Below are 57,671 nucleotides of genomic sequence, written 5' to 3'. Positions count from 1 at the left end.
ATACCTCCTGAGTTAATATTTTACATATAAATTTTTAAAATAATGAACATAGTATTATATTTAGTTATCATTAATCCCTTATAAACTTATTATAATTATTATGATTGTATAAGTAAATTTATTATTTATGGAAAGAACTTAAGGAGCAGATTTAGATAGATTAACTTAATAGAAAGATCTTTTGGCTGTGGCGGACACGTCTAAGCTTAATTCTGCGGAAGTATAAATGATAAATTACATGCGAATAACTTTAACAGAGTGTGATGGGAGTATTAGAGATGGTAGTCATCGGATAAATGAAAAACCGTTGGGCAAACGGGGTTAGCTTGATAATTATACTGACGTTAGTTGGTACATCCCAAGAATCACCCACCTCTAGGCTTAGAGGTGGGAGTATGTCACTTATATGTATTATTCTCCATAAGAACAGCAGTAATCAGTAACTTCTCTTACTACTAATTTAAAGCTTGAATTAGCTGGTACTTCAAAGGATTGTCCTGCCGTGAAAGTTATCCATTGGGTATTATTAGGCAGAAGTACATCAAGATTGCCTGCTGTAATCTCCATTAGTTCTTTGGCACCAGTTCCAAATTCATATTCTCCAGGCATCATGATTCCCAAAGTTTTCTTTTCGCCGTCAGCGAAGATTATGGTCCTGCTTGTTACATTTCCATCAAAATAGATATTAGCCTTTTTTACAATTGATACATTTTGAAAGTTTTCCATTAGTTCTCCTCCTGATTTTCATAAAAATGCAAATTTTATTTAGGTATTAAGTACTTTACTATCCTATAAGATTTTAATGACAGTGTTACTTATTTAGATAGTTATTTCTAAAATTCAGAGAAACAAATCATAGTCTGAAGGTAGAAATTCTTTCTGTTTATCAAGTATTGGTACTTTATAATTATATAGATATATGATAAAAATTCATAGATATATTTTTATCATATACCTATTCAAGAATACCTTTACATGATACAATTAGATTAATGATTCAGGGGAAGGTACCCATCACAAAAAACGAAGAATCATAACACTATAGCAGGGGGATGATACCCATGATAAAAAACATTTGTGTTATAGATAATAATGGAGATTCAATTTCATCAACTTATTTGAAAAGAGCTAAGCAGCTTGTGAAAAAGGGACGAGCTAAGTGGCTAAATGAAGACACAATAAAATTGATTGCTAGTAATACCTATTATGGGGAGGTTAAGCTTATGTCTATTGAAAGTAAAGAGATTCTAAATATAGATTTAATACAAGCTTTTATTGAGAAAATAATTAATGAGAATTCTGTATCCGAGAAGGCTATAGATGAGATTAGTAAGTTATCTAATGAAGACTTGAAAGCTGCAAAGATTTTACAAGTGGTTGAAAGTCATGATAGAGCAAAAACTGAAATTGCAGCAGCTTTTGCAAGTCAGCTAAATAAGTAGTAGTTATAACCCAGCATATTCTAAAAATATGCTGGGTTTTTTAAGTATTTCTAGTTTTAATAACTTCTTAATGAGAAAGGTACATAGATTTGTATAAATCAAATGCGTGAACAGTCCACTATCAATGAATCTTACTGAGTGTGAGTTTGTTTTTTTCACTCAGTTTAGATGAATTATCTAGGGACGTGCCGCTGTTATCTCCCACTTAAAGAAAAGCAGAGAACAAAAATCTTCGATTTTCTGTGAATCGCTTTCGCAGAGTGTGGTGGGAGTGTTACAGCGCTAGTCATCAGATAAATTTATTTTTAAAACTCTTAAAACTCTTTCTACAGTTTTCTCAATAAGTATTCCACTGTTCTCCATAGCTTTATCAAGAGACATAGGGCTGTCTACTATGGAAAAAATACTGTCAAACCCTTTTTCATAAAGGGATTCTGCGTTTTTACCTATTCCACCTGCAATAGCTATAACTGGAAGGTTATATTTTTTTGCAATTTTTGCAACCCCAAAGGGAGTTTTACCAAAGGCAGTTTGAAAATCTATCATGCCTTCACCAGTAATGACTATATCAGCATCTTGAATTTTTTCTTCCAGTCTGGTTATGTCTATTACTATGTCTATACCTCTTTTTATTTTTGCATTGAAAAAGGCCAGAAGTCCAGCTCCAAGGCCGCCGGCAGCACCAGCACCGGGGGTGTTTATGATATCCATAGATAAATCCTTTTTTATAATATCAGCATAATTAGCCAAATTTCTATCTAAAGTTTCTATCATTTCTTTATCAGCACCTTTTTGAGGACCGAATACATTGGAAGCACCTTCTGGTCCGCAAAGAGGATTATCTACATCACAGGCGGCTGTTATATTACTTTCTTTTATTCTTGGATCCATATTGGATATGTCTATAGAAGCTAGCTTATCAAGATTTCCTCCACCTTCACCAATGTCATTGCCATTTATATCAAGAAATTTTACTCCTAATGCTTTAGCTACTCCAAGCCCACCATCATTGGTAGCACTTCCGCCAAGGCCTATGATTATATTCCTGCAGCCTCTATCCAGTGCATCCTTTACAAGTTGTCCTGTACCATATGTAGTAGTCTTTAAAGGATTTTTCTCATCATCAGAAATGAGTGGGAGACCAGAAGCAGCAGCCATTTCTATTATGGCAGTTTTACCATCTCCAAGAATACCATAGAAGGCATTCACTTCCTTTAAAGCAGGACCTGTTACTTTTATATTTATAATTTTACCAGCGGTACTGTCTATTAGGGATTGAACAGTTCCTTCGCCGCCATCTGCCATAGGTATTTTTTCAACAACTGAATCTTTGAAAACTCTTTTTACTCCCTTTTCCATATTATTTGATACTTGAAGAGCTGTAAGACTTCCTTTATATGAGTCAGGTGCAATTACAATTTTCATATTTTCGCTTCCTCTCATGATATATTCAATTTAATTATAGCAGTGAAATAGTATTTGATAAACAGAGTTCTTGGTATCAAGTTAAGTTTTTGTTTATGACCTCTGATGTTTACTAGCGGAGTCCTTAGTACAGGTTTATGATACGTATTAAAGCTAAATTAGACAAGTAATATTTTATTTCATTACTAGCTGCTGCAATACCCAATCGCTTTTTCATTTTAAAAGCTTTTAGGAATTGGGTTAAGAATAATCAATGAGTTGTTGATTACTTGCCTAATTGAATTAAGATGATAAAGTCTAAATAATATTTTATTTGCAATTTAAAACGTTTACTTAAGCCTGCTAAATATAATTTGTAAGGATTAGGTATCTAGTTTTTTATATTTTTTATAGTCCCTACTTCAAATTCTTTATTTGTGGCTTCTATATTTTGAACTTTTAAAATAGTTTCTGCTGTTTCTGAACTAGTAATTTTAACAGCAGAGTTTGCTTGGAATTTTTGATTTCTTTTGCTTAAATAGCTTACTAGCATTGGACAAAGTAGTGCGGTTATTATTACAGAGGCAGATACTTGAACTGTTGCAGTGCTGGCAAAGGGAGCAAAAGTTTTATCTATAGCTGCTAATGCCATAGGAGTAGCTGATGCAATTCCAGCTGTAGTTCCTATAGCGGCTCCAACAGCCCTTTTACCATGGAATATTCCATATATGAAATAACCACCAAGCCCTGTAAATACAAGCGTAGCTATACCTAGTATGATTCCTGGAACACCAGCATTAAGTATAGTTTGAAGATTAAGAGATGCACCGATAGAAAAACCTAAAAATGGTATCAGCATGTGACCATGACTTAATAATTCTCTCCAATCTGGATCCAGGTTTCCCAGTATAAAGCCAACTATAACTGGAATTAAAACGGCGACAAAGGACATAAGGGGAATACTTGCAAAGCCAGAGGCACCTAAAATGAGCATGGTAAAAAGTGGTCCATTGTTCAGGGCTATTACAGATACTGCACCTACATCTGTATCATCTCCATTTTCACTGGATAAAACAGCAAATAATGAACTGTTAGAGTTTGTCATAGCTGGAATTATAGCTAAAAGACTTAATCCAAAAATGCCAGAATTGCCAAATAGTTTTCCTATTAGCAGGCCAATACAGGCACCTATAAGTATTTTTGTTATTGTGAGAACTGCACCTTTTGCAAGAGCTATTTTTGCCTTTTTTATGTCAATTTGTGAACCAGCACAGAGCATAAAAAGTGCCAGAAATGCTGTGGTTGAACTCTTAAAAAGAGCTGTTGTAAAACCTCCAATTTTTAATGCATCAGGGAAGAAGGTATTAAGCAGAATACCAATAATTGCAGGAGCTAGAAGGACACCACCAGGCAATTTTTTCATAGTTTGCATTATTTTCATAAAATTTCCCCCTAAAAAATTTTTAATAGTATTATTTTGATTATTTATAAAATTCATATTACTAAACAGCTATTAATGTTATATATAGAAATGTTATTGAGCTATTTGCAATTAAAATTTATATAACATAGAGTTTTTGTTTATATTTAGATCAGTACTAATTAATAATGTATAATAAGTTTTGCAGCTATAAGAAAAGCAAAAATTGTCATATTCGTGTTAACGTTTACTCAAAAACACAATTAACTAATTATACATTTAATTCTCTAGTAAGAATACCACATTCTATTATGATCATGAAAATGACAAATATATTCCACAATGAAGATGCTCTAATTTAACATTTACAAAACTAGAGTATTTTTATATATAATAAATATCAATGAATCTTACTCAGTGGTAGTTTGTATTTCCACTGAGTTTAGATGAATTATCCAGGGACGTGCCGGTGTTATTTCTACATTTAGAAAAGCAGAGAACCAAAATCTTAGATTTTGTGTAAATCGCTTTCACAGAGTGCGGTGGAGTGTCACAGCGGCTAGTCATCGGATAAATGCATCTAACATTGTGGAGAGTAAAATTAAGGGCGGAATATTATCTTTATAGCTGTATCATCTTTATCTGCCAGATCAAAGCCTTCCTTAATATCTTTAAGTTTAAGTTCATTTGTAATAAGTGATTTAATATCTACAAGTCCCTGTTGTACAGGTCTTAAAGTGTCAGGTGTCCATACATATCTGTGATGCCATGTATGATGAACAAGACAAGTATTAATGAATTCCAATCCATCATCATGCCATCTGCTAATATCTAAAGTTACAGGCTGTGTTACCCAACTGTACAATACAAATTTACCATTATGTTTAATAATACTACTTGCCACATTAAAAGATTCTTCACTTCCGGCAGCCTCTACTACAACATCAGCTCCAATGCCATTTGTAAGTTCATCTACAATTTGTTTTACATTTTCCTTTTTTAAATTTATAGTTATATCAGCTCCAAGTTTTTTTGCCAGTTCTAATTTTCCATCTAAAACGTCTACTACAATTACTTTGAAGGCTCCCTTTTTCTTTGCACATTGGGCGATAATCTGACCAGCAAAGCCACCGCCCATTATAACTACGGTGTCCCCTAACTGTACACCAGCATTAAGTCCGGAATACATTGCACAGGAAATTGGTTCTCCAAGACTTGCAATATCCATATCCAGTCCCTCAGGAACAGGCTGAAGCTGCCAGGTAGGAGTCTTAAAATAATCAGCATAATTATTGTTCCAGCCAAAGGCAATAACTTTATCACCAACTTTATAATCTGTAACTCTGCTGCCTGCTTCTACTATTACACCACCACTTTCATGACCCAGTTCAAAGGGAAATTTAGGCTCTTTTCTGAATTCGGCAGTTTTTTTAGGCATAAAACCTCTGTAAAAGTTTTTATCAGAACCACATATTCCAATAAGGTGATTTTTAACTATGACTTCGTCTTCACCACAGACTAATTCTTTCTCCACTAGATCGATATCATAAGGTCCTTTTAATAAAGCTGCTCTTGTTATAACGCTCATTTTTTATTTCTCCTCTCAAAAATTAAATTTTTTATACGTATTTATATTAAAGCAAAATGTGTGCCAAAAGTTTTATATTTGTTATTTAATCAATGAATATAAGTAATTTAACTTATGGAATAGAATATTTTATGGTAGGCGTAATTAAAAAAATAAATTTTTCATATAAGATAATTGTAATGCAATTTACAAAAATTCTATTGAAAAAGAATTGAATAATGTTGTATTATTGCAACAGATAGATGTTGCTTACGCAACATATAAAACGTTTACAAAACGAAGAGGCTGAAGGAGGAGTAAATCTATGATCAATATAGTTTTTGTTGTTCCATACCCTGAAATGGAGAAAGATGTAAGGGAAGTATTTGATAATCATCCTAAAAGGAATATGCTCTATGAGAATATTTCTGTAGTACAGGCTGAAGAGATAACAGTAAATGAATTAGAGGGTGATATTGTAATTGCAAGAGGTTTGACTTTTAATAAAATAGAAAAATACAAACCACAAATGCCAAAAATTGAATTATCCATAAGTACATTAGATATAATAAATGCATTAAAAAAGTGTAGAGATAAGTATAAACCTAAAAAAATTGCGTTTATAGGTGAGCACGAGTCCATATCTGAGGCAGAGCCATTTTTTGATTTACTGGGTTGTGATACAGAAGTTTACAGTGAGAAGTATGCAGAAAATATTCCTTCAGTTTTTCAAATTGCCAAGAAAAATTGCTGTGATGCCTTTGTAGGAGGTTACTCAGTGTACAGATTTGCAAAATTCAAAAATGAAAAATGTGTATTAGTAAAAACTGGAAAAGAGGCTATTTTAAGAGCTATTAATGAGGCAATAAGAACCTATGAGATTTTAAAAAGCAGTAGAATATCTAAAATCATTATAGAGCATTCAAAAGAAAGTATTCTGTATGTAGGTAAAGATTTTAAAATAAGTTTAATGAATCCAGAAGCTCAAAGTTATCTTGAAAAGATTTATAAGAGAAAAAATTTTTATGATAGGCATATTAAAGATGTATTTCCTTTTATGTATCATAATATTAAAAATATATTTTTAAAGCAAAAGGAAATAAATAATGATCTTCATAAAATTGAGACTATGAATATAACTGCTACATATATACCAATAGTTATTGGTGATGAAGTTACTGGAGTGGTGATAAATTTTACTAGTGTTGAAAAGGTTCAACAGGATGAAATTCAGATTAGAAAGAAACTAAGTACAAAAGGTCTTTATGCTAAATATAATTTTGATAATATCATATATAAAAGTAAATTAATGTATAGAACTATTGAGCAGGCTAAGAAAATAGCACAAGTTTCATCAAATGTCCTTATTATCGGTGAAACTGGAACTGGTAAAGAACTTTTTGCTCAAAGCATACATAATGCCAGTCCACGTAAGAATGGTCCTTTTGTGGCAATAAACTGTGCATCACTGCCAGAAAACTTAATAGAGAGTGAATTGTTTGGGTATACTAGTGGAGCTTTTACCAATGCAGTTGCTGGAGGTAAAGCAGGTCTTATGGAATTAGCTCATAATGGCACACTGTTTCTAGATGAGATTTCAGAGGTACCAATAGCATTCCAAAGCAAGCTACTTAGAGTTTTGCAGGAGCATGAAGTCAGAAGAATTGGAGATGATAAGACAATTTCGGTTAACGTAAGAATAATATCTGCATTAAATAGAAATATATATAAATTAGTAGAGGAAGGGGTTTTCCGTAAAGATCTGCTGTATAGATTAGATGTTCTGAGATTGCATATTCCATCACTTAATTCTAGAGCTGAGGATACATTGGAGTTATTTATGCACTATATTAGTATTTTTAACGATAGAGTAGGAAGTAAGATAACTTCTGTAACACCAAGTGCTGTAAGACTTTTAGAAAATTACAAATTTGAAGGTAATGTACGTGAATTAAAAAATATAGTAGAAAGAGTATGTGTTTTAAGTAGTTCGGACACTATTAATTATTCTGATATGTACAATTCTCTTTATAGTAAGGATATTGATAGTAATCATATTTTTACAGGTAATAATATGTCGAATAAAATATTAAAAAATTCTGAGAAAGAAATTATTGAACAAGCTTTGATAAAGACTAAGTTTAATAAGAAAAAGGCAGCTGAGCTTCTTGAAATTGATCGTACAACCCTCTGGAGGAAAATGAAAAAAATGGATATAAAATAAAAGACTAATATGATATTTTAATAATAAAATAATATAAAAATTATTAAAATATCATAATTTTATTGATTTATAAATAAAATTATGATAAATTATTATTATAGATTAATAAATATATAAAAAATAGATTGAGAAACATAAAAATAAATAATATTAAGATTAAAATCTTTATTAAAATAATATATAAATCTATAGCTGATTGCGAAACTAAGAATTAAAAAAAGTAAATACGTAGCCAAATACAAATATTATTTAAAAAATTTAAATTCAGCTATTAAAGATTTTATTGAAAAAACATTATTTTTACTATCAATTTTAAAGCTAATTATTAAGGATATCAATTGAGTTATACCTGCTATAAATAATTCAGCTTTTAATGAATCACTTTTGTTTATTTTTAAGGTCGATAGACCTAATGGATTTTTAAGTGTATTGTTTGTTCTTTCAGTTACAGTTCTGATTTTGTACAAATTGTTCCATTCTTCAGAATCTCTTGGGATCGGACAATTTAACCTATAATCTTTATTTATTGTTGGATGATATATTCTTCCACAAGGAGAAGGTGTACAGGGGTTTGTGCAAGTTAGATTATATTTGGTTTTACCATTTACTTTAATTTTTTTAGATTTTGGGCATAGCCATTTAACTCTCATGGAACGTCCTTTTTCTCTAGTAATGCCATCAAACTTCATTGGAAGTTCCGGATCCTTCGGACACAATGGAGTTCCGTCAGAAGTGAAACCGCTAGGTTGTGGTAAATTAGATGAATTACGAGGATTAAGGCAGATTATTGGAGCTATACTACAATCTTTAATTAAGTATTTATAGTTATCATCACAATCATAGGCACTATCACCAAGAAAATAATTGTATTTGAAATCTTTATGCTGATTGAGGAAGCGTTTCATTATAGGAATTAAAGTTTTTGAATCATAATGATCTTTAGCATCTTCAGCAGTGTTATTGTTTTGAAAATCCATTATTTGAGTATCGTTGAAATCAATGTGTCTTATAATTCCTAATCCGTTTACAAGAGTAGTTGCTTTAAGGGCATAACAAAAATGCCCATTAATATATGATAATTTGATTTCAGAATTTGCATAAGTTTCTTTGGGCATTTTACTATAAGCATACTTATGAGGAATAACATTCGAATCTATTTTCTTCTTCATTGATTTACCCACACGCAAAAGAGATTCGAAAAATTTAGGATTATTTTCCTTAACGTAGGCTTCAATGCCTGTAGTATCAGCAATTATAATCTTTGACAATGTAGAATTTAATTGTTGACAAATAGGTTCAGTAATATGAACTAAATGATTAAAAAAATTATGAAAATGATTAATGAAATCATTTTTAAATCTAGAAAATTGAGATTCATGTGGAACTTTAAAAAATCTGCAAAGAGTTCTTAATTCGCTAGAAAGATTTAAAATATTTAAAAAGGTTTTTGTTTCAGATAAACCAAGTATTTTCTGAAGGATTAATGCGGTTAGCATTGATGAAAGAGAATAATATCTTGGGTGACCAGTTGAAGAGTGGTAAGCATTGAAAAAGGAATGAGGAATTAATATTTCTAAATTAATATGTTCTTCAAAAAGCTTAATAAATTTAGGCTTATCTTCTTCAAAACAGTCTACGACTTCTTCATAAATGTCACAAAAATGAATTTGATTTTTTAATTTGATCATAAGGAATACCTCCATTTTTATATTATTTGGCGATAATATATATATTCGACATGGGGTGGGGGAAATCCTTTTTGATATAGCTTGTAAAGCCTTAAGCCCTAACGGGCGATGGGTTTTGCAAGCAGCTAATATAAATCTAGGAAAGGGGGAAAAGGATAATGAACAATTTAAAAATAATTTTTCTTGCTATTGTGTCTTTGTATATGATCTTTTTATTTCTAGGTCATAAATCTGAGTCTGAAGAACTAAACAATATTCTAAAATAATTTAAATTTTTCATTGCAGCAGGTCGGAACGCAGCTGCAATATATAAGATCTATGAAGTATGGTTATAGATTGTTTTCTGCTCTTATAACTTCATAAATTTATGGAGTTAGCTTTAAATGGGATTTGCCTATTATTGGGTAAAGCCTTTTTTGTTTTGTTTAATTATAATTTAACGATAATAATGGAATAATAACTTAATCAAATAAGAATCAGATAATTTACAAATTTAGTGTTTTTTCGTGCTAATTATATTAAATTTCTATAAAATTTATTAATGTAATAAAAAATATTGACAAATTAAAAAATAATTATATAATAATCATATAAGAATACTAAGTAATATAATCTGAACTAAATAAATCACATAAAAATACTAAGGAAAATTTTTGTGATTATGTAAACAGTAAGGGGAGAAAATAATGAACAAATTGAAGAAGCTTTTATTAGTAGGATTAACAGCAGTTTTAACTGTAGGAACAGTAGCTTGTGGATCAGCAAACAATAATTCTGGATCGAGTACAAAGGAAACAAAAAATATTACTATAGGAGTTTGTCCAGGACCTTATGGCGATATGGTTAAGAAGGCTATAACACCAGCCCTTGAAAAAAAGGGATACAAAGTGAGTATTAAAGAATTTAGTGATTATGTTCAACCTAATAAAGCTTTAGCTAATAAAGAAATAGATGCAAATTTATTTCAACATACAGCATATTTACAAAAGTTTTCTAAGGACAATAATTTAGATCTATCAGCAGTTATAAGTGTTCCAACAGCTGGTATGGGTATATTCTCAAACAAAATAAAATCAATAGATAGTTTACCAAATGGAGCTAAGGTTGCAATACCCAATGACCCTTCAAATTTAGCAAGAGCTTTAACATTGCTTAAAAATCAAGGCTTAATTAATATTAAGGATAATATAGATCAAACTAAAGCAACTCAAAATGATGTAACAGAAAATAAAAAGAATTTAAAATTTGTTCCAATAGAGGCAGCTCAGGAACCAAGAAGCTTAGATAGTGTGGATATTGCACTTATTACAGGAAACTATGCTATAGCTGCGGGAATGGACTTTTCAAAGGCTTTAGTAGTGGAAAAATTAGCAGAAAATTATAAGAATGTAATAGCAGTGAGAACAGAAGATTTAAACAAGGATTTAGGAAAAGATTTAAAATCAGCTGTAGAATCTGCAGAATTTAAAAATGCTATTGAGGATAAAAACGGGGAATTTAAGTCCTTTGATAAACCAGAGTGGTATGTAAGCAAGTACGGAACAAAATAAAATATCAATTAATCTTACTGAGTGGGAGTTTGTTTCTCCCACTTAAAGAAAAGCAGAGAACCAAAATCTTGGATTTTGTGTGAATCGCTTTCACAGAGTGCGGCGAGAGTGATACAACGGCTAGTCATCAGATAAATGAATTTTACTTAATGGGAGTTTAATGCTCCCATTAAATTTATCATATAGTTAGCCATTAATTATTTTTTATAATAAATATGAGTTTTTTCGCTGGAATATAGATGAAAAGTTGATAATTATTATATGCAAAAGTTTTTTGGGGGTGAAGGTTTTTGATAGAACTAAAAGATGTAAGTGTAGTTTTCAATGAAAAAAATACTAAAGTTGAAGCTGTTAAAGATGTTAATCTTACCATAAACAAGGGAGAAATCTTTGGTATAGTTGGTTTAAGCGGGGCAGGAAAGAGTACTTTAGTAAGAACCATAAATTTATTGCAGAAACCTAGCAGTGGTAAAGTGATAATTGATGGTGAGGATATTACAAATTTAAGTGGGGAAGCCCTTAGAAAAATTAGATTGAGGATTGGAATGATATTTCAGCATTTTAACCTAATAAGTGGTAAGACAGTTTATGAAAATGTAGAGTTTGTATTAAAAGCTAATAATTATCCTAAAAATAAGCGAGAAGAAAAGGTAAAAGAATTATTGAAGTTAGTTTCGTTGGAGGAGAAAGCTAAGGTTTATCCAGCAAATTTAAGTGGTGGTCAAAAGCAGCGTGTTGGTATTGCAAGGGCATTGGCAAATAATCCTCAAATATTATTATGTGATGAAGCGACTTCAGCTTTAGATCTAGAAAATACTGAAGAAATTTTGAATTTACTTAAAAGAATAAACGAGAAATATGGAATAACTATTGTATTTATTACTCATGAAATGGAAGTGGCAAAAAGACTCTTTCATAGAATGGCAGTAATGAGTGCAGGAAAAGTAGTTGAAGCAAATGATGTTTATACTATATTTGCAGATCCTAAAGATAGCATAACAAAATCTTTAATAAGTAAAAACTTAAATATTCAACTTCCAATGGGAGTAGAAAAATTAATTCAGTTAGGAGAATTGGTAAAGCTGCATTTTAAAGGAGATAAAAGTATAGAGCCTTTAATATCACAGGTATCAAAAAATTTCAAAGTTTATATAAGTATAATTCACGGAAAGATTGATTATATAAACAACAAACCTCTTGGTATTTTACTTGTAAATATTACAGGGGACAAGGAAGAGATAGCTAAAGCAAAAATATATATAAAAGAAAATGTATCTGAGATTGAAGAGAATTATCACTTGCAGGAAGAGGTGAATCCAGTTGAATAATACCATTAGTATATTACAAAGTGAATTAGGTCAGGCAATTAAAGATTCTCTTAACATGATAGTAATTGCCATGATTTTATCTATTGTTATAGGTGGACTCATAGGTTTAATATTGTATTTAACTTCTAATTCATTATTTTTTAAGAATAAGATTGTCAATTCTATTGCAGGTATTATTGTAAATATAATTCGTTCATTACCTTTTGTAATTTTGTTAGTTCTATTAATACCAATAACTAAAATCATGGTTGGTACAAGTATAGGGCCACGGGCAGCAGCTGTACCACTCTCAATTGCCTCAATTGCTTTTTTTGCTAGACTGGCAGAGGGAGCTTTTAATGAAGTAGACAGGGGCGTTTTAGAGGCGGCTGTTGCTTCTGGAGCAAAACTCAGACTAATATTAACGGATGTGCTTATAGTAGAAGCGCTGCCAAGTCTCATAAGAGGTATAACAGTAACTCTGGTAAGCTTGATTAGTTTTTCTGCCATGGCAGGAATTGTAGGAGGCGGCGGTATAGGAGATTTGGCTATTAGATATGGTTATTATAGATACGAAACTGGAGTAATGATAGTTACAGTAATTATACTTGTGGTTGTAGTTCAGGCTATACAATTTATAGGAGACGGATTGGCAAGGATATCTTCAAAGAGATAATTTTTAACATTCATAATCTAAATAATTTTTAAGACGAACATTATTTTATTATATTTGTTTATCAATGAATTTTACTCAGTGAGAGGTTTGTACTCTCACTGAGCTTAAATGAATTATCCAGTTATGTGTCGCTGTTATCGGATAAAATATACATAATAAAATTAATAATAGCGAATAAGTAATGTTAAATGAATTGTATGTAAAATTAAAGTTTATAAAAAGAAGGTATGTTTATGAATTATAATGATTTGTTTCATATTATAGACGACAAAAATAGAATAAAGCTTGGCAAAGACATAGAGGACAAATATTTAAGTGATGCTTTGAACAGAAATAAAGGTGAGGCAGATGTATTGGTTTTTCCTATAAATACTGATGAAGTAAGCAGTATAATGAAATTTGCTTATGAAAACAACATAGCGGTGACCCCTAGAGGCGCTGGTACGGGACTAGTAGGAGCAACTATTCCAACTAAAGGTGGCATTATATTAGATGTGTCTTTAATGAAGAATATATTAGAATTAGATGAAAATACCCTTACTGTAACAGTAGAACCAGGAATACTTCTTACAGAGCTGCAAAAATTTGTTGAAGAAAAAGGACTTTTTTATCCTCCAGATCCAGGTGAAAAAAATGCTTCTATAGGTGGAAATATAAGCACTAATGCTGGTGGAATGAGAGCAGTAAAGTATGGAGTCACCAGAGATTATGTTATGGGCTTAGAGGTGGTTTTAGCTGATGGAAGTATATTAAATCTTGGTGGAAAGATTATAAAAAATAGTTCTGGTCTTGACATAAAGGACTTAATTATAGGTTCAGAAGGTACACTTGGAATTATAACTAAAGCTATTTTGAAGCTTATACCAAAGCCTCAGAAAAGTGTAAGTGCGCTTATTCCTTTTAATTCCCTAGAAGAAGGCATAGATACCGTTATTAAAATAATAAAAAAGAATGCAAATCCTACGGCAATTGAGTTTATGGAGAAGGATGTTATTGAAAATGCAGAGAATTTTTTAAAGCTGAAGTTTCCCTGCAACTATGGACAAGCATATTTATTATTAACCTTTGATGGAGACGAAACTTTTGAAATAGAGAGCAACTACAATAAGGTAAAAGAAGTAGCTTTAGAAAATAATGCTTTGGATTTTATTTTACTTGATAAAAAGGAAGACATAGAGAGAACTTGGAAGATAAGAGGAGCTCTTGTGACTGCAGTAGAAGCTGTGTCTGAGCAGGAACCTATAGATATTGTAGTACCGATAGATAAATCAGCAGATTTTATTAATTATACTAAAGTGGCAGAAAAAGAATTTGGCATTAAGATAAGTAGTTTTGGACATGCCGGTGATGGAAATGTACATTTATGCGTCATACGAAATGGCATGGAGGAAAGTCAGTGGAATGAGAAATCTAAATTGCTGCTGCAAGCCCTTTATAGAAAGGGAAAAGAACTTAATGGACTACCCTCTGGAGAGCATGGCATAGGACTTAATAAAAGATCATATTTCATTGATGTAACGGATGAAATTAATGTAGAATATATGATGAGAATCAAAAAAGCCTTTGATGACAAGGGTATTTTGAATGCCGGTAAGTCCTATTCAGAGTAACGAGGATAGTTGTAACTTCAAAGAATATCTTAACTTTGTGTAAAGTGAATTGTAAGAAGTATAAAAGAATGTATCGAGTTTGTGAAATAAGAGAGTGTAAAATAATCTGTGTAAACTCCATGAGAGTATGTAATTATTCTTGTTAGGGGTGTGAACAGATTATTTTACATTATTCAGCTTACATAAGAGAACCATATTTATCCGTGTCATATTTTAATAATACTTGAGTTAAATGTTCAGCATGCCCCTTCTCTTCACTAGCTATTAGATAGAATACATGTCTTATATCCTGCTGATGGAATTCTACTAAATGCTGCTCATATAGAATTGCGGCTTCAAATTCACCTAGGCAATTAAATAAAGTATAATCATACAAATAGATCCAATTATTAATGAAGCTATCACTATATCAACACCAAAATGATTTTTTATTTCCATATTACTTATCACCTCATACGTTTTTATCTATAAATTTTCGTTAATGAAATAGACCTATTTATCAAAAGTAATAACATAGGAATCTATATTTTCATTTCTAGTAGCAGAAAATTTTATCATATTTTTAGCATCTATTGACTTTTCCAGGATATAAGGTCTTCCAGAAGTGAAAGATAAGGAATCACCTGTATTGTTCCATATTATATTGGATATATATGGGCATTTTATTATTTCTTTTGTAGCGCCAGTCTTTATATCAATAATTTTAAGAGTACTCTGAATATTGTTAAGATCAACAGGGGCTTGTTCTGTATTACTGCTATTAGCAGTATTTTTAGAATTATCTTGTTCTATATAGGCAGCTTTAGTTCCATCTGGTGATATTACAAAATTGTTTGGACCATAGTCAGGAAGATCGATGTTTCTTAGTAATTGTCCATTTTCGTCTAATATGATTGTTCCAAAAGTTCTATCGTATATTCCAGGAGATTTTTCACCGTGGTCAACATAATTGTCCATTGCAATTGTGTGCCCTTGTTTTGATGCATGTAATGAGTTTTTGTTACTAAATAGATCTTTGATTTCTTTAGTCTTTATGTCCATAGACTGTAAATCAACATTTATAGGCTTATCTTCTAATTCAGTATAATATATTTTTCCTTCCACAATATCACCTGAATCTTTTATATCAGCACCTACTGTCCAAGCACTATCATTTCCCTTTACAGGATAATCACCTGATGCATATACTTTTCCATCTATACCAATTATCTGCCAGCCAGTAAAAAAGCTTGCCCAAACTTTATCATTACTTATCCATTTGAATTCACCATTGGAGTGATCTGGAATCAAAGTAGTAATTTGTCCTGTGAATAAGTTAAGAACTTTTAATCCGTGATATAAGCTGCCTCTTTGTTGAGCTTTTTTTGTTTCTTCAGGAGTTTCTTTTGAAACGTAGACTGGTCCCATATAAAGAGCATATTTTTTGTCAGGCGATAGACCGTAAAAATTTGATATGTTAACATCTTTAAAGTCTTTTTTATTTTTTGTATTTAAATTATAAATACTGCAATAATAGTTTTCATTAGTAGGAATAACAGTTTTCTTAGGTACATCCTTAGTAGTTAAAGTTAATACTTCATTATCGTTAATTAATCCAGCAATATTTGTCTTATCATATTTATCTACTTGAAAACCTGATGTATTTACCTTTTTAGCTGGTTTGTAATTCATAAGTTTTATATTATTTTCAGCTTTAGCAGATTCAATATGTTTTAATATATCGGTATTTTTTAAAACTATAGTGCCAGATGTTATTATAATTCCGGCTAATACAATAAATGAAATGATTTTTTTCTTGCTCATTACTTTGCCTCCCTTTTTATCAATGAATCTTACTGAGTGGGAGTTTGTTTTCACACTCAGTTTAGATGAATTATCTAGGGACGTGACGCTGCTATCTCTCACTTAAGGAAAGTGGGGGTGTTACAGCGGCTAGTCATCAGATAAATCATCTTTTAAAGAATGAACAATTCTATTTATTAAAAGATGACTGTTTAAGAATAGCAAGTTTTTTTCACAGAATTATAAATATATGTCACAATTTTGTAAACTTATTGTTTTACATATTAATTTATAAGGATAATATAGTTAAAATTTGTTCATAGTATTTGAAATTTACAATGGTAAACTAATGGAAAAGCTTGTACCTTTACTTAAAGTTGAATTTACTTTTATAGTGCCTTTTTGCTTTTTAACTAGGTTTTCAACTAATGCTAAACCTAAGCCAGTTCCTCCTGTCTTACTGCTTCTATGGGGTTCTACTCTATAAAAGGGTTCAAATATTTTATCTAAATGTTCTTCTGACATGCCTATACCAGTATCTGTAACATTTATTTGAAGTGTATCTTCATTTTTCTGGCAGGAGAGCTTTATACTGCCGCCAGATTTATTATATTTTATAGCGTTGTCTATTAAATTTATAATTATATGTCTAAGATTATCTGGATCTGCTGTAATGTTTATGTCATCCACTTTGTAGTCTAAAGTTAATTTGTTCTTCTTTATTTTACCAGACATTCTAAGGCAAATTTGTTCTATTAGATCTTTTATATTTATTTCCTTTTTCTCTATTTCAAAATCATATCTTTCTAGAGCGGATAATTTTAAAATTTTATCAACCATGCTAGTGAGACGGTCACATTCCTTTGATATACTCTCAGTACCATTGCCAATTAAAGATATATCATTACTATACATACCCATTACATCTGCATAAGCTTTTATTGCAGTTATAGGAGTTTTGAATTCATGAGTTACGTTGCCTATGAACTCTTTTTGTTCTTTATCCATTTTTTGCAGCTTTTTTACTGCCCTACTTAAAATGTTTTTTTCAACTTCTAATTCTTTAATATTTTTTTCAATGGTATTGCTCATATATATTAGACCTTTACTCAATTCTCCCAGTTCATCTCTTCTGCGAAGTGGCTCTATGTTATTGAAATTTCCATTTTCAATGTTTTTAACTGAATTTCTCATAGTGTATATATCCTTAGTGAAATTAGATAAATAAAAGAAGCCTAATATTATTCCGATAATTAAAGAAAGAGAACCTGTACCATAGAACATCAGCTTAATATTGTTGTAAAAATTATTACTTTCCTTAGTGGAATATTGGAGTTCTAGAATTGCTGCCGTATTATTTTTATATTTAATAGGAGAATAAAAATATAGCACATTGTCATCACGTTTATAAGATATTTTACCTTCTATGGCATATTTAATCATGATATCTTTTTCATTATTTTCGTTTAATTTACCATCTGGTTTAAAACCAGAAAGAAGGTTCCCATTTGTATCATATATACTGGCAGGTATAGTTCTGAGCCAAGGCTTATTGAAAAGAGTTGCTCTTACTAATTCAAATTTACCATTATTTTTACTGCTATCTGCATTAAAGTTTTCATCCAAATACTGCTCAAAAATGTCCTTTTGATTTAATAAAATGTTTTCAGCTTCTTTATTTTGATAGATTTTTATACCATTTAGCACTAGAAAACTTGAGAGAGTTATAACAATTAACAAAAGTAGGGCTATGAAGGATACCAGTTTAAATTTAATTCCTATTTTCATTAAATTTATTCACTCCTCTATAGCCTGTACCGTGAACTGTCTGTATTAAATTTTGATAATCAGTACCTAATTTTTTTCGTATTCTCTGTATATGTGTGTCCACAGTCCTTGTGCCTCCAAAGTATTCAGTTTTCCAGACTAAATCTAAAAGTTGATCTCTGGAATAGACCATATTGGGATTCGAAAGCAGCAGGTAAAGTAAATCAAATTCTATAGAAGTTAATTCAAGAAGACAGTTATCTATAATAACAGTTCTTTCATTTAGGTTTATTGTAAGATTTTTAATATTAATTATATTTTCTTTTTCACTTGTGTTTTTATTTAATCTCCTTGAAAGGGATTTAACCCTTGCAATGACCTCACGTATGTCAAAGGGTTTTGTTAGGTAGTCGTCTGCACCCAGCTCTAACCCAAGAAGCTTGTCTACAATGTCGCTTTTAGCTGTAAGCATAATAATGCCAATATTTTTTTCTTCTAACTTTTTGCATATATCATAGCCATTTATTTCAGGGAGCATTAAATCTAAAATTAATATATTGGGATTAAAGCTATCAACTTTATGTAATGCTTCTTTACCGTTGTAAGCGGTATCTATTAAGTAGCCTTCTCGTTTTAATGCATAAGCTAATACGTCTAATATGTTTTTTTCGTCGTCTACTATGAGTATCTTATCTTGCAAAACTAAATCCCCCTTTTGATTTTTCTAAGGTATATGAAAGAAATAGCAAGTTAAACTTGCCTAAATATATTATTCATATTAGCACATAATTGTAAAGAAATTCAACGAGCTAGTTTTAATGGTACAAGGATTTTATACATAGCGATTTTAATCATATTAAGTAATAGATTTAAATTATAAATATAAGTTGTAATTAAAATTGTAAATTTAATTAATAGCAGTTAAATAGACTAGATATTTTATAATGAATATAATTTATTGCAACATATATACTTGATAAATTTTAGGAGATATTCATATTTTAAATGGTTTTTTTTACAAATTTAACATCATATTAACTTCTACATAAACATTAATTATTGTAAAAGTGTTAAAATTTTCTTGAAAATTGTTAATTATCTATGAAATAACTGATAATAGTCTGTATAATTTCTCATAAAATTAGCAATTGATATTTTTACAAAAGTACTAATATACAAGGGGGTTAAGTATTGTTTAAATCTTTAAAATTCAAGCAGTGGATATCTTTTTTTCTTACAGTTTTATTATTAATTTCAACCTTGTCAAATGGACTTGCAGTAAAGGCTTATGCAGCATCAGCAGATAAGACCTTTGATTTAGTTGAAATTACAGATCTTCATGGAGCACTTCAAGACACAAGTAATCCGCCGTTACCTGTAGCAGGCGTATTGGCTAATAGAGTAAAGGCTGTTAAGGCAGCAAATCCTGATACCATAGTTTTTGGTGGAGGAGACTTATTTCAAGGCACACCAATCTCAAATACCTTAAAGGGAGTCCCAGTTCAGCAGGCAATGAGTAATATAGGTATGGAATTTTCAGAGCTTGGAAATCATGAATTTGATTGGGGACTTAACACAATTATCAACACTACAATGAAAGATGCTTCATTCAATTTTATTTGTGCAAATTTGTACAATAAAAATGCAGATGGATCAAATGGTAGTAGAGTATTTGATCCATACAAGATTATAACAAAGGATGGTGTAAGAATTGCTTTTGTTGGAGCAATTACCAATGATACGCCAAACATTGTAATGCCAGGTTATGTTGCAGATAAAAATTTCACAGATGCTGCAACTGAAATTAATTCTGTAGCAAAGGATCTTAAGGATAAGAATCAAGCAGATGTTATAATTGCAGTGGTTCATGAAGGCGAAGGTCCACTTGATACAATTGTTAATAAACTTACAAATGTAAATGCAGTTTTTGGGGGGCACACCCATACGGTAGAACAGAAAATAGTAAATGGTATACCAGTAATCAATGCCAGCAGCAGTGGAAAAGGGTATGCAGATTTAAAAATGACAGTAACACCTGATATGAAGGTTAGTTTTCCCAATACTACCTCCGCTTATGTAGCATTGGATAATGCTAATGGATATAAGGCAACTAATCCAGTAGTTGATTCTGAAGTACAAAAAATCGTAAGTGATGCAAATACACAGGTAGGGCCAATATTTAATGAGGTTATAGGAAATATACCTACTGATTTAAGCAGAACCCAGGATCAGCAGCCCTATGGTGAATCTCAACTTGGAAACTGGGCATCGGATGTGGTTAAAAGCTATGCAAAGGCAGATGTGGGCGTAGCTAATAATGGAGGGTTAAGAACAGATTTCAGCAAAGGTGATATAACGGTTGGACAAGTATTCACATTTATGCCCTTTGACAATGAAATTGATACGGTAACTATGAATAAGGCTCAGCTGAAAACTGTTTTAGAGCAGGCAGTTGGAACTTATCCTGATCCTAAAAATTCCGCTAATATAATAGGTGGAAAGGGAATTCAGATTTCAGGAATTAAATTCACTTATGATTCTTCAAAAGCTTATGGAAGCAAAGTAACAAGCATTACTAGAGAAGATGGAACAGCTATTAGTGATACCGAAACTTTAAAGGTAGCAGGTCCTGACTTTGTACTGACAGGTGGAGATGGTTTTCTAGGATTTACTGATCCAGCAGTTAGTGCCACATTATTTGATACACATAAGCTTGCAAGAGATGCTTTTCTTGATGACATTAGAGCAAATAACACTATTAAATTTGCTATGAATAATAGAATTACGCCACAGACTCAATCAGGCTCAGCTACATCTATGAGCATAGCAGATGCAAGAAAATTAACATCTGGAAATGTAACAATTACAGGAACAGTAACAACTGTCAATGGAAATAATGTATTCATTCAAGATAATACAGCTGGAATTTGTGTTTATAATTCAAGTGCAAAGGCTGCTGTTAAAAAAGGAGATAAAATTCAAGTTACAGGTCCCTTATCAGTTTATAGCAATCTTTTAGAGGTAACTCCAAAGAATGCATCAGGTATTAGTACAATAAGTACAGGGAATGTTGTAACACCAAAAGTAGTTAATATAAGTGACATTAATGCATCACTTCAAGGACAATTAGTTCAAATAAATAATGCATCACTTCAGAGTTACGATACTAGTTCTGATTCAATGATTCAGGATAGTACCGGAAGCATAAGTATGTATAAAGTTCCAGCGTTAAGCGAAATTAATGTAGGAGATAAAATTAATGTAGTGGCAGCTGTATCTCAATATGGAGCAAAATTTGAGCTTACAGTTGGTCAAGCTTCAGATGTTAATAAGGTTAGTACTGGTGATAATAGTGGCAATCAAGGTGGTTCTACTATATCAGTGTTAGCAACCTCAGATATACATGGGAATGTACTTAATTATGATTATGCAGCGGGTAAAGCACCATCAACTCCACAGGGGTTAGCAAAAGTATCCACTTATGTTAATAGTGTAAGAGCATCAAATCCAAATGTTATGTTAATAGACAACGGAGACACAATTCAAGGAACTCCACTTTCATATTATTATGATATGCTTGACACCACATCTGAGTATCCACTAATGAAGGTAATGGGAGCTATGAAATATGATACTTGGACTCTTGGAAATCATGAATTCAACTATGGTCTAACAACGCTAAATAGAATAATTTCAGATGCAAAAAAAGAAAATATAAATGTATTATCAGCAAATACTTACAAAAGTGATAATACTAATTTTGTAAATCCATACTACATTAAGAATTTTAATGTAAATGGAAAGACAATAAAAGTTGGTATACTTGGACTTACAACTAAATGTATACCAAACTGGGAAGATCCTGCTCACTATGCTGGATTACATTTCAATGATTTAGTAGATGAAGCTAAGCTTTGGGTACCGAAGGTTAGACAGGCTGGAGCAGATGTAGTAATAGTATCAGCTCACAGCGGGGAGGAAAGTCCATCAGATGTAATTCCAGAAAATCAAGTAAAAGCAATAGCAACTCAGGTATCTGGAATAGATGCTATAGTTGCAGGACATACTCATGCCACATTAAATGACACAAGTTTAAAAAATCCCGATGGAAAGGTTGTACCAGTTGTAGAGCCAAGTAAATGGGGAACTTATGTATCACAAATAGATTTAAATATAGATAAAGACGGAAAATTTACTGGACTTACAACAAAAAATGTTAAAATGGATAATACTATAGCTGAAGATCCAGCAATAGTACAATTAATTCAGCCATATCAGAATCAGACCTTAGGCTACATTCAAACTAAGCTTGGAACATCAACAGGAGAATTTAAAGGAGATGGACAAACTACACAGGCTACTCCAATAATGGAGCTTATCAATAAGGTTCAGAAGGAAGCAGCAGGTACGCAATTGTCAATTGCAGCACCATTAAGTTCAGCAGCATATATTCCAAAGGGAGATATAACTATAAAAGATATCATGTCCGTATATGTATATGAAAATTTCTTGTTTGGAGTAAAGATGAACGGTAAACAGCTAAAGAACTGGATGGAATATTCTGTTAGATACTACAAGCAGGCAGCTAATTCCAGTGATCCAATAGTAAAAGATCCAACTTTGAATATTCCTGATTATAATCTAGATCAATTGTACGGAGCAACTTACGATGTAGATTTAACTCAGCCAGCATGCACAGTAGATCCTACTACTGGAGGGGTTACATCAGGAAACAGGATAAAGAATTTAAAGATAAATGGAGTGCTAGTAAAAGATACGGATGTATTTACAGTGGCAATTAATAATTACAGATACAATGGCGGCGGCGGATTCATGAAGGCAGCAGGTTTAAGTAGTACAGATCCAAGTATTGTAACTTATGATTCTGCTAAGGCTCTTGGTGATGATGGCCAAGTTAGAAGTTTAATGATGAGTTATATTAAAGATCATAAGACAATATCACCAGACTCTTCAAACAATTGGAAGGTTTATACTACTGCTGTAAGTCAGGATGTAGATCAAACACCAACTACAATAGATAATAAAGATGGAGCAGCAGTAATAAGTGCTGTAAATGATGCAATTACCAATAACACTGAAATTCCTACCATAGATATTAAAACTTCACCTGTAGTAAGCAAAGATGTATTCAATGCAATTAGAGGTAAGGATAAGACGATAAGTTTTGTAGGAAATAATGTAACCTGGACCTTTAATGGCAAAGATATAACTTCAAATGTTACAAGTGACATTGATTTATCTTTGAAGACAGTACCAACTGCTTTAACATCAAAAGAAGCAGCTAGAGTAAAAGCTGTAACGGGAAAAAATGCTTCAATTGTTTCATTTTCTTTTAATTACGAAGGGCAACTACCTGGAAAGTCTGCAGTTAAAATATTTATAGGTAAGAACTGGGCAAATAAAGTTGTTAGCATTTGTAGATATTATGCTGATAAGGATAGCTATGATATTGTACAAAGTAATATAAAAGTTGATTCAGATGGATATATTACTTATACTACAGATCACTGCAGTGACTACTTTGTTACTGATGCTTCATTAATACCGGCAGAAACACCGGTACAGCAGCAGCCAACACCAGTACAACAGCAACCAGCACCAGTATCCACAACTGCAGTAGCATCTACAGCAACTTCAAATGCAAGTACAACTCTTCCTAAGACAGGGCAAACTATAGATTTTGGAGCCCTTGTTGGTATGGGAAGTTTATGTGTAATACTGGGAGCAATGTTGTTTATTCTAGATAAAAGAAGGAAAAGAACTGATAATGCAGCATAGCTAAGGTATCTTAAAATAAAAGACTTCGTTTCTTGAATAGGAGACGAAGTCTTTTTATGTGATTTTTTAAAAATAATTAAGCTACAGCATGAAAATTAACAAAAATTATTGAGCAGCATACAACGATTTTGCTTACTGATTTTTTATTGATTATTTAAAATAAATCTTTGCAAGCTTATCAAACTGTGGTAAAGATCTCTCTATTTTATCATAAGAGATACAGTATGAAAGCCTGAAATGTCCTGGACATCCAAAGGTAGAACCAGGAACTATTAATAAGTTAAATTTCTTTGCCTCTTTTGCAAATTCTTTATCATCTGGTATTAAGGACTTTGGAAATAAATAGAAGGCACCTTCCGGTTTAATACAGGAAAAACCTATTTTTATAAGATGATTATATAGTAAATCTCTGTTTCTTTTATATATATTTACATCTACTTCTGAATCAAGACATTTGCCAATAACTCTTTGAAATAGTGAAGGCGCATTTACAAATCCAAGTATTCTATTAGCTACATTTAATGCTTGAATCACATTATGAAAATCATCCATTTCACTATGAGAAACAATATAACCTATTCTTTCACCAGGAAGAGAAAGGGATTTGCTAAAGGAATATCCAATAAAGGAATTTTTATAGTAATTTAGTATGTAAGGGACTTTTACATTATCATATATTATTTCTCTGTAGGGCTCATCTGAAATTAAGTATATGCTGCTGCTAAATTGTGTCTGTTTTTTATAAAGAATTTCTGCAAGCTGTTTTATAGTATCCTCTGAATAAATTACACCAGTAGGGTTATTTGGAGAATTTATTATTACTGCTTTGGTTTTGTTAGTAATACTTGCTTCAAAAGCTTCTAAATCTGGCTGAAAAGTTTCAAGATTACTAGGGACAATTACTAGCTTCCCATTAAAATTGTGAACATAGTTTTTATATTCACCAAAAAATGGAGAAAAAGTTATTACTTCATCTTCCGGATCTAAAAGAGTTTTTAACAGAATATTAAGTCCTCCGGCGGCACCACAGGTCATTATTATGTTATCTTCATTTAATTTTATATTATGTTTTTTACTTATATTATTTGAAATAGCAGTTCTTACATCTACATAGCCAGAGTTGGACATATATCCATGAACTAAATTGGGAGATTCTTCAGATAAAATTTCTACTACAGCTTTTTTTATACTTTCAGGTGGTTCTACATTGGGATTACCTATGCTAAAATCAAATACATTTTCTTCACCATAAATTGAAGATAATCTTTTACCTTCTTCAAACATTGCTCTAATAATAGAACTATTTGCAACATAGTCCATCATAACTTTTGATATCATCTATAAGACCTCACTTTTTAGAAATTAGTATTAAGGCACATGAAAAAAACAAGCAAATTAGTTGTTTCTTTTCATGTGCCTAATTTTAACATATTTATGTTAAAATATAAATGTAAACAATATACATTTTGATAACCTAATTGATAAAATAAAATTAAGATTTAAACAATCATAAGGAAGATGTAACATCTATGTGGATAAATTCATTATGATGAATAACAAAAAACATTTAGATTTTAGGGAGATTTTTAATAAAAACACTATAGCCTTCAGTGAAGGTTTGTTCTTTAACGTTTGCCTTCGATATAGTAGTTATGAAACTTACTGAATTCTTTTCATTAATTTTCAGCATATCTTTTTATATCAACAGTAAGTTCAATTAAGGTTTTATTGACAATTCCTTTTATAAATTTATGTTCTTCTTCACTACGAATTATAGAGATAGTTGATTCCTCATCATACTCATCTTCATAAATTGGATTCATAGCAATTGATTTCAAGTCATTTAAAACAGCTGAAGATGTAACTGAGCAAATATCTTGTTCTTGAACTTCTGGGACAGGTATAAATGATTTAAATGGTATCCAAACAGTTGTATGGCGGATAACACCATCTAAAGCAATGCTATTATCTACAACGCCGCAGCATGGTTTAGCTTTTTCATTATTCTTTTTCTTATTGTTATTGTTACTTTCGCTACTCTTACTATTTCCCATATTTACATAACCATTTTTCTCAGAGTTATTTGCATTTTCATTGTTTTTTTCTTGGCTATTATTTTCCCATTGTGGTCTTTTCATAGTAGTATAAATAATACAACTATTTAAATAACCACTTACTAAAATAGTTCCACTAGTTACTTTTATATCTTTTATCTCAATTTGATCCTGGATATTAATTACTTTTAACACTGCGTCTTTCTTAGGAGCATCAAAGATAATTTCTCTTTCAATTAGATCTTGACGTGTTGCTTTTCCAATTGATTTAAGCTCAAATTTTTTAGTTGTATTATTGTCACTTACTCCTTGTGGATTTAAGTTTGTTTCCATATATCTGCCTCCTCTATAATCTTGTTAGTGTAAAGTTTTTTACACTACTTACTAATATCTATAGTCATCCCATTGCTTTACGTTGTCCTCACCAAGTTTGAAATTTTTAAAATGTTCATCGTTAATTTAGAAAATTTCATATGTTCATAAAGAAAGCTATAAAATTTATACTAGATAATATTTGAATAAAAATCTAATTTTCTTCAAATATATGACATATTATTTTGTTTTTATGAATATAAACAACTTTATTTTTACTATCTTTCACTATGAAATGTTCGCTGGTCTCTCCTAAAAATATTCCATTAATGTATGAATGTTTATGGCCGTATTCAATCATTACCGAAACATATTTTCCTATACCATCTTTTTTTTTGTCCGCACTTTCCTCTAAATGTTCTGACATGGACTTCTCCCCCCTTCTTTTATAATTAATGAGCTAAACAACTCTCAAGGTGTTGGAATTTTTAAAATGTGATGAATGGCACTAGTTATAGGTTTAATACATTATACTAATTTCATCAATAAAATGTTCAACTAAATTATTTAATGAAAAATTATTTTTAGATGTAGGAATTTTCGTAACATTATTGCCTAAAATTTAATAATATATAGTGAAAAAGCTAATCTTTTCAATTAAATGTATGTTGAGAATAAGTAAGAGTACTAAAGACTCTTAAAGATTGTAAGGAGGATATTAGTATGAATATTAAATTAATAGAAGAAAATTATCTTGGAACAAGTTTGACAATTGTAACAAAGAGTGGTAACAAAATACAAGGCGAAATTTTAAGAACTGATGAAGATTCTGATTTCATAAAACTTAAAACTGAGAATGGAATAACAATAGTTGGTACTAGTGCAATTGAAAGCATATATTAACATTCATATAAATTCAACTATAAAGCAATTATTTGCAGATACAACATTTTTTATTAAATTAATAACAATATTCGTAAGGGGAGGAAGAATTGATGAATATTAGCCAATTAAATGAAGGCGAATTTGGTTATAATGTAACTATTGTTACACAAAGTGGTAATAAAATACAAGGAACTATTCTAAAAACTGGTGAAGATGAAGAGGTATTAAAGGTCAAAACTGAAAAGGGTATAGTAATAGTTAATCCTGATGCCATAGAAAGTATATATTAAAATTTTATCTTATAGTTATAATATTTTATGACTATAAGTTTAAATGAATATAAACAATTTAGAGGCTACCTTTATGGTACCTCTTTTACTTATGATATATTAATATTTTATTTAGGAGGATTTATATAATGTCTGATTGTTGTCTTAATGATTATGATAAATTTATAGGAAAATATATTACTGTTATTTATGACTGTGGTTCTAAGTATAAGAAACTTCATTGTGAATTATTCGAATATTGTGAAAAAAACTCAAATGAAAAATTTATTATATTAAAAGCACACAATAACATGATTTACCATATAAATTGTAATAAAATTATATACTGGATAGCAGAGTATGAGGATATGCTTACTGAGAATCAGGATAATTATAAGTCAAATACTAAACCTATCGAATCTAATGCAGTAGCTGAGAGTGAAGATTTATTATTAGAAAAAACACTGGATAAAGAAACTATACCACTTGAAACAAGTATTCCCAATATCCAGTTACAAGATGAGGAGCTTTCACAGGCTGCTGAAATCATTGACTCTTGTTCAGTAAATTTAACTAAAGAAAATACATCATTAGCGCCAAATGAATATACTACTTACGATGAGTTACAAGAGAATAGCAATATACTATCAAAGAGTGAAAATAAATTTGATACATCATTGGAACCTGTTAGTAATGCTGCAATTATTTCAGACGAACATGAAATTAGTCATGACAAAACCATTACTGATTATAAAAAAGATCATGGTTGTGACAAAAGTCTAGAGAAATACAATCATAAAGACACCTATAAAAAAAATGTTTTAAGGTTTCCTCTAGCAGCATTTATAAACTGTAATTTTCAAGGAGTGTATTTAACAATTTATACTACCTCTACCCAAGCCATATCAGGAGAAGTTATTTTTAACTATGACTATTTAATTGTTTTAAAATCCGATGCAAAAACCTATTACATTAATCCTGAACAAATTACCTATTTTTGCTAAATTCTAAATGAAATCTAAGTCATTATTAAATAGATAGATTTATATAAAATAGTACAGCTTTTCTTTATTTAATTTTAAAAGAGGATGTCTCATATTTTGCCAATGAAACATCCTTTTTATTAATTTTTAGGATACCTTTTTAAAAGAGGATGTCTCATATTTTGCCAATGAAACATCCTCTTTATTAATTTTTAGGATATCTTTTTATATCAATAGTTAGTTCAATTAAGGTTTTATTAACAATTCCTTTTATAAATTTCTGTTCTTCTTCTTCACTACGTGTTACAGAGATAGTTGATTCCTCATCATACTCATCTTCATCTTTATCTTCATAAACTGGATTTATGGAAAGTGATTTCAAGTTATCTAAAACAGCTGAAGTTGTAACTGTGCAAATATCTCCTTCCTGAACTTCTAGGGCAGGTATAAATGACTTAAATGGTATCCAAACAGTTGTATGACGAACAACACCGTCTAAAGCAATGCTGTTATCAACAACGCCGCAGCTTGGTTTAGCTTGTTCTTTATTCTTGTTCTTATTCTTATTATTTTCACTATTCTTATTGTTTTGAATACTTACATAGCCATTTTTTTGTTCAGAGTTATTTGAATTTTCATTATTTTTTTCTTGGTTATTCTTTTCCCCTTGTGGTCGTTTCGTAGTAGTATACATAATACAACTATTTAAGTAACCACTTACTAAAACATTTCCAGCAGCTACTTTTATATCTTTTATTTCAATTTCGTTTAGGATATTAATTACTTTTAGCACTACATCTTTCTTAGGAGCATCAAAGATAATTTCTCTTTCAATTAGCTCTTGACGTGTTGCCGTTCCAATTAATTCAGGCTCAATTTTTGTAGTTACATCATTGGCACTTACCCATTGGGGGTTTAAATCTGTTTCCATATGGCTACCTCCATATATTATTTGAAAATTTTTACTATACTTACTTATTATACATATATGCTTAGTTAGAAAAATTAACTTCTTCACTATATACTATTAAATTTTAGGCAATATGTTACGAAAATTCCTAGAGCTATAATAATTTTTCAGTAAATAATTTAGATTAACAAAGGATTATTTCATATTATGGTATATAGTATTCGGGAGAGACGGAAATTGTACAAACTTCATTAAAAAATATTATTATTTATCAGAGCTTTTAATTGACATTCCCCATTTTTTAAGTTCTAGAAATATTGATTCCAAAGCTTGCCCTTTATTTGTTAAACTGTATTCAACATGAGGAGGAACTTCAGGATAAACTACTCTTGTAACTATATTGTTCTTTTCTAATTCTCTTAGTCTTAGGGACAAGGTTTTGGGACTAATACCTTTTAGAGAACGTAAAAAGTCACCAAAACGTACTGTTTTATCTATCAATAAATCCCTAATGATTAATGAAGTCCACTTACTTCCTATAATATTTATAGCTAATTCTATAGGGCACTCATCTGAACAATTACCACGATTAAGCTTAATTTCAGACATAATAAAAAAACCTCCTGGAGTGTTGAATAATAATATTACTTACTTTTTTGAAATAATGTGAAAAAAATATTACTACTTTTCAAATTATATTATAAGAAATATAATATAATTAAGCAATAATGGAATTAAGCATTGTAAGGAAATGAATAGTTCGTATGTTAGCCTATTTATTTTCAGATGACTTATAAAGGGGGAATAGTATTTTGAAAACTTTTGAGGAATATGTATTGAAAAATTTACGTCTTAAGAACAGAATTGTTCTACCACCTATGGATATGTATTCAGCTGATGAATCTGGAAAAGCTAATGATTTTCATTATAATCATTATACTACAAGAGCAATAGGCGGAGCAGGTTTAATAATAGTTGAATCCACGGCAGTAACAACAAATGGCAGAATAAGTGATAATGATTTAGGAATTTGGAATGATGAACATATAGATAAATTAAGCAACATAGTTAATTCAGTTAAAAAATATGGTACAGCTATTGCTATTCAATTAAATCATGGTGGAAGAAAATATGTGGGTAGTTCAGGAGAGGTTCTGGCACCTAGCGCTATAGCTTTTGATGAAAAGAGTAAAATACCAAGAGAACTTACGAAAGATGGCATAAAAGAAATTGTATTAGCTTTTAAAGCAGCAGCTATAAGGGCTGACAAAGCAGGATTTGATGGCATAGAAATACATGGAGCCCATGGATATTTAATAGATGAATTTTTATCACCTCTTTCTAATATAAGAACAGATGAATATGGAGGAAGTACTGAGAATAGAACCAGATTTCTTAAAGAGGTACTTGAAGCTATAAGTGAAGTATGGCCTAAGGAAAAGGCAATATCACTGAGAGTTTCAGCTGAAGACTATAAAATAGGTGGAATTACTGGAGAAGAAATGGTTAAAATTATCGATATAGTAAAGCCATATATTGATATAGTACATGTAAGCTCTGGTGGCCTAGTTCCAGCTGATATAAAGGCATACCCTGGATATCAGATCAAATTAGCAGAGCTTATTAAAGAGCATTGTGAAATATCCACTATAGCTGTTGGACTTATAACCGATATAAATATGGTAGAGGAAATATTATCAAATAAAAGAGCAGATTTGGTTGCTCTTGGTAGAGAACTACTCAGGAATCCTTATTGGGTATTAAATGCTGCTAAGGCTAAAGGTATAGAAATAGATTTACCTGTACAGTATAAACGTGCTTTTTAATAAATATAATTATTTTATTGAATGGAAAAGTTTCTAGTTTCATTAAATTTCAAGAATGGTATGATTATAGTATAGAAAGTGCATTAAATATATATTTTGAGGAGATGATTAAAATGGATTTTTTACAATTAGCTAAGACTCGTTATTCAGTACGTAAATACGAAAATAAGAAAGTTGAAGAAGAAAAGCTTGAAAAAATACTCGAAGCAGGCAGAATTGCTCCAACAGGGGCTAATACACAGCCACAAAAACTTATTGTAATAACAAAGGAAGAAGGGCTTGCAAAACTTAAAAAGGGTGCAAATGTCTATGGAGCACCAACAGCTATTATTGTGTGTGAAGATCATGATGTAAGCTGGAAAAGACCTTTTGATAACAAGGATATTGCAGAAACCGATGTTTCAATAATTTCAACTCACATGGTACTTCAAGCCACTGAATTGGGCCTTGGGACTATATGGGTATGCTATTTTGATCCTAAAATAATAAGAGAAGAGTTTAATATACCAGATAATGTAGAAGCGGTAAATATAATAGGTATTGGCTATGCTGCAGGAGAACCTGCTTCTCCAGATAGACACGATGTTGCCAGGAAGCCTTTAGAAAAAATAGTAGTTAAAGAGTCTTTTTAGTTGTTTTCAATGCTATTTTGGTAATAATTATAAATTTGTGTAAATAATTATAGATGTATTTAAAAATTAGCACTATCAAATTATTGGATTTCAATATATTTTGATAGTGTTTTTTATTCACCATAACTTTAATTTACTATATAATTTTAGTATAACAGTTATTATATGTTAAACACATTTTGAAATGAATACTCAAAACAATAATTAATTTAGCTATTTTATTGATATTACTAAATGGAAATGGAGAATTTATGGATACAAAATTTAAAGGATATTTATTGATTTCAGATATGGATGGGACACTTATAAACAGTAAAGCAGAAATATCAAAGGAAAATGTTAATGCAATAAATAAATTTGTAGATAAAGGCGGTATATTTACAATTGCTACAGGTAGAACTATGGAATCTGCTGGGAGATATCTAAATCAACTGTCAGTGAATGCCCCAATAATACTATATAATGGAGCAAAACTTTACGATTATAAAAGACAAGAAACTCTCTATGAATTGTCTTTAGAGGAGTCAGTAAAGGGTGTAATTGAAAAAGTGAAACTCAAAGATAGCTCTCTTGGACTTGAAATCTATTGCGAAGAAAATGTATATATCTATAATCCATGTAGATTTACTGAGAGATTTTCTAAAAAAGGCTATGAGGTCTATTATGATATTAAGGATATATGGGAAAAAAATTGGACTAAAGTATTAATACTTGGAGAAGAAAAACAGCTTGATATTCTTGAAGAAAGCTTTATAGATACTTTTGGCAGTGTAAATTTAATAAGAAGCGGAGAAAATTATTTAGAAATAATTCCAGAGAATACATCTAAGGGATATGGCCTAGTGAAGTTGTGTAGGGTTTTAAATATTGACTTAAAAAAAACTGCTGCAGTAGGAGACAATATGAATGATATAGAATTACTTTATGAGGCTAAGTATGGATTTTGCGTTGCAAATGGCAATAAAAGAGTATTGGATATAGTAAAATACACTTGTCCTTCAAATGATGAACATCCTATAGAATATATAGTAAAGTGGATTGAAAAAAATTTAGTATAAATTACTTAGTACATGTAATAGCTATCTTAAATACTATAGTATTAGGATAGGAGGTGTGCTTAGTGGATTCTAGTAATAGTTCATATTGTAGAGTGAATTTACCTTATCCTTCCGTAAAAATATGTAAAAAAGACAAACATGATGCTGCATTACTTTTAGATGATTACGCATCATGCTGTACAAGTGAATATACTACAATATCACAATATATATATGCTCATGAACTAGCTGGAAGTAAATATGTAGCAGATGTTTTTTTATGTATAGCTATGGTAGAAATGTCTCATCTTAGTATGCTAGCAAATGTTATCTGTCAGTTAGGGGTTAAACCTAAATTTCGCAGCGGCAGCTGTGAAATCTGGTGCAGTGATTGTGTACCATATGGACATTGTACTAAAGATAGAATAAAGCTTGCCATAAAAGGTGAATGCAAAGCAATAGAGCAATATAGAATGCATATTGAAAAACTTCATAACAGGTGTATTAAAGATTTGCTTGCAAGGATAATTTTGGATGAGCAATTGCATATAAAGATTTTTAAGAGTTTATTGTGTAAATAATTTAAAAATATGTAGTTAAAAGATCGGATAATTAAAAAATACTTGAATTAAAAATTATATATAAACAGAATTCTTGGCATCAGGTGGAGTTTTTATTCTATTTGATGCTTAGAAGTCGTTATCCAGAGACGTAGCCACTCTTTACTCCCACTTGAAGAAAAGCAGAGAACAAAAATCTTCGATTTTCTGTGAATCGCTTTCACAGAGTGCAAGCAGAGAACAAAAATCTTCGATTTTCTGTGAATCGCTTTCACAGAGTGCGATGGGAGTATTAGAGTGGGTAGTCATCGGATAAATTAATATAAGTCTGTCTTAAAATGCATTGATATGCATTAGAGATGGGTTTTTTTGTCTATAAATATATTATCAAATTAAGTCATATGGGAGTAGCTAAATAAATTTTACATCATAATATAAATCAGGAGAATGTAGTCTATAGTGGATAATTTTAATGGGAGGTTGATATTTGTGTTAAATTCTATAGCAGCATTCAACAGTATATGGATGATGTTTATAGCACAAGAATATAGAAGCATAACTATGATTTGTATATTTTTACTGACGATGATAGTGATTTTTATAAGACCAAAAGATATGAAAGAAGCCTATCCAGCTGCCATTGGTGCCATTGCAGTCATATTAACAGGTGGTGTATCCTATGCAAATATTATGGATATTAATGATAAGATAGGTGGGGCTTCTCTTACTATTATTGCAACTATAGTAATGTCCGTGGTTTTGGAGAGTATTGGGTTCTTTAGATTTATAGCAGTTAAGTTAGCACATCTATCAAAAGGATCTGGCTATAGACTGTATTGGAATATTCAAATATTCTGCTTTTTAATGACATTACTTTTTAATAATGATGGAAGCATATTAATTACTACGCCTATTTTGATATTATTACTGAGAAAAATGGAATTAAAATCTCGTGATCAAATACCTTATTTATTAAGCGGAGCATTAATCGCTACAGCTTCAAGTGCTCCAATAGGAGTAAGTAATATTACAAATTTAATTGCATTAAACATTGTCCATATGACTTTATATATGCACACTGCTATGATGTTTGTACCCTGTACAATTGGATTGATTTTTATGTCAGTTTTAATGTTCTTTCTGTTAAAGAAGAAACTACCAAATAAAATTCCAACAGAAATAGCTGGATTAGAGGATGAAGTGTTAAAAAGTACCATTCATTATTCTGAGCCACCCAAGCTACCTAAGCATACTGGAACCGGACAATCTAATGTTAAGGAAAATAAAGCAAAAGGTGTAAAACTTGGTAGACTTTCTTTTGATACAGATAAAAAAAGGACAAGTTTTGTATTGAAAATTTTGGCATTTGTGTTTTCGATTCGATGTTTAATATTTGTTGCATCTTATTTTGGTATACCAATCCAATTTGTTGCTATAATTGCTTCAACAATTTTATTACTGTGGAGATGGATTTATTTAGGAATAAAGCCAGGAGATGTATTGAAAAAGACTCCATGGGATATATTAGTGTTTGCTTTCTCTATGTACGTTATTATATATGGTCTTCACAACATTGGATTAACAGATTTTCTTGCCAGATTTTGTGAACCAATTATAAAACAACATTTATTTGCAGCAAGCTTTATGATGAGTGGACTTACTTCACTACTATCCAATTTGTTTAATAATCACCCCGCATTAATGATTGTTACAATTACTCTAACTAGTATGAATTTAAGTTTAAATAATTTACAAATGATTTATTTAGTTACTATTATTGGCAGCGATGTTGGATCTCTTCTCCTTCCCATTGGAACATTAGCATCTTTGATGTGGATGTTTATATTAAAGAAGAATAATATAAAGATATCATGGATGGAATATTTAAAAGTTACAATAATAGTTATACCGGCAACTGTAATATTAACTATTGGATTATTGTACCTTTGGGTGCAAACAGTGTTTTTTAGATGAAAAATTATATAGGATTTTAAAAATAAAATTAAAACTTGATTTTATTTTTAAATCCTATATTATTTAGAACTTTGTCAATTTTATATCTTAACGTGGTTAATATAATTATTGACTGATATTAATATATAAACTATAAATTAAGTTGTCATAATAACCATAATTTTCCAATATATATATGATTTATTTTTTTATCTATATGAAGTATAATTGTAATAGTGAGGTGATAGTCATTGGAAAATAGTCTAGCAGAAGTAGTTGATAAGCTTCTTTTATTGCTTCCAACATTAGAAAAAAGACTTATAAGGCCTTTAGAGCTTGAAATAAAGCCTAGCCTTAGTATATTGCAGTATAATGCCTTATTTATTATGAAGAATGATGAAATACTGACTATGTCAGAATTATCTAATAAAATGTGTATATCAAAGCAGCAATTAACGCCTATGGTAGACAAACTTATTGATAATGAATTAGTTGAAAGAATGACTAATGAAAAGGACAGAAGGATAATTAATGTTAGACTTTCAGAAAGGGGTTATAATTTTTTAAATGATTCAAAGGCTGAGATAACTGAAGCACTAAAAAAGAGAATGGAAGTATTTGATCAAGATGAAGTGAATACCTTATTAAAAGCTATTGATGATATTTATAGTATAACTAAAAAACTTGGATAAAAATAATCTTTGCTTTAAAAGATTTCTAAAGAAATAATTAATCAGTGTATTAGCATTATTATTTGTTGTTTCTTTTAGATATTAATTTAATAAAGCAGGGATTATTTTTTTTTTTATGTTAAAAATAAGTTTAGTAGTTACTAAAGCTTTAGGAAGTGATAAAGTGAAAAAAAATATAATTTATTATTTAATAATTATAAACCTTACACTATTAGCCTTCAATTTTTTAGGAAAGATGGCCGCTATAAGAAAAATTATAGGTGTTGTAGATAAAGCTTTTTTAATTCCATTATTTGTTTCAATACTTATATATTATATTATAAGGCCTTTAAATAATATTTTCATTAAAAAGGGACTGGGTTATGGAAGATCAAGTATTCTTACTTTGATTATTTTTGCATTTGTTTTAAGTGGAGTATTTTATTATTTCAGCAATTATGCTTATGAGCAGTTCCAGCAAATTAGTAGTAAACTTTGGCAGATAATAAATGATAGGAAGAATATTGATGGAATTATAAATTGGGTTAATAATTTTATAAATGTAGAGGAAATATATAGTTTGGCAACACTAATGGTTAAGCATTACATTCAAGGAATAGGATATAATTTTAAACGAATTATAAGCTATTTTATGAATGCCTTTTCTATGGTTCTTCTTATAATTGTTATAGTTTTTTACATGCTTAAGGATGGTCATAAATTTAAGGAAAAACTATTAACTTTTATACCTGAAAAGTATAGGGATACTTCAGACAGGATATGTGACAATTGTGATGATGTATTAAGTCATTATGTTACAGGTCAGGCGAAGGTTGCTCTATCACTGTCAATAATGATATTTATAGGTTATATAATAATAAAAATGCCAAATGCAATGTTGCTTTCAAGTATAACTTTTGTTCTTGCATTTATACCTTTTATTGGATTTTTCATATCTATGATAATTCCGGTAATTATAGCCTTAAGTATGGGATTATCCATGATAATAAAGCTTATAGTTGTTTTTATAATAGTTCAGACATTAAAGGGCAGAATAGTTGTTCCTGCTATAATGTCAAAAAGTATGAATATTCATCCCTTGACGGATATATTTTTAGTGATTTCAGCGATTTCCATTGCGGGACCCTTTGCAGCTTTTGCAGTAGTGCCAATTTATGCAATAATAAAAAATACAATTATTATCTTAAAAAAGATAGCCTACAAGAAGGCTAACTAACATTAGCACTTTAGTATAATATTTTTTACAAGAATTACTCTTAATAATTAATTTGAAAACATAAAAGTTGATTCAAATTATAGAATAAGTGCTTTGGGTATGGTTGTAGTCTAAAAGCTTGTAATTTGTTTTGGCTTTAATATATAATTAAAATATGAAAACTTATCAGCTAAAGAGGGATTTCTGTTGTATATTAATATAAATATAAAAAATGAGCAGCGGTATAAAAGCTGCTCATTTATTTTAGGATTTAATCTAACAATCCATGAACTTCACAATAGCATAAAGACTTTAATTTCTCTATTTTGAAATTTGCATCTGCCAATATTTCTGGCCAAAACTTAACAGTATCAATTACTCTTCTTTTTCTATCTTCAGGTAGTATTTCCCACGCTACAAGAGATGGGTGAGTTTTTGAATTGGAATTCTTTTCTTTTCCATAGACCCAACCAGCCTCTTTTTTCTGAAGACACCAACGCTTATGTTCGTAAGCACCCAAGGTATTTAATTCTTTTACTGTAAACTTAATGACACTTGCTTTTTCCTTAACAGAAACTATATCATAATTAATTCGATGCAGTGCATCAGGTATGTGTTTTATTTGATCTATACTGGTGTTCCTGATATCATCATCAATATTATTCCATAATTTGGAGGGAACTTTATGATCATTGTCAGCTTTTAACATTTCATGTTTTTGATAAGTGTTCATTGCAAGCGTTTCGATCTTTTCACTAAAAAATGCATCTTGCATTAAATGTCTTGAAAATTGTTCCTCATCCACGTGGAGTTTAAGCTGTTCTTTTGAAGGTAAATAGGATTGTTCCCATTTTTTTGCATTGGTCAGCATGCTCATTTCCATGATAGCCTCCATGGAACGTGACTCATGTTTATATCTTGCAACCTTTAGCATAGCTCTAAGTACACCGTTATCTATTTGAGCCTCGCCTTTTCCATTTATAAGATGTGGAACTTTACGTTCTATTAAGGAACGCAATAACATGGCTCTACGAACAATAAATAGCTGATCCCAATTTTCATCTGTCTGATTAGGACCTAGAATATTTACATAGCCCCTTAAACGACTTATAAAGTCAGGTCCTTTAGCGCTTTGAAATTCCCTCATAAAATATTTTTGTTCTTTTTCATCTTCGATTTCTTCACCACAGAACTGTTCAAAGGTACTGCTTGTTCCACCAGCAAACACGAAGATAGCCTTTCCAATAGGATGAATAGAATCACCTTCTCTAAATACACCATCCTGCATTGGAGCTAGGAAGTACTTTAGCCACCCTAGCTTTGTGGCAAAACTGGAGTCAAATTCATCAAAAAATACTAAGGGCAGTTTACCTTCTAGAGAAAGATCTCTAACTTTATGGAAGGCATTGTTTAAATCTTCTAATGTCTGCAGCTGAGATAGATTGAAATTTATTTTTTTAATTAATCCAGGAGCAATACTGGAAGCCACTTCTGTTACACCAAAAGATTTTCCAGATCCAGGGGTACCAAATACAGCAATGGAAAGTGGACGAACAGTATTTTTGGTAGAGATATATTCCAGCATAAGATTTTTAATACTTCTATAACTTTCAATTTCTGTTCTATCAACGGTTTTTAAATTACCGAATCGAGCTATTGGTATAAATTTTAGGGCACTTTCCTCACCATTTTTAACTATATCATAGGCTATTTCGGCCAAATTAATAGAACTTTTATCTTTAATAATATACCAGCAAGCTCTGCAGTTTGGATTGTTGGAGTTACGTATTACCACATCCTGTATTTGTTCTTTATATATAAAATCATTTTCTCCTTCTGCAAATATATCAGAATTTGGACAGACTTCTGCCTCAGGATTTTTTCCAAAACCATGAATAAAATATTTCTGAGAATATACAATACCTTCCCGTATGCCTTCGCTTATGGATTCATTTAAATTCTCATCATTTAATATTCCAAAAACAATATTATGAGCAAGTCCTGCTGTAAAACAGGATAAAAGTCCATACATGCTGCCCTGACTATCTTTAATAAAATCCCCTTCAAATTCATTTGTGAGGAAATATAAACGGGATTCAGAGGTTCCATCATTTCTATAATGTATAGCACCTTCAAGGCCAAAAGGTACAATAAGGTGATGACATTTTGCGAGAAAAGAAAGACTTGGATTATTATTAAGCTGCCAAATAAAATCAAGAGCTGTTCTTTCCCAGGAAAGACTTCTACTTATGTTGACACCCTTTGAACGTAAATCATCAGCATTTATCACCACTATAGTATTTTCAATATGAAATTCTTCTAAATGCTTCCAAAGGCTATTAGAACCTATAGGATTGTTCATTTTATATATGACTACAGGTTTTTTATTGGGTGATTTTAGAGCTAAGGGCCAAAATTCTTCGCTGGAATTAAAACCATTGTCCTCATCATCTAATATAACCAAATCGGCATTTTCATCGTCATTAACTATTGGGAGTAATTTAGGTATTTCAGAACAGGGACCTGAATAACCCAAAAAGTTTTTTATTCTATATACTTTATCTTTATCACTTTTATTGCCACTTACAGAGAAGAGTCCTAGTTCTGAAGTAGAATGTAGCATTTCCTCTGGAAAAAGTCTATTTGAATAGTCTATTTCAGGGGATATTATAGGTAAATTTGTTGCAGAAGCTATAAGCTTTGATAAAAGTAGTGCTTCTCCTGGTTTTAAATCACTATGTACATAAGGATAAGATTGCCAGTTTAGATTCCCAACGCAGCTATTAGTTTTCCATTGTAATAGATTTATGCAAATGTCTCCAGACACAACAATTTTTATATTTTTATCATCCATAATTGGTACCCTCCTGTTATAAGTATCATAATTGATTAGGTAAAATAATTATAAAAATGGTATTTTAAATAACCTATGGAATCATTGATATAATTTAAATTCAATTATAAAAATTTAAAAAAGTTAAACAATTAATATAAATTTATGAATTATTTCATGAAAATAAGTTAATATTCCCTGATGATAGTATAAACGTTGTTAGATAGTTTTTCAAGTGATTATAATTATTTTATAATAATTATTACTATATCTTATTTTTATATAGTTTTTGTGCTAGCTAAGTGAATTAATTGTAGTATTAATGTATAATATAAAAGTAGAATTTTTTCAAAATAATTTCTATTTTTAGACTTTAGCATGTGAAAATAAATAGTAAGTGAAAGATGCTAGCTAGCATACTGACTAGTTATTTATTTGAATATGCTGATTATAGGGAGATGAGAGGATGAATTATAAATTAATTTGTATTGATATGGATGGAACTCTTCTAAACGATAAAAAAGAAGTAAGTGATGAAAATTTAAATACTTTAAAAAAGGCTAGTGGAAAAGGTGTAAAAATAGCAGTGTGTACAGGAAGGTTATTTGCTTCTGCCAGATATTACGCTGAACTTATTGGAGTGAAAGCTCCTGTTATAGCATCTAACGGTGCCTATATAAGAGAAAAGGATAGCGATGAGGTTATTTATGAACTTTCTATAGGAGTGGACAAATGTAAAAAATTGCAAAGTATACTTAATAAATATGATTTTAATATATATTATAATAAATATGATGCTGTAATTACACAAAATGGATTTTATGAAGGTAATACCTATGCTGCAATGAATAAAAATTTATCTGATAAAAATAAAATAAAATTAATTACTACAGAGGATATAGATAAGGTTATTGAAGAACAGGGAGATGATATTTTAAAATGTATTTGCATTAGTAATAATTATGAAGGCTTAGCTAAGGCAAGAGACGAAATATTGGAAGCTGGATATTATGAAGTGGTAAGTTCAAATAGAGATAATATAGAAATAATGATTGAAGGCGTAGCAAAGGGAAAAGCAGTTAGAGTATTGGCAGATTTCTATAACATTGCGAGGGAAGAGGTTATTTGTATCGGAGATAACGAAAATGATTTGTCAATGATAGAATTTGCAGGATTAGGTGTTGCTATGGGTAATGCCACTGATAGGGTAAAAAATATTGCAAATTATATAACAGAGACAAATAATAATAATGGAGTGGCAAAGGTAATAGAAAAGTTTATACTTTAAGAAAATATATATGATAAATACACAAATGTAATCCTTACTTTACTAATAATTTATTATAGGTTAATATAAATTTTATATATTTGGGTTCATAATTGTGAAAAGACGAAGAAAAACAGTAGACAGCAGAAAATTGACAGTAAAGTATGACTAATAGAGTGGGGGACGTAAAATGATTTTGGAAAAGGAAAATTTAAATATAGTTTTGTTTCAACCAGAAATACCTCAGAATACTGGTAATATAGCAAGAACTTGTGTGCTCACAAATAGTAAATTGCATTTAATAAAACCTCTTGGCTTTAGCCTGGATGAAAAACATCTTAAAAGGGCAGGGCTTGATTATTGGGATGAACTGGACATGAATTTATATGATTCCTTTGAGGAATTAAGAAGGAAATATGAAAACTCAACCTTTTATTTTTCTACTACTAAAGGTAAAAATTACTATGATGATGTAAAATTTAAACAGGGAGATTTTGTGGTGTTTGGAAGAGAATCCTGTGGTCTTCCAGATGAAATAAGAGATAGTGATCCACAAAGATGTATAAGAGTTCCTATGATAAAAACTAGTCTAAGGTCTCTTAATCTTTCTAATACAGTAGCTATAGTAGCTTATGAGGGAATAAGACAAATTGGATTTCCCAATATGAAATAAGGCATATGAAAATAGACTAGCATATTGACTAGTTATTATGCCTAAAGGTAGAATTATATAAATAGTCTAATAATTGATGGTGGCTGTTTGTATTAAAATTACTAATAAAATAGGGAGAAATTTTAATGGAAAAAATTAAAATTATAACTGTAAGTACCTCAGATTTGAATGAGGACATAATAAAAAAGTATGATATAGAGGTACTTCCTCTTACTGTAAATATAGGTGAAAAATCTTATTTAGATGGTGTGGACATAACTACATCTAAATTATTAGAAATTATGAAAAACGAAACAAGATTTCCAACTACTTCTCAGGTTAATCCTCAAAGATATCTTGAATGTTTTGAAAAATATCTTAATGAAGGATATAAAATATTGCTTTTAAATATGTCCTCAAAAATGAGTGGAACATATCAGTCATCCTGTATAGCTAGAGATATGCTTGAAAAAAAGGAAGATGTGGTAGTCATTGACACTTTAAATGTTACCTCAGGGCTTGGAGTTATTGTTCTTAAGGCATGTAGATTAAGAGAAGAGGGTTTTAGTCTTTATGAAATAAAAAGTAAAATTGAAGAGTCTATTCCACATGTTAAGAGTGCTCTTGTATTCAATAGTCTAGATAATCTGGTAAAGGGAGGAAGGCTATCACGGACTGCAGGGGCCATAGGAAGCATTTTAGGTATAAAGCTTATACTGGAAGTGAAAGATGGGGAAATGTCAGTAATGAATAAAGTCAGAGGAACTAAAAAAGCAGTGAAGACCGTTTTGGAATATACTGATAACTTAGGTTTTAGTGAAAAGGATACAGCCATATTACTACATATTGATGAAGAAGAAATAAGATCTAGTTTAAGGGCAAATATGGAAAGCAATAATAATAATTTTATAGAATGTGAAGTTGGGTGTGTGGTTGGGGCACATTGTGGAGCTCATGCCTGCGGAATATTTTTTATTGAAAAATATTAAATGAATTTATTTATAGTTAATTAAATATGGTATAATTATTTTAATATAAGGCATCATGAAAAAATAATTAATTATTTTCAGATGCCTAAATAATTAATTCAGATTTAGGTGATGATATGAATTTAGATTTTAATTTAAATTTAACACAGCAGCAAAAACTTGTAATGACTCAACAGATGCAATTATCTGTAAAGCTTTTGCAAATGTCAAATTATGAACTTTTAGATTATGTTAATAAAGAGGTACAGGAAAATCCCGTAGTTGATATAGAGCCTTCAGATATAGTACAGGAAAAAAATGATGAAATTGATTATAACAAATTGTCTCAATATTTAGAATCTGATAATTATAATAGCAGAGAAATTTCAAGAGATAATGAAGAAGTATCACCATTAAATTTTATATCGGAGCGGAAATCCTTAAAAGATTTTTTGAAAGACCAGATTATAGACTTGCTTGAAAATGATTACATTAAATCTATATGTTATTATATCATTGAATGTATAAATAGTTCAGGTTATTTAACAGAAAATATAGAGGAATTATCAGAGACTTTAAAAGTAGATAAAAAATATGTCTACGAAAGCCTAGAGATAGTACAATCATTAGAACCTATAGGGGTTGGTGCTAGGAACTTAAAAGAATGCTTAAAAATACAAGCTGAAAAAAAGGGTATATTGGATAAGAATCTTCAGGATATAATAGATAAATATTTAGAAGATATAGCTGAAAATAGATATAATAAAATTGCTAAGGATTTAAATATTACAATCCAAGAGGCTCAAGCTTATGGAGATAGGGTAAAGAATTTTGAACCAAAACCTTCAAGAGGCTTTTATACTGGAGATGAAACTGAGTATATTATACCTGATGCTTATATAAAGCAAATTGACGACCAATTATATATTATAATGAATGATAATTTTATTCCCAAGCTATCCATTAATAATTTATATAAAAATATTTTGAATGATTCTCAAGATGAAGATGCAAAGAAATATGTGAAAGAAAAAATCAATGGGGCCACATTTCTTATAAAGAGTATAGACATGAGAAGAAATACCATATATAAAGTTATTGAACAAATTGTTGATATACAAAGAGATTATTTTTTAGATAAGGGTAGCTATTTAATACCTATGACCTTAAAGGATATTTCTGAGAGAATAAATATGCATGAATCCACTGTCAGTAGAGCTATTAAAGAAAAATATATAAATACAGATAGGGGAATTATAAAAATTAGAGATCTATTTACCACATCCGTTAGTAATAATAAAGAGGAGGATTTATCTACGGTTAAGATTAAAAATTATATTAAAGATATAGTTGATAAAGAAGATAAGTCAAAACCAATTTCAGACCAGGATATCTGTAATATATTAAAAAATGAAGGTATGGGTATTTCTAGGAGAACTGTAGCGAAATATAGGGATGAATTGGGGATAAAATCATCCAGCAAAAGAAAAAGATTTTAGATTTTCAGATTTTTAACAAAATAATTTAGACTTTTTTTGAAAATACTATTTAAAAATAAGTTTATTTATTCTATAATAATAACTGGGACATGAATTGAGTTACTGGGACATCAGTAGGCCAGAGGGGTGGTTTAATTGCAGGATATTTTAAAATTACAGCAAAAAATTGTTCCGGAGCTTATGGATTTACTTGAGAAAAGGTATAATATACTTAGAGCAATTTACTATAATCAGCCAGTTGGAAGAAGAATTTTAGCAAATCATTTAGAAATGGGAGAAAGAGTAGTCAGAACGGAGATTAATTTTTTAAAAAAGCAAAACTTAATCAATATAAGTACACCTGGGATGACAGTTACCTCAGAAGGTGAAGAGATAATTGATAGGCTGAAAGATTTTATACACGAAATTAAAGGTTTAAGTGAAATAGAAGAGGCTCTAAAACAAACTTTAAGAATTAAAAAGGTTGTAATTGTGCCAGGAGATGTAGAAGAAGATCATACAGTTATGAATGAACTTGGAAGGACTGCTGCACAATATGTAAGGGGAATACTTAAGGACAATACTATTATAGCAGTTACTGGTGGTACTACTATAAAAGAAGTTATTGATAATTTATCCTATATTCCTTATTTTAAAAATACCATAGTAGTTCCAGCAAGGGGAGCTATGGAAAGAAAAGTTGAAACAGAAGCCAATACTCTTGCTGCTAGTTTAGCAAATAAATTAGGAGCTACATATAAACTTTTAAATGTTCCAGAGAATTTAAGTGATGTGGCTTTCAGTACAATTCTTAATGAAAAAAGTATTAAGAATGTTATAGATATATTACATGATGCAAATGTTGTTATTTATGGAATTGGTCGAGCTGATGAAATGAGTACAAGGAGAGGCTTAAGCCAAGAGGAAACTAACATTATATTAGAAAAAGGGTCAGTTGGAGAAGCTTTTGGTTATTATTTTAACAAAAGAGGAGAAGTAGTTTACTCAACTCCATCAATAGGATTAAAAATAGAAGACATTAGGAAACTTGAAAATCTTATAGCCGTAGCTGGTGGAAAGTCAAAAGCAGACGCTATAGCATCTGTACAGCTTAATAATGAAAAAAATATTCTCATTACGGATGAGGGTACAGCAATGGAGATATTAAACATGGCTAATGATAATTATGATAATTAGTGAAACAATTGTTTATTAAAGTATTTATTTATAGCACTTAGTAAATAATATGTTTTGTTAATATATAAATTGCTAATAATTATATATTTACATATAATTTTAGAATATTTTATTTTGGAGGTAGTAAAATGACAAAAGTAGCTATTAATGGTTTTGGAAGAATAGGAAGATTGGCATTAAGAAGAATTCTTGAAGTACCTGGTTTAGAGGTTGTTGCAATCAACGATTTAACTGATGCAAAAATGTTAGCACACTTATTCAAATATGATTCATCACAAGGTAGATTCAATGGTGAAATTGAAGTTAAAGAAGGAGCTTTCGTTGTTAATGGTAAAGAAGTTAAAGTTTTCGCTGAAGCAGATCCTGAAAAATTACCATGGGGAGAATTAGGAATAGACGTTGTTCTTGAATGTACTGGTTTCTTCACAAAGAAAGAAAAAGCTGAAGCTCATGTAAGAGCTGGCGCTAAAAAAGTTGTCATTTCAGCTCCTGCTGGAAACGACTTAAAGACAATAGTATTCAATGTTAATAATAATGATCTTGATGGAACTGAAACAGTTATATCAGGTGCATCATGTACAACTAACTGCTTAGCTCCAATGGCTAAAGTATTAAACGATAGTTTTGGAATAGAAAAAGGATTTATGACTACAATTCATGCTTATACTAATGACCAAAATACATTAGATGGCCCACACAGAAAAGGTGATTTCAGAAGAGCTAGAGCTGCTGCTGTCAGCATAATTCCTAACTCAACTGGTGCTGCTAAAGCTATTGCACAAGTTATCCCAGAATTAAAAGGTAAATTAGATGGAAATGCTCAAAGAGTTCCAGTTCCAACTGGTTCAGTAACTGAATTAGTTTCAGTTCTTAAGAAAAACACTACAGTTGAAGAAATTAATGCTGCTATGAAAGCAGCTGCAGATGAGTCTTTCGGATACACTGAAGATGAAATAGTTTCTGCAGACGTTGTTGGAATATCTTATGGTTCATTATTTGATGCAACTTTAACTAAAATTGTAGATGTTAATGGATCACAATTAGTTAAGACTGTTTCTTGGTATGATAATGAAATGTCATATACTTCACAATTAGTTAGAACTTTAGAATATTTCGCTAAAATTGCAAAATAGTCTTAAAAGTTAATAATTGAAAGTTTAAAATGTGAACATAGTAAATAGGTCTGGTTTTGTAGTTAAGGCTATGAGGCTGGGCCTTTTTAAAACTAAATATGTAAATTTAGATTCTAATAGATATAATAAAACATATTTTAAAATAATTTTTATGAGGTGAAATAATATGTCATATAATAAAAAGACAATTGAAGACATCGATGTTAAGGGTAAAAGAGTATTAGTAAGATGTGATTTTAATGTACCTTTAAAAGATGGCGTTATAACTGATGAAAACAGACTTAATGGTGCACTTCCAACTATAAAATATTTAACAGAAAAAGGTGGAAAGGTTATCCTTTGCTCACACCTTGGAAAAGCTAAAGGCCCAGATCCAAAGCTTACTCTTGCACCAGTTGCAAAGAGACTTTCAGAGTTACTGGGAAAAGAAGTTGTTTTCGCTGCAGATGATACTGTTGTAGGAGAAAATGCTAAAAAAGCTGTTGAAAACTTAAAAGAGGGAGAAGTTGTTCTTCTTGAAAATACAAGATACAGAAAAGAAGAAGGAAAGAATGAAGAAAACTTCTCAAAGGAATTAGCTTCACTTGCTGATGTATATGTAAATGATGCTTTTGGTACAGCTCATAGAGCACACTGCTCAACAGTTGGTGTAACTCAATTCGTTAAAACTGCTGTATGCGGATATTTAATCCAAAAAGAATTAAAATTCTTAGGAGAAGCAGTAGAGAATCCAGTAAGACCTTTCGTTGCAATTCTTGGTGGTGCTAAAGTTTCAGATAAAATCAATGTTATAAACAATCTTCTTGAAAAAGTTGATACACTAATCATTGGTGGAGGAATGGCTTACACATTCTTAAAAGGACAGGGATATACTATTGGTAAATCACTTGTTGAGGAAGACAAAGTAGAATATGCAAAAGAAATGCTTGAAAAAGCTAAAGCTAAGGGTGTAAAATTATTACTTCCAATTGATAACGTAGTTGGAGCTGAATTCAGTGCTGATACTAAACCTGTAACTACTGATGATGCTAATATTCCAGAAGGATACATGGGTCTTGATATTGGACCTAAAACATCAGGAGAATATGCTGCAGCTGTTAAAGAAGCTAAAACAGTTATTTGGAATGGACCAATGGGAGTATTTGAGTTTGAAAACTTTGCTAAGGGAACAATTGCTGTTGCTAAGGCTATGTCAGAAGCTGATGCTACAACAGTTATAGGTGGTGGAGATAGTGCTGCTGCTGTTAACCAATTAGGCTTTGGAGACAAAATGACTCATATTTCAACTGGTGGTGGTGCTTCACTTGAATTCTTAGAAGGAAAAGAACTTCCAGGAATAGCAGCACTTAATGATAAATAATTAAGATTCATAGATATATATGTAGAATAGAAAAATGATTTAAGAAATTTTTCTATTCTGCCTTTGTGTATAATAAATATTATTACAAAATTTATTTACAGACTCTTTGTTAATGATATGATATAACTGAAGAATAAATGATTATAAAGTAAAATATTAATATCAATGAATCTTACTTAGTGGGAGTTTGTATTCCCGCTAAGTTTAGATGAATTATCCAGGGACGTGCCGATGTTATCTCCACCCTCTAAAGGTGGAGTGTTACAGCGGCTAGTCATCGGATAAATTCTATATTATAAAATTGGAGCGTGAATTATAATGAGTAGAACACCAATAATAGCTGGAAACTGGAAATTAAATAATACTATTAATGAATCTTTAAAACTAATTGAAGAATTAAAACCACTTGTTAAGGATGCAAAGGCAGAAGTTGTTGTAGCGCCTACTTCTATTGCTTTGGAAACAGTTGTAAAAGCTGTTAAGGGAACAAATGTTAAAGTGGCTGCACAAAACGCTCATTTTGAAGAAACTGGAGCCTTCACTGGAGAAATATCTTTAAAAGCACTTCAAGAATTAGGTGTAGAATATGTAATACTTGGACATAGTGAAAGAAGAGAATATTTCAATGAAACAGATGCTGCATTAAACAAAAAAGTAAAGGCTGCATTTGCACATGGCATAATTCCAATACTTTGCTGTGGTGAAACTCTTGAAGAAAGAGAAGCAAATGTAACTAATGAAGTTACAGGAAAACAGATAAAATTGGATTTGGCAGGGTTAGATGCTGATAGCGCTGCAAAGGTTGTAATAGCTTATGAACCAATTTGGGCAATTGGAACAGGTAAAACAGCTACAGATGAGCAAGCTAATGAAACAATAGGAGCTATAAGAAAAACTGTTGCTGAAATTTTTGGACAGGAAGTAGCTGATAAAGTAAGAATTCAATACGGTGGATCAGTTAAACCTGGAACAATAAAAGCTCAAATGCAGCAGCCAGAAATTGATGGAGCACTAGTTGGAGGAGCAAGTCTAAAAGCTTCTGATTTTGCAGCTATTGTCAATTTCTAGACATAGGTTTAACAAAGGAATAAGTAAGTAATATACAATATAGTCTATTTTAGAGACATATTTTTATTACATTGTACATGAAGTATTTTCCCGATGACTACCCACTCTAATACTCCAATCGCACTCTGCAAAAGTGGGAGTAAAGAGTGGCTACGTCCCTGGATAGCGATTTACCCTAAAGGACAACGATTTCTAAGTACCAAAAATACCGATACTTAGAAATCTGTTTATAGAATAAAAAATTATTTTGTAAGATATGAAAGCCGAAGTGAAAAATTAAATATAAATTGTTTACACTTCGGCTTTAAAAAATAGTATTTATATAATATAATTTAGGTAAAGTACTCACAATTTGTAGCATTATTTTATTATAATAAATTATATAGATAAATTATCAATGTTTATTAGAACAAGATTACAGTGTATGGACTTGGTATTTATTTTAGAAAATTAAATTTATAAAATTGAAAATAGCATATAGATTATTTGATTTACCTATAAATTATTAGTTTATATGTGAATATATATTAATTTTTAAACATATGGAGGAATTGAAATGACTAAAAAACCTGTTATGCTAATGATTTTAGACGGATTTGGATTAACTGATAAAGTAGAGGGAAATGCAGTAAAGGCAGCTAATAAACCAAACATTGATAATATATTTACTCATTATTATAATACAACTTTAGGGGCCAGTGGATTAAGTGTTGGACTACCTAATGGACAGATGGGAAATTCAGAGGTTGGACATTTAAATATTGGTGCAGGAAGAATTGTGTATCAATCACTTACAAGAATAACTAAAGCCATTGAGGATGGAGAGCTATTTAAGAATGAAGCTTTAGTTAAAGCAGCAGATAATGCATTAAATAATGATTCAGCATTGCACCTAATAGGACTTTTATCACCTGGTGGAGTTCATTCACATATTGAACATTTAAAGGGTCTGTTAAAGCTTGCTAAACAAAAGGGTGTTAAAAAAGTATTTGTACATGCTTTCTTAGATGGTAGAGATGTAGCACCAGGTTCAGCAAAGGAATATGTAACAGAGATTGAAGAGTACATGAAAGAAATTGGTATTGGTAAACTAGCCAGTGTTTCTGGAAGATACTATGCAATGGATAGAGACAATAGATGGGAAAGAGTACAACTTGCATACAATGCATTAGTACTTGGAAAAGGTGAAACTGCAAATAGTGCATCAGAAGCTGTAGAAAAATCTTATCATGATAATAAGACGGATGAATTTGTTCTTCCAACAGTTATAGTTGAAAATGGTAAGCCATTAACTACAATACAAAATAAGGATTCAGTAATATTCTTTAACTTTAGACCAGATAGAGCTAGAGAGTTAACAAGAGCTATAAATGATAAAGAATTTGATGGCTTTGAGAGAGAAGCTCTAAATTTAACTTTTGTAACTTTAACAGAATATGATTCAACCTTAGAAGGCGTTGAAGTGGCTTACAAACCAGAGCATCTTACTAATACTTTAGGAGAATATGTAAGTAAGCTTGGTAAAAAGCAGTTGAGAATTGCTGAAACTGAAAAATATGCTCATGTAACCTTCTTCTTTAATGGTGGAGTTGAAGAACCAAATAAGGATGAGGATAGAGCATTAATATCTTCTCCAAAGGTAGCAACTTATGATCTTAAGCCAGAAATGAGCGCTTATGAAGTTACAGATGAATTATTAAAGAGATTGGATTCAGATCAATATGATATGATTATATTAAATTTTGCCAATCCTGATATGGTGGGACATACTGGTGTGTTTGAAGCAGCTAAGGCAGCAATAGAAGCTGTAGATGTATGTTTAGGCAAAGTTGTGGATAAGATACTAGAGAAAGATGGTACTGTATTTATTACAGCTGACCATGGTAATGCAGAGCAAATGTTGGATTATTCTACAGGAAAGCCAATGACAGCACATACAACTGATCCTGTACCATTTGTATATGTAAGCAATGATTCAAAGGAACTTAGAGATGATGGAGTATTGGCAGATATAGCACCTACAATGCTTGAGGTTATGGGACTTGAAGCACCAGCTGAAATGACTGGAAAAAGCTTAATAAAAAAATAACAAAAAGGTTACACTATTGATGGTATTGTTTGGGTAATATTTATTAGAATAAAATGCAAGGATTAAAATTTAATTCTAAGGGTTTGAATAATACTATATTTAATTTTTATGGTCATTATGATTAATATAGTTTATTAATAAATAATTTTTTATGGGAGGAATTTATTATGAGTTTTGAAGTTGAAATCGTAGATGTCTATGCTAGACAAATTTTGGATTCGAGGGCTACTCCTACAGTGGAAGTAGAAATTACTTTGGAGGATGGAACTATAGGAAGAGCAGCAGTTCCTTCAGGTGCTTCTACAGGAATTTTTGAAGCAGTTGAGCTTAGAGATGATGATAAAAATGTATATAATGGTAAGGGTGTATTGAAGGCAGTTGACAATGTTAATAGTATTATTGCTCCAGAACTTATAGGAAGAAGTGTTTTTGATCAAGTGGCAATCGATAATGCTTTACTTAAATTAGATGGAACAGATAATAAGGCAAAACTTGGCGCTAATGCAACTCTTGGTGTTTCTCTGGCAGTAGCAAGAGCGGCAGCAGCATATCTTGGAGTAAGTTTATATTCATATATAGGGGGAGTAAATGCAAAAGTTTTACCTGTACCTATGATGAACATATTAAATGGTGGTAAACACGCAGATAACAATGTAGATCTTCAGGAATTTATGATTCAGCCAGCAGGAGCTAAAAGCTTTAGTGAAGCACTTAGAATAGGTGCAGAAGTTTACCATGCATTAAAGGGTAATCTTAAAGCTAAAGGCCTTGAAACTGCTGTAGGTGATGAAGGTGGTTTTGCTCCAAATTTAAAGAGTAATGAAGAAGCCATTCAAGTTATAATTGAGGCTATAAAAACAGCAGGATATGAACCGGGAAAAGATGTGTATATTGCACTTGATCCAGCATCCTCAGAATTCTATGAAGATGGTAAATATAATCTTGCAGGAGAAGGCAAAGTTCTATCAGCATCAGAAATGGTAGATTACTATGAAAACTTAGTAAATAAGTATCCAATAATCTCCATAGAGGATGGTTTGGCAGAAGATGATTGGGAAGGTTGGAAGCAGCTTACTGACAGACTTGGCAGTAAAATTCAACTTGTTGGAGATGACCTATTTGTAACTAATACTGCTAGATTAAAAACTGGAATTGAAAAAGGAGTTGCAAATTCAGTTTTAATTAAATTAAACCAAATCGGAACATTAACTGAAACTTTAAATACTATAGAAAGAGCTGAAAGAGCAGGTTATACTGCTGTTGTTTCTCATAGATCAGGAGAAACAGAAGATACAACTATAGCTGATTTAGTTGTGGCAGTTAATGCAGGACAAATTAAAACTGGTGCACCAGCAAGAACAGAAAGAGTTGCAAAATACAATCAACTTTTAAGAATTGAAGAAGAACTTGGCGAAATCGGAGAATACAGAGGCCTTGATGCATTCTACAATTTAAAGAGATAGTAATTTTAAGCTAAATTTAAATTAGACATCTTCAAAATATACGTCGCATCTTTGAATTGTTATTTATTTTCAGATGCCTTAGACATCTTGGCTATTTATTTGAAGATGACCTAGGTTATATATAGGGAACCACTTGATGAATTAATTCATCAAGTGGTTCTTTATATTGTAATAATTAATTAAATATGCTAAAATGAATAATGTTGAACATAATGCCTAAAATTAAATATAAATAATCATAGTAAAATTTGTTTTTACATATAACAGATTAAGCTGTTTTTTAAAGATAATAAGTGGGTAGTATAGTGTTATTTTTTAGATGTTTAAATTGCCTATAGGAGGTTTTACTTGTGCACAATTTATTAATAATTATTCAGGTGATAGCAGCTATTGTTGTTATAGTTTCTATTCTAATGCAACCTAGTAAAATGGATGGATTTACTAATTTTGTTTCTGGAACCACAGATACATTTTTTTCAAGAAATAAATCTAAGACTCGTGAATCTATGCTTGCTAGAGTAACTATTGTTTTTTCCGTAATATTTGCACTTTCGGTTATTGCACAAAATTTACCAAGATTTATACAAAAATAAGATTAAGTGAGGTATAATTCTATTAGTACTTAGAATTATACCTTTTTTATTATAGAAATTAATTTTATAAAATTTACTAATTAGGTCTAAAAATATAATTATTTATGAATATTATATCTTTAATAGTTAAAAATTAAGATATATATTATTTTGAATGGAGTTGAAATTATGAATTTAAGAGAAATGATAGTGCCATTTATGCGAGAACAAGCATATAAGCCTATGGATATATTAGAGCTTTCAAGAATATTTGATATCAGAAAATCAGAAACAAATAATTTTAAGAAGCTTTTAAATGATATGGAGCAAGAAGGACTTATTGTTAAAAATAGGACAAAACATTATGGTATACCAGAGAGAATGGGACTTGTAGTAGGTAAACTTCAAGGAAATGCCAAGGGGTTTGGTTTTGTAATATGTGAACTGGAAAGACCGGATATTTTTATACCCAGTTCTTTTATGAATGGAGCTATGAATGGAGATAGAGTAGTAGCTAAGATAACAAGAGAAGAAAATGGTGGGAAAAAATGTGAAGGTGAAATAATAAGAATATTGGAAAGAGCTAATAAGACCATAATAGGAGTATATGAAGATAGTAAAAATTTTGGCTTTGTAGTTCCTGATGATGTTAGAATACACCAGGATGTATTTATACCTAAGAGTGTTAAGGGAAAAGCCCAAACAGGAGATGTAGTTATTGCAGAAGTAATAGAATGGCCAGAAAAGAGAAGAAATCCAGAAGGTAAAATAGTTGAAATATTAGGTAAAAAAGAGGATAAGGGAGTAGACATACTGACTATTATAAAAAAGCACAAGCTTCCAGAGGAATTTCCTGATAATGTATTAAAATTTGCAGAAAATATACCAGATACTATACCAAAAGAAGAGTATAAAAATAGAAAAGATATAAGAGATATTAAAATGGTTACTATAGATGGAGAAGATGCAAAGGATTTGGATGATGCCGTATCTATACAAAAATTAGATAATGGCAACTATTATCTGGGTGTTCATATTGCGGACGTTTCTAACTATGTTAGAGAAAAGAATCCACTAGATAAAGAGGCTATTTTAAGAGGAACCTCCGTTTATCTCATAGATAGAGTTATACCTATGCTCCCAAAGAAACTTTCTAATGGCATATGCAGTTTAAACCCTAAAGTAGATAGATTGGCACTTAGTTGTTTTATGGAAATAGATAAAAGTGGTGAAGTGGTTAATCACGATGTATTTGAAAGTATAATAAAAACAAATGAGAGAATGACTTATACAGATGTAACTAAGATACTTAGAGATAAAGATACGGAAACTATAAAAAAATATGATTATTTATATGAAGACTTTATAGCTATGGGTGAACTATGCGATATTCTGTACAAAAGGAGAATGAATAGAGGAGCCATAGACTTCGACTTTCAAGAAAGTAAAATTATATTAAATGAACAGGGAAAACCAATTGATATAAAGCCCTACGAAAGGGCCGTAGCAAATAGGGTAATAGAAGAATTTATGTTGGTATGCAATGAAACTATAGCAGAGCATATGTTTTGGACTAATCTTCCCTTTGTTTACAGAATTCATGAAGATCCAGACACAGAAAAGCTGGAGCATTTTAATGAATTTGCCCATAATCTTGGCTATGTAGTTAAATGGGGAAGTAAAGTTCATCCAAAGGAATTGCAAAAAATTATTGAGGAAGTAAAGGGGAAAAAGGAAGAAGCCGTAGTAAGTACATTATTATTAAGATCCCTGAAGCAAGCAAGGTATTCTCCTGAATGTGTAGGGCATTTTGGGCTTGCTGCTAAATATTACTGCCACTTCACCTCACCTATAAGAAGATATCCTGATCTTATGATACATAGAATAATAAAGGAGTTTCTACATGGAAAAATAGATGGGGAAAGATCAAAAAAATTAGTTGGAATTGTTGACTATGCCTCTGTACAGTCTTCAGATATGGAACGAGTAGCCCAGGAAGCGGAAAGAGAAGTAGATGATCTTAAAAAGGCTGAATACATGAAGGATAAGATTGGTGAAGAATATGATGGTATAATATCTTCTGTAACGAATTTTGGAATATTTGTAGAACTTCCTAATACTATTGAAGGACTAGTGCATATAAGTGATTTAAGTGATGATTACTATATATACGATGAAAAACATTTAAGTCTTATTGGCGAAAGAACTAAAAAAATATATAGACTTGGAGATGAAGTGAGAATAGAGGTGCAAAAGGTTGATTTAGCTTCTCATGAAATTTATTTTAAGATTCCTAAGGAAAAGGAAGATGAAGCTAGAGATAATAATCTAACGGAAGAAAAACTAGAAGAAAATGAAGATTTAGATTCAAAAGAGAAAATAGAAGAAATTCATCTTCCAAGAGCAGTGAAAGATATAGGTAATGTGTATAAACCTGAAATAAGTGATGAAGAGGAATAAAATAATGTGAATAACTTTAATTGTTAATTGAAGATAAAATGGAATAATATAGAAATTTAAAATTGACGTATATGAATATTTGCAGTATAATAAATTACTGCAATAAACTAAAGTAGGTGTTTTTATGGCTAAACAGAGTAAGACTAATAAGACATTAGCTGAAAATAGAAAAGCTAGACATGATTATTTCATAGAAGAATCCATGGAATGTGGAGTAGAACTTGTAGGTACAGAAGTAAAATCTATAAGACTAGGCAAAGCTAATCTTAAGGATAGTTATGCAGAAATAAATAATGGGGAAGTATTTATGTGTAATGTACATATAAGTCCCTATGAACAGGGAAATATATTTAATAGAGATCCTCTTAGAAAGAGAAAACTTCTTTTGCATAAAGAAGAAATAGGAAAACTTGAGGCATATACTTCACAAAAAGGATATACCTTAGTTCCCCTATCTTTATATCTTAAAAATGGCAGAGTTAAGGTACAGCTTTCTGTAGCTAAAGGTAAAAAGGATTATGATAAAAGAGATGCTATGTTAGAAAAAGCTGCAAAAAGAGAAATTGACAGACAAATGAAGGAAAGAATGAAACAGTAGAAAAAATTTACAAATTTTACTTAAAAATAATACTTGATTAACTTGTGCACATAGTGTAATATGTAGTTACAGTAATTGATAAACAAATAAAAATTTAATATATTTGTGAAAGCTATTGTTTTGCGTATGACCTTTGTTGCAATGTGAAATATTAGTTCCACTGAGTGGTTAGTATTTTACAATAAATACTTTCATATTTATGAAGGTAATATGACAAGGGGGCGTACTTGGTTTCGACGGGGATACGTTGTACCTAGGAAGCGAGTCGAGGGAACCTGTGGACCCGCGTCAAAAAACTATGGGATTAAATATAAACGCTAAAAACGATAATTTAGCTTTAGCAGCGTAGTCTGCTACGTCCGCCTTTTGAGTCCCACGGCTTAAGGATGGGCGTCGACAGTGGGGAAACGAGTCTAGGAAAGCTTTGACCTAGAAACGGGATTTATGAAGCTACTAAAGTCGGAAGCCTGTCTCTTGGCGTCTGATGGAGGGAATGTTAAAAGGGAGACTGCACTCGGAGATGCTTAGATATTACTATTTTCGGACAGGGGTTCGATACCCCTCGCCTCCACCAATGAAGATAAACCCACATTAAAAGTGATTTTAATGTGGGTTTTTTAGCATATGAAAACTGTTAATTATTAAAAAATGTACATTCACCATCTATTATTCCAGCAATATATGCTTTTTCTTCTGGAGACAAAATATCATGACCTTTTAAACTAGGTGGTTATAGTGTAAACTAATTTATGGTTTTGTATGTACGTTAGTTGAGGCGATAAACAGAGTTTCATGCATTAGATTGAACATTGCAATACTAAATCCTCTTGTAATATGTTTAAGATATAATAAGTTTTATAATTCGTAGATAGAAATGAAAGGATAATATTTTAAAATGAGAATTAATAAACTTCTTAGTAATTTTGGTTTTTGTTCAAGGAGAGAAGCCAATAGACTTATTGAGAAAAATAGAATAACTGTAAATGGGC

At 30.7% G+C, this 57,671-nt stretch carries 46 protein-coding genes and 1 other RNA gene (1 of these 47 running past the window's edge); 32 read left to right on the top strand and 15 right to left on the bottom strand.

The annotated features are described in order from the left end of the window. Window positions 1-411: 411 nt before the first annotated feature. The gene (locus CLOPA_RS17365) at window positions 412-726 is read right to left on the bottom strand and encodes a pyrimidine/purine nucleoside phosphorylase (RefSeq protein ID WP_015616738.1); all 315 of its coding nucleotides are present in this window, start codon (window positions 724-726) and stop codon (window positions 412-414) included. Between the two features lie 335 nt (window positions 727-1,061). Here CLOPA_RS17365 and CLOPA_RS17360 point away from each other — a divergent pair, with 335 nt between their 5' ends. Continuing rightward, entirely contained in the window at window positions 1,062-1,442 is a 381-nt protein-coding gene (locus CLOPA_RS17360) for a hypothetical protein (RefSeq protein WP_015616737.1), read from the top strand. Window positions 1,443-1,724: 282 nt separating this feature from the next. On the opposite strand, the gene CLOPA_RS17355 is transcribed toward CLOPA_RS17360, so the two are convergent. The 3 genes from CLOPA_RS17355 to CLOPA_RS17345 all read right to left on the bottom strand — a co-directional run bounded on the left by CLOPA_RS17355 (window position 1,725) and on the right by CLOPA_RS17345 (window position 5,854). Continuing rightward, entirely contained in the window at window positions 1,725-2,867 is a 1,143-nt protein-coding gene (locus CLOPA_RS17355; RefSeq protein WP_015616736.1) for a glycerate kinase, read from the bottom strand. A 370-nt stretch (window positions 2,868-3,237) separates the two neighbouring features. Beyond that, window positions 3,238-4,287, bottom strand: a complete 1,050-nt coding sequence (locus CLOPA_RS17350; RefSeq protein WP_015616735.1) for a 2-keto-3-deoxygluconate permease — start codon at window positions 4,285-4,287, stop codon at window positions 3,238-3,240. A gap of 580 nt (window positions 4,288-4,867) precedes the next feature. Beyond that, entirely contained in the window at window positions 4,868-5,854 is a 987-nt protein-coding gene (locus tag CLOPA_RS17345; RefSeq protein ID WP_015616734.1) for a zinc-dependent alcohol dehydrogenase, read from the bottom strand. Window positions 5,855-6,158: 304 nt separating this feature from the next. On the opposite strand from CLOPA_RS17345, the gene CLOPA_RS17340 reads away from it, so the two are divergent. Beyond that, entirely contained in the window at window positions 6,159-8,057 is a 1,899-nt protein-coding gene (locus CLOPA_RS17340) for a sigma-54-dependent Fis family transcriptional regulator (RefSeq protein ID WP_015616733.1), read from the top strand. A gap of 245 nt (window positions 8,058-8,302) precedes the next feature. On the opposite strand, the gene CLOPA_RS17335 is transcribed toward CLOPA_RS17340, so the two are convergent. Then, complete coding sequence (locus CLOPA_RS17335) at window positions 8,303-9,745, bottom strand: transposase (RefSeq protein WP_015616732.1); 1,443 nt, start codon at window positions 9,743-9,745, stop codon at window positions 8,303-8,305. Window positions 9,746-10,431: 686 nt separating this feature from the next. Between CLOPA_RS17335 and CLOPA_RS17330 the strand changes: the two genes are divergently transcribed. The 4 genes from CLOPA_RS17330 to CLOPA_RS17315 all read left to right on the top strand — a co-directional run bounded on the left by CLOPA_RS17330 (window position 10,432) and on the right by CLOPA_RS17315 (window position 14,888). After that, on the top strand, window positions 10,432-11,295 hold the full coding sequence (locus CLOPA_RS17330; protein WP_015616731.1) for a MetQ/NlpA family ABC transporter substrate-binding protein: 864 nt from the start codon (window positions 10,432-10,434) through the stop codon (window positions 11,293-11,295). 290 nt (window positions 11,296-11,585) lie between these two features. Next, window positions 11,586-12,623 (top strand): methionine ABC transporter ATP-binding protein, encoded by a 1,038-nt coding sequence (locus tag CLOPA_RS17325; protein ID WP_015616730.1) that lies wholly within the window; start codon window positions 11,586-11,588, stop codon window positions 12,621-12,623. Further along, complete coding sequence (locus tag CLOPA_RS17320; protein WP_015616729.1) at window positions 12,616-13,278, top strand: methionine ABC transporter permease; 663 nt, start codon at window positions 12,616-12,618, stop codon at window positions 13,276-13,278. The genes CLOPA_RS17325 and CLOPA_RS17320 overlap by 8 nt, the downstream gene beginning before the upstream one ends. 233 nt (window positions 13,279-13,511) lie before the next feature. After that, window positions 13,512-14,888: an FAD-binding oxidoreductase gene (locus CLOPA_RS17315; protein ID WP_015616728.1), complete on the top strand. Its 1,377-nt coding sequence runs from the start codon at window positions 13,512-13,514 to the stop codon at window positions 14,886-14,888. A gap of 178 nt (window positions 14,889-15,066) precedes the next feature. On the opposite strand, the gene CLOPA_RS24520 is transcribed toward CLOPA_RS17315, so the two are convergent. The 4 genes from CLOPA_RS24520 to CLOPA_RS17300 all read right to left on the bottom strand — a co-directional run bounded on the left by CLOPA_RS24520 (window position 15,067) and on the right by CLOPA_RS17300 (window position 19,137). Next, complete coding sequence (locus tag CLOPA_RS24520) at window positions 15,067-15,264, bottom strand: hypothetical protein (protein WP_242834217.1); 198 nt, start codon at window positions 15,262-15,264, stop codon at window positions 15,067-15,069. Window positions 15,265-15,380: 116 nt separating this feature from the next. After that, the gene (locus CLOPA_RS17310; RefSeq protein ID WP_015616726.1) at window positions 15,381-16,691 is read right to left on the bottom strand and encodes a hypothetical protein; all 1,311 of its coding nucleotides are present in this window, start codon (window positions 16,689-16,691) and stop codon (window positions 15,381-15,383) included. Between the two features lie 312 nt (window positions 16,692-17,003). Next, window positions 17,004-18,458, bottom strand: a complete 1,455-nt coding sequence (locus CLOPA_RS17305; protein WP_015616725.1) for a sensor histidine kinase — start codon at window positions 18,456-18,458, stop codon at window positions 17,004-17,006. Beyond that, window positions 18,442-19,137, bottom strand: a complete 696-nt coding sequence (locus CLOPA_RS17300; protein ID WP_015616724.1) for a response regulator transcription factor — start codon at window positions 19,135-19,137, stop codon at window positions 18,442-18,444. The genes CLOPA_RS17305 and CLOPA_RS17300 overlap by 17 nt, the downstream gene beginning before the upstream one ends. 491 nt (window positions 19,138-19,628) lie before the next feature. Between CLOPA_RS17300 and CLOPA_RS17295 the strand changes: the two genes are divergently transcribed. After that, window positions 19,629-24,236: a 5'-nucleotidase C-terminal domain-containing protein gene (locus CLOPA_RS17295; protein WP_015616723.1), complete on the top strand. Its 4,608-nt coding sequence runs from the start codon at window positions 19,629-19,631 to the stop codon at window positions 24,234-24,236. Window positions 24,237-24,386: 150 nt separating this feature from the next. On the opposite strand, the gene CLOPA_RS17290 is transcribed toward CLOPA_RS17295, so the two are convergent. The 3 genes from CLOPA_RS17290 to CLOPA_RS17280 all read right to left on the bottom strand — a co-directional run bounded on the left by CLOPA_RS17290 (window position 24,387) and on the right by CLOPA_RS17280 (window position 27,029). Further along, complete coding sequence (locus CLOPA_RS17290; protein WP_015616722.1) at window positions 24,387-25,574, bottom strand: pyridoxal phosphate-dependent aminotransferase; 1,188 nt, start codon at window positions 25,572-25,574, stop codon at window positions 24,387-24,389. 338 nt (window positions 25,575-25,912) lie between these two features. Then, window positions 25,913-26,623: an SPOCS domain-containing protein gene (locus CLOPA_RS17285; RefSeq protein WP_015616721.1), complete on the bottom strand. Its 711-nt coding sequence runs from the start codon at window positions 26,621-26,623 to the stop codon at window positions 25,913-25,915. 193 nt (window positions 26,624-26,816) lie between these two features. Beyond that, entirely contained in the window at window positions 26,817-27,029 is a 213-nt protein-coding gene (locus CLOPA_RS17280) for a hypothetical protein (protein WP_015616720.1), read from the bottom strand. 296 nt (window positions 27,030-27,325) lie between these two features. On the opposite strand from CLOPA_RS17280, the gene CLOPA_RS17275 reads away from it, so the two are divergent. From CLOPA_RS17275 to CLOPA_RS17265, 3 genes are all read left to right on the top strand, one after another. After that, window positions 27,326-27,505, top strand: a complete 180-nt coding sequence (locus tag CLOPA_RS17275; protein ID WP_015616719.1) for a hypothetical protein — start codon at window positions 27,326-27,328, stop codon at window positions 27,503-27,505. Between the two features lie 92 nt (window positions 27,506-27,597). Further along, window positions 27,598-27,777, top strand: a complete 180-nt coding sequence (locus CLOPA_RS17270) for a hypothetical protein (RefSeq protein ID WP_015616718.1) — start codon at window positions 27,598-27,600, stop codon at window positions 27,775-27,777. Window positions 27,778-27,905: 128 nt separating this feature from the next. Then, a complete protein-coding gene (locus CLOPA_RS17265) occupies window positions 27,906-28,760 on the top strand; it encodes a hypothetical protein (RefSeq protein WP_015616717.1) in 855 nt (284 codons plus the stop codon). Window positions 28,761-28,944: 184 nt separating this feature from the next. Here the strand turns inward: CLOPA_RS17265 and CLOPA_RS17260 are convergent, their stop codons facing one another. Then, on the bottom strand, window positions 28,945-29,670 hold the full coding sequence (locus CLOPA_RS17260; RefSeq protein ID WP_015616716.1) for a DUF3794 domain-containing protein: 726 nt from the start codon (window positions 29,668-29,670) through the stop codon (window positions 28,945-28,947). A gap of 243 nt (window positions 29,671-29,913) precedes the next feature. Next, window positions 29,914-30,258 carry a winged helix-turn-helix transcriptional regulator gene (locus tag CLOPA_RS17255; protein WP_015616715.1) on the bottom strand — a complete coding sequence of 115 codons (345 nt, stop codon included), beginning with the start codon at window positions 30,256-30,258 and terminating at the stop codon, window positions 29,914-29,916. Between the two features lie 203 nt (window positions 30,259-30,461). Between CLOPA_RS17255 and namA the strand changes: the two genes are divergently transcribed. From namA to CLOPA_RS17220, 7 genes are all read left to right on the top strand, one after another. Next, window positions 30,462-31,475, top strand: coding sequence for an NADPH dehydrogenase NamA (gene namA, locus CLOPA_RS17250; RefSeq protein WP_015616714.1), 1,014 nt, complete (start codon window positions 30,462-30,464; stop codon window positions 31,473-31,475). 113 nt (window positions 31,476-31,588) lie between these two features. Then, on the top strand, window positions 31,589-32,107 hold the full coding sequence (locus CLOPA_RS17245; RefSeq protein ID WP_015616713.1) for a nitroreductase family protein: 519 nt from the start codon (window positions 31,589-31,591) through the stop codon (window positions 32,105-32,107). Window positions 32,108-32,358: 251 nt separating this feature from the next. Continuing rightward, window positions 32,359-33,165, top strand: a complete 807-nt coding sequence (locus tag CLOPA_RS17240; RefSeq protein ID WP_015616712.1) for a Cof-type HAD-IIB family hydrolase — start codon at window positions 32,359-32,361, stop codon at window positions 33,163-33,165. A 62-nt stretch (window positions 33,166-33,227) separates the two neighbouring features. Beyond that, window positions 33,228-33,725, top strand: coding sequence for a ferritin-like domain-containing protein (locus tag CLOPA_RS17235; protein ID WP_015616711.1), 498 nt, complete (start codon window positions 33,228-33,230; stop codon window positions 33,723-33,725). A 468-nt stretch (window positions 33,726-34,193) separates the two neighbouring features. Then, window positions 34,194-35,678 (top strand): arsenic transporter, encoded by a 1,485-nt coding sequence (locus CLOPA_RS17230; RefSeq protein ID WP_015616710.1) that lies wholly within the window; start codon window positions 34,194-34,196, stop codon window positions 35,676-35,678. A 230-nt stretch (window positions 35,679-35,908) separates the two neighbouring features. Next, window positions 35,909-36,349, top strand: a complete 441-nt coding sequence (locus CLOPA_RS17225) for a MarR family winged helix-turn-helix transcriptional regulator (RefSeq protein WP_015616709.1) — start codon at window positions 35,909-35,911, stop codon at window positions 36,347-36,349. Window positions 36,350-36,464: 115 nt separating this feature from the next. Then, window positions 36,465-37,565 carry an AI-2E family transporter gene (locus CLOPA_RS17220; RefSeq protein WP_015616708.1) on the top strand — a complete coding sequence of 367 codons (1,101 nt, stop codon included), beginning with the start codon at window positions 36,465-36,467 and terminating at the stop codon, window positions 37,563-37,565. Window positions 37,566-37,815: 250 nt separating this feature from the next. On the opposite strand, the gene CLOPA_RS17215 is transcribed toward CLOPA_RS17220, so the two are convergent. Beyond that, the gene (locus CLOPA_RS17215; protein ID WP_015616707.1) at window positions 37,816-40,398 is read right to left on the bottom strand and encodes a RyR domain-containing protein; all 2,583 of its coding nucleotides are present in this window, start codon (window positions 40,396-40,398) and stop codon (window positions 37,816-37,818) included. A gap of 445 nt (window positions 40,399-40,843) precedes the next feature. On the opposite strand from CLOPA_RS17215, the gene CLOPA_RS17210 reads away from it, so the two are divergent. From CLOPA_RS17210 to CLOPA_RS17145, 15 genes are all read left to right on the top strand, one after another. Beyond that, on the top strand, window positions 40,844-41,665 hold the full coding sequence (locus tag CLOPA_RS17210; protein ID WP_015616706.1) for a Cof-type HAD-IIB family hydrolase: 822 nt from the start codon (window positions 40,844-40,846) through the stop codon (window positions 41,663-41,665). 169 nt (window positions 41,666-41,834) lie between these two features. Then, window positions 41,835-42,317, top strand: a complete 483-nt coding sequence (locus CLOPA_RS17205; protein WP_015616705.1) for a tRNA (cytidine(34)-2'-O)-methyltransferase — start codon at window positions 41,835-41,837, stop codon at window positions 42,315-42,317. A gap of 125 nt (window positions 42,318-42,442) precedes the next feature. Continuing rightward, on the top strand, window positions 42,443-43,285 hold the full coding sequence (locus tag CLOPA_RS17200) for a DegV family protein (RefSeq protein ID WP_015616704.1): 843 nt from the start codon (window positions 42,443-42,445) through the stop codon (window positions 43,283-43,285). 116 nt (window positions 43,286-43,401) lie between these two features. Then, window positions 43,402-44,763 carry an RNA polymerase factor sigma-54 gene (rpoN, locus tag CLOPA_RS17195; RefSeq protein WP_015616703.1) on the top strand — a complete coding sequence of 454 codons (1,362 nt, stop codon included), beginning with the start codon at window positions 43,402-43,404 and terminating at the stop codon, window positions 44,761-44,763. 135 nt (window positions 44,764-44,898) lie between these two features. Continuing rightward, the gene (locus CLOPA_RS17190; protein WP_015616702.1) at window positions 44,899-45,939 is read left to right on the top strand and encodes a sugar-binding transcriptional regulator; all 1,041 of its coding nucleotides are present in this window, start codon (window positions 44,899-44,901) and stop codon (window positions 45,937-45,939) included. Between the two features lie 128 nt (window positions 45,940-46,067). Next, a complete protein-coding gene (gene gap, locus CLOPA_RS17185) occupies window positions 46,068-47,072 on the top strand; it encodes a type I glyceraldehyde-3-phosphate dehydrogenase (RefSeq protein WP_015616701.1) in 1,005 nt (334 codons plus the stop codon). Between the two features lie 166 nt (window positions 47,073-47,238). Continuing rightward, a complete protein-coding gene (locus CLOPA_RS17180; RefSeq protein WP_015616700.1) occupies window positions 47,239-48,432 on the top strand; it encodes a phosphoglycerate kinase in 1,194 nt (397 codons plus the stop codon). Between the two features lie 318 nt (window positions 48,433-48,750). After that, entirely contained in the window at window positions 48,751-49,500 is a 750-nt protein-coding gene (gene tpiA / locus CLOPA_RS17175) for a triose-phosphate isomerase (RefSeq protein ID WP_015616699.1), read from the top strand. 556 nt (window positions 49,501-50,056) lie between these two features. Beyond that, on the top strand, window positions 50,057-51,589 hold the full coding sequence (gene gpmI / locus CLOPA_RS17170) for a 2,3-bisphosphoglycerate-independent phosphoglycerate mutase (RefSeq protein WP_015616698.1): 1,533 nt from the start codon (window positions 50,057-50,059) through the stop codon (window positions 51,587-51,589). Window positions 51,590-51,756: 167 nt separating this feature from the next. Then, entirely contained in the window at window positions 51,757-53,052 is a 1,296-nt protein-coding gene (gene eno / locus CLOPA_RS17165; protein ID WP_015616697.1) for a phosphopyruvate hydratase, read from the top strand. 350 nt (window positions 53,053-53,402) lie between these two features. Continuing rightward, complete coding sequence (secG, locus tag CLOPA_RS17160) at window positions 53,403-53,645, top strand: preprotein translocase subunit SecG (RefSeq protein ID WP_015616696.1); 243 nt, start codon at window positions 53,403-53,405, stop codon at window positions 53,643-53,645. Between the two features lie 168 nt (window positions 53,646-53,813). Then, on the top strand, window positions 53,814-56,084 hold the full coding sequence (gene rnr, locus CLOPA_RS17155; protein WP_015616695.1) for a ribonuclease R: 2,271 nt from the start codon (window positions 53,814-53,816) through the stop codon (window positions 56,082-56,084). 124 nt (window positions 56,085-56,208) lie between these two features. Next, window positions 56,209-56,682, top strand: a complete 474-nt coding sequence (gene smpB, locus CLOPA_RS17150; protein ID WP_015616694.1) for an SsrA-binding protein SmpB — start codon at window positions 56,209-56,211, stop codon at window positions 56,680-56,682. 217 nt (window positions 56,683-56,899) lie between these two features. Continuing rightward, window positions 56,900-57,256: a transfer-messenger RNA gene (ssrA, locus tag CLOPA_RS24515) on the top strand. 321 nt (window positions 57,257-57,577) lie between these two features. Further along, on the top strand, window positions 57,578-57,671 hold the 5' portion of the coding sequence (locus CLOPA_RS17145) for a pseudouridine synthase (RefSeq protein ID WP_015616693.1). The gene runs 587 nt beyond the window's last position; the window shows 94 of its 681 coding nt (coding positions 1-94); it begins with the start codon at window positions 57,578-57,580; its stop codon lies off the right edge, out of view.

Source organism: Clostridium pasteurianum BC1 (assembly GCF_000389635.1).
Lineage (GTDB): Bacteria > Bacillota > Clostridia > Clostridiales > Clostridiaceae > Clostridium_I > Clostridium_I pasteurianum_A.
The sequence above is the reverse complement of the archived record's forward strand: the minus strand, read 5'-3'. Positions and strand labels throughout refer to the sequence as shown.

Bases quoted from the DNA above. Each gene is read 5' to 3' on its own strand.
- CLOPA_RS17315 (WP_015616728.1), top strand. From the start codon at position 13,512: ATGAATTATAATGATTTGTTTCATATTATAGACGACAAAAATAGAATA.
- CLOPA_RS17350 (WP_015616735.1), bottom strand. From the start codon at position 4,287: ATGAAAATAATGCAAACTATGAAAAAATTGCCTGGTGGTGTCCTTCTA.
- CLOPA_RS17310 (WP_015616726.1), bottom strand. From the start codon at position 16,691: ATGAGCAAGAAAAAAATCATTTCATTTATTGTATTAGCCGGAATTATA.
- CLOPA_RS17305 (WP_015616725.1), bottom strand. From the start codon at position 18,458: ATGAAAATAGGAATTAAATTTAAACTGGTATCCTTCATAGCCCTACTT.
- gap (WP_015616701.1), top strand. From the start codon at position 46,068: ATGACAAAAGTAGCTATTAATGGTTTTGGAAGAATAGGAAGATTGGCA.
- smpB (WP_015616694.1), top strand. From the start codon at position 56,209: ATGGCTAAACAGAGTAAGACTAATAAGACATTAGCTGAAAATAGAAAA.
- CLOPA_RS17240 (WP_015616712.1), top strand. From the start codon at position 32,359: ATGGATACAAAATTTAAAGGATATTTATTGATTTCAGATATGGATGGG.
- CLOPA_RS17200 (WP_015616704.1), top strand. From the start codon at position 42,443: ATGGAAAAAATTAAAATTATAACTGTAAGTACCTCAGATTTGAATGAG.
- CLOPA_RS17345 (WP_015616734.1), bottom strand. From the start codon at position 5,854: ATGAGCGTTATAACAAGAGCAGCTTTATTAAAAGGACCTTATGATATC.
- CLOPA_RS17280 (WP_015616720.1), bottom strand. From the start codon at position 27,029: ATGTCAGAACATTTAGAGGAAAGTGCGGACAAAAAAAAAGATGGTATA.
- CLOPA_RS17290 (WP_015616722.1), bottom strand. From the start codon at position 25,574: ATGATATCAAAAGTTATGATGGACTATGTTGCAAATAGTTCTATTATT.
- CLOPA_RS17180 (WP_015616700.1), top strand. From the start codon at position 47,239: ATGTCATATAATAAAAAGACAATTGAAGACATCGATGTTAAGGGTAAA.
- CLOPA_RS17245 (WP_015616713.1), top strand. From the start codon at position 31,589: ATGGATTTTTTACAATTAGCTAAGACTCGTTATTCAGTACGTAAATAC.
- CLOPA_RS17365 (WP_015616738.1), bottom strand. From the start codon at position 726: ATGGAAAACTTTCAAAATGTATCAATTGTAAAAAAGGCTAATATCTAT.
- CLOPA_RS17270 (WP_015616718.1), top strand. From the start codon at position 27,598: ATGAATATTAGCCAATTAAATGAAGGCGAATTTGGTTATAATGTAACT.
- CLOPA_RS17275 (WP_015616719.1), top strand. From the start codon at position 27,326: ATGAATATTAAATTAATAGAAGAAAATTATCTTGGAACAAGTTTGACA.
- CLOPA_RS17220 (WP_015616708.1), top strand. From the start codon at position 36,465: ATGTTAAAAATAAGTTTAGTAGTTACTAAAGCTTTAGGAAGTGATAAA.
- CLOPA_RS17255 (WP_015616715.1), bottom strand. From the start codon at position 30,258: ATGTCTGAAATTAAGCTTAATCGTGGTAATTGTTCAGATGAGTGCCCT.
- CLOPA_RS17355 (WP_015616736.1), bottom strand. From the start codon at position 2,867: ATGAAAATTGTAATTGCACCTGACTCATATAAAGGAAGTCTTACAGCT.
- CLOPA_RS17360 (WP_015616737.1), top strand. From the start codon at position 1,062: ATGATAAAAAACATTTGTGTTATAGATAATAATGGAGATTCAATTTCA.
- rpoN (WP_015616703.1), top strand. From the start codon at position 43,402: ATGAATTTAGATTTTAATTTAAATTTAACACAGCAGCAAAAACTTGTA.
- eno (WP_015616697.1), top strand. From the start codon at position 51,757: ATGAGTTTTGAAGTTGAAATCGTAGATGTCTATGCTAGACAAATTTTG.
- rnr (WP_015616695.1), top strand. From the start codon at position 53,814: ATGAATTTAAGAGAAATGATAGTGCCATTTATGCGAGAACAAGCATAT.
- CLOPA_RS17285 (WP_015616721.1), bottom strand. From the start codon at position 26,623: ATGGAAACAAACTTAAATCCACAAGGAGTAAGTGACAATAATACAACT.
- CLOPA_RS17260 (WP_015616716.1), bottom strand. From the start codon at position 29,670: ATGGAAACAGATTTAAACCCCCAATGGGTAAGTGCCAATGATGTAACT.
- CLOPA_RS17335 (WP_015616732.1), bottom strand. From the start codon at position 9,745: ATGATCAAATTAAAAAATCAAATTCATTTTTGTGACATTTATGAAGAA.
- CLOPA_RS17340 (WP_015616733.1), top strand. From the start codon at position 6,159: ATGATCAATATAGTTTTTGTTGTTCCATACCCTGAAATGGAGAAAGAT.
- CLOPA_RS17330 (WP_015616731.1), top strand. From the start codon at position 10,432: ATGAACAAATTGAAGAAGCTTTTATTAGTAGGATTAACAGCAGTTTTA.
- gpmI (WP_015616698.1), top strand. From the start codon at position 50,057: ATGACTAAAAAACCTGTTATGCTAATGATTTTAGACGGATTTGGATTA.
- CLOPA_RS17210 (WP_015616706.1), top strand. From the start codon at position 40,844: ATGAATTATAAATTAATTTGTATTGATATGGATGGAACTCTTCTAAAC.
- tpiA (WP_015616699.1), top strand. From the start codon at position 48,751: ATGAGTAGAACACCAATAATAGCTGGAAACTGGAAATTAAATAATACT.
- CLOPA_RS17265 (WP_015616717.1), top strand. From the start codon at position 27,906: ATGTCTGATTGTTGTCTTAATGATTATGATAAATTTATAGGAAAATAT.
- CLOPA_RS17205 (WP_015616705.1), top strand. From the start codon at position 41,835: ATGATTTTGGAAAAGGAAAATTTAAATATAGTTTTGTTTCAACCAGAA.
- CLOPA_RS17215 (WP_015616707.1), bottom strand. From the start codon at position 40,398: ATGGATGATAAAAATATAAAAATTGTTGTGTCTGGAGACATTTGCATA.